Here is a 57671-nt window from a genome sequence, read left to right as displayed (position 1 = left end):
TTCGGTGGCTTCGCAGGAATCGGTGGTGGTCTCGTTTGCCCTGGCGCAACAAGTCGCCGTCGGTGAAATGAGTGCCTTCGAAGCGGTGTGCATGGCCGCGAGTCTGGGCGGTGACACCGACACCATCGCGGCGATACTCGGCGCGATGCTTGGGGCCTGTCTGGGGCTTGGGAGTTGGCCGGTGGCGATGATCGACCGGATTAAAGCGGTTAACTCGTTGGAGTTGGAACCGTTAGTAAAAGGACTGTTAGCTTTGCGCTGACTGGACTGGCGCCTTCGCGAGCAGGCTCGCTCCTACAGGTACGGCGTCCATCATTCCTGTGGGAGCGAGCCTGCTCGCGATAGGCGCGCCGCCTGTTTGAATTGATAACCCCGCAATGGATCGCACGGACTTGGCCAGGACAGCCGGGCTGTTGTTTTCGTCTTCCGTCATTGCCCACAACCACAACAAAGGCAACAGGAGCATTTTTCATGAGTTCATCGAACGCCGGGCAAAGCGCCGGGCAACTGGAAACACGCGGCATCGAACCGGTGCCGGAAGCGGAGTGCAACGGTCATCCGCTGCAACTGTTCTGGGTCTGGTTCGCGGCCAACATTTCCATCCTCGGCCTGCCGTTGGGTGCCACGCTGGTGGCGTTTCGCGGGTTGGCGATCTGGCAGGCGATCATCGTCGCGATCCTCGGCGCGGCGGGTTCTTTCGCGGTGGTCGGGATCATCTCAATCGCCGGTCGCCGTGGTCGGGCGCCGAGCCTGACCCTGTCGCGAGCGATCTTCGGTGTGCGCGGCAATATCGGCCCGACCCTGGTCTCGCTTATGTCGCGGCTGGGCTGGGAAACCGTCAACACCACCACCGCCGCCTTCGTGCTGCTGTCGCTGTGCTCGATCCTGTTCGGTTCGCCGGTGGAAGCTAAAAGCGTGCCGGTACTGACCCTGATCTTCATCGCGATTTTCGTGCTGCTGACCTTGTCGGTGTCCGGCCTCGGGCACGCCACGTTGCTGGTGATCCAGAAGTGGGCGACTTATGTGTTCGGCGCGCTGAACATTCTGGTCGGCGGCTTCCTCTGCGCCACCATCGACTGGAGCGCGGTGTTCAACGCCACGCCCGCGCCGTTGAGCGCGATGATTATCGGCGTCGGCACCATGGCCGCCGGCACCGGGATCGGCTGGGCCAACGCGGGCGCCGACATGTCGCGCTATCAGCACCGCAGCGTCAAAGCCGTGCGTCTGGTGGCGTCGGCGGCCTTCGGTGCGGGGATTCCGCTGGTGCTGCTGATCACCCTCGGCGGCCTGTTGTCGGTGGGCAACAACGACCTGGCGTCGGCCACTGACCCGATCATCGCGATCCGCGACATGCTGCCGACCTGGATGGCCGTCCCTTACCTGATCACCGCGTTCGGCGGATTGTTGCTGTCGAACAACCTGTCGGTGTACTCCGCCGGCTTGACCACGCTGACCCTAGGCCTCAAGGTCAAACGCGTCTACGCCGTGGTGGTCGACATCGTCGCGATCTTCGCCGGTTCGATCTACTTCATGCTGATCGCCGACAGTTTCTACGGCCCGTTCATTACCTTCATTTCGCTGCTGGCGGTGCCGATCACGGCGTGGGTCGGGATCTTCGTCGTTGACCTGATCCATCGTCATTACTACAGCCCCCAAGACTTGCTGGACGTCAGTCCGAGCAGCGCCTACTGGTACAGCGGCGGTATCGAGTGGCGCGCGTTTGGTGCGTGGGCGGTGGCGATCGTGCTGGGCTTCAGCTTCACCACCATTGGCACCACCGAACAAAACGTGTGGTTCCGTGGGTTTCTGTCTGACTCGTGGCTGGGCCATAACGGCCTCGGCTGGATCGTGACGTTCCTGGTGGCCGGCGGGATTTATTTTGTACTCGGTGGGGCGAAGGATCGTCGCGCCGCAATCACCGAGAACGCTCATGCCTAAATTGCTGCACACCGGCCAGGTCATCATCGACCTGGTCATGGCCGTGGATAAACTGCCTCAACCGGGCGGCGACGTGCTGGCGCAATCCGCCAGTTTCGAAGCCGGCGGCGGTTTTAACGTGATGGCCGCCGCTGCGCGCAACGGGCTGCCAGTGGTCTACCTTGGCCGTCACGGCACCGGTCGTTTCGGCGACCTGGCCCGTGAGGCGATGAAGGCTGAAGGCATCCGGATCGGCATCGCACACAAGGCCGAAAGGGATACCGGGTTGTGCATTGCGGTGACCGATGCATCGGCCGAGCGCAGTTTCATTTCCTACATCGGTGCCGAAGGCGAATTGACGGCCGAGGACCTGGCGAGAGTGTCGGGCGAGGCGGGCGACTACGTTTACGTCAGCGGTTACAGCCTGCTGCACGCCGGCAAGGCGCAAGCACTGGTGGACTGGGTGCTGGGGTTACCGAAAGCGATCAACGTGGTGTTCGATCCGGGACCGTTGGTGGATTCGCCGGATCAGCCTCTGATGCAGGCGTTGTTGCCGCGCATTGATCTGTGGACCAGCAACAGTGTCGAGGCGCTACGGATTACCGGGGCGTCGGACATTGCCGAGGCGCTGGACAGGCTGACCGATCATCTGCCGGCCGAGGTGTTGATGGTGGTGCGCGATGGCCCGCAAGGGTGCTGGATCAGTCAGCGCGGCGACCGACAGCACGTGCCCGGTTTCAAGGTTGAAGCGGTGGACAGCAATGGCGCCGGCGATGCGCATGCCGGGGTGTTTCTGGCGGGGTTGGCGCAAGGGTTGCCCGCGGGTGAAGCGGCGCGGCGGGCGAATGCAGCTGCGGCGTTGGCGGTCACTCGGTGGGGGCCGGCGACTTCGCCTGGGACTGTTGAGGTGGATGAGTTGATCCGCAACAACTTTGGTGGCTGACCTGACGACTTCGCGGGCAAGCCTCGCTCCTACAGGGGATTTGCGAACGACACAAATCCCCTGTAGGAGCGAGCCTGCTCGCCATGGGGCCACTAAATTCACTAGAGATCCTAAAGGGATTTCTCCAGCTACTTGTAGCGTCGGTAAAACGGTCGCAGCCGCGCACGACTGCGACCTGATTCATCTTGTTAAACGTCCAGCTTTCGCGCCGCCTCGACCCCAGCCGCACTGAGTTTGATCGGCAGTTGCAGCGAGTGTTCGCCAGCCTCGTTACAGGTCACATGCCCGTGCTGAATCAGCCCGCGATCCTGCAGCGTGGCGAGGGTGCTGGCCACGACTTTCTCCCCCCGGTAATTGTCCAGGACCTCCTTGCCCAAGCCACCTGGATGGGCGTGCAGCAGACGGGTCAGGACTTCTTTCTCAAGGTTTTTATCGACGTTCATGGTTACCTCTTCATGGATGTGGATAGATCGCGTGGGCGAACTATTGGGTGGCACCGCTTTCGGAACCCGGGCCACCGGTGGCGGTGGTCGCCGCGAAGGCGGCAGAGGACAACAGCGTGGCGAGAGCGAGGGCAGTCAAGCGGGACGTGATCATGGTGTCGTCTCCATTCAATTAGAGTCCTTACCTGATGTTGGTCCGCCCCCGATTTGGATTGGTGCCTGATGAACGACGAACGGTTCAGGCCTGCTGAAGTGATTTGGCACTCACGACCCGGCGCCAGATCAATCGGCCCACGGTGATCAGCCAGTTCAGCAACGCTACGGCGAGAACTGTGAACAGAAGCGCCGTCATACCGTGTTCGACGATGATCTTCCCGGCCAGCAACGGAAAACCGAACACGCCGATGAAGTACGACAAGCTGAACAGCAACAACGATTGCGAGGTGGTGCCGTGCGGCGCTTCGTTCGCCGCCAGTCCATTGATCACCGAATACGTCAGCCCGTAACCGACCCCGAGCATCATCGCCGCCAACACGTAGCTGAGCCCGCTGTCGACCACAAAACCGAACAGCACAATCGAGCCCATCATCAACCCCGACAGCAGGCAGGATGCGCGCAACGGATCGCGCTTGACCACGAAGCCGGCAATCAACATTCGGCTGCTGATCGCCGCGCCCATGAAGCCGAAAAAGAACAGTGAGTAGTCCAGTGAGCGAGACGCCGCGTAACTGGTTTGAAAGCTCGACAGGCCGCCGAATACGCACCCGCCGAGGCCGACCATGATGATCGGGAACAGTGCTTTGGACGACAGCACCTGGGCGGTGGCGCGCCAGGAAATTCGTGCGACGGTGGCGGTAGGCGAGGGCGCTTTTTTCAGCTGCGAATCCAGTCGCCAAAACAGCAACACGCCGATCAGACTGGCCAGCGCCGCGAGGTAAAACGCGGCGGTCACTGGATAACCCAGCGCACTGGCCGCACGGCCCAGCAACGGACCGCTGCCGATCCCGGTCATCATGCTGCCGGACAGCAGCGCGAAGTACTTGGCGCGTTGGGCGGGCGTTACCAGACTCGCAACGATAATCGGCCCCAAGGTGTAAAACACCCCCCAACCCAGCCCCAAAAGCAGTCCGAAAAACAGCAACAGAGTGCCGAACCCAGGCGTCACCGCGAAGCCCAGGCTGGCCGCCACCAACAACACGCCAAACAGCGCAATCGAACGCGCCGCACCGAGCAGATCGGACAGGTGTCCGGAGACAATCACCGCCGCGAACGTACTGAGCATTGCCGCCGAAATCACGCTGCCGGCATCGTGTTCGTTGCCGCCGCGTGAGCCGATCAACAGCGACAACAAAAACGTCGAGCCGTAGGACAGCGACAGCAAATAACTGGCAAGGCAAAACAGGCCGAACAACCTGCTTGAGACGTGGGGCGTAGCGGTAGACATGACGCGGTTCCTTGACCCGATAAACGTGCTAATCCTCTATCTACCATGCACGTCGCCAACGTTAGGTCTGAGGTTATCGATGCCAGGGTTAGCGCCGGCCGGAGTAATGGGTTCCGCCGATGCCGATTTCTTCCTTGAACAGCTCCATGAAACCCTTCAAACGCTCATGCCTGATCCGCGCCAGTCGTTGGCCGGTTGGCGTCTGGAAACCGTCCGCCAGGTGCAGCAGCTTGGTCTGAAAGTGATCGAGGCAAAAGCGCTTGTCATCGTAGTCCCGCGCTTTCGCTTCCGGGTCTTGCGGGTCGTACAGCGCGCTGCCCATGCGTCCGGCGATGTAGAAAGTCCGCGCTACCCCAAGCATGCCGAGGGAGTCGAGGCGGTCAGCGTCCTGCATGATCTTCGCTTCGAGCGAGGTCGGGGTGATGTTGGCGGAAAAGCTGTGAGCTTCAATGGCGTGGGCGACCGCACTGATTTTTGCGAATAGCCAATCCAAATCAGCCAACACGACAGATGCCTTCTCGGCGGCCAGTCTTGATGCCTGCGAACGTAGCGGCGAATTCTTCTCCACCGCCACGCAATCATGCAAAAGCACCGCCGCCAGCAGCACATCAAGATTGCCACCTTCTTCAGCATGAAGCAGGCGCACGTTGTGCCACACCCGTTGCAGATGGGACAGATCGTGAGCGCCATCCTCCGACGGTTCCAGCGCGTGGGGCAGCAGCTCGGCGGCGAGACTTTGCAACGGCGCAAAAGCATCAGTGGTCATAAACTTCCTGCTAAGTGAATGCATTCGTGTCAGCGACACAACCCTGTAGCAGCTGGCGAAGCCTGCGTTCGGCTGCGAAGCAGTCGTGAAACCTCAACACGCAATTTTCCTGTAACACCGCACCGTCTGATTTCACGACTGCTGCGCAGCCGAACGCAGGCTTCGCCAGCTGCTACACATGCTCCATGGATCAGCTTTGAATTTCCAGTGTGACGAGCGTCACGCGCCGACTTAGTATGGCGTTTTCAACTTTCGACAAAGGCCCGTCCATGACGATCGACATCCGCCCGGCGACCCCTAGCGATGCGCCGCAAATCCTCGGGTTCATCACTGAACTGGCCGACTACGAACGTGCCCGCCACGAAGTCATCGCCAGCGTTGCCGACATCGAACGCAGCCTGTTCAGCGAAGGCGCTACCGCCCACGGCCTGATTTGCCTGCGCGACGGCGTGCCGATCGGTTTCGCGGTGTTCTTCTTCAGCTATTCCACCTGGCTCGGCAGCAATTGCCTGTACCTCGAAGACCTCTACATCACCCCCGAACAGCGCGGCGGCGGCGCCGGAAAAACCCTGCTGCGCCACCTGGCGAAAATCGCTTGTGCCAATGACTGCGGACGCTTCGAGTGGAGCGTGCTGGACTGGAACAAACCGGCGATCGAGTTTTATAAATCGTTGGGTGCGCAGCCACAGGAAGAGTGGGTTCGGTACCGGATGGATGGGGCGGTGTTGCGGGAGTTTGCCGAGGGGAGTTGATGCACGTTTCGCCCCGACGCTGAATCCAGTTGTCGCCACCGGTCTAGTTCGTCATCCTGTGCGCCTTTGCGCGCTCACGGATGACACCTGCAATGCCTATGGCATCTTCATCTCTCGACATCCGTCACGATCGCCATCGACTCTCTGGTTTGGTTGAACGTCGTTGGTGCGTTTCTTTTGCACCCTGAATGTTTGCCACCATCGCTTTAAAACTCAAAAGCAAGGAGCTTTGACTTGAGTGGAAAACCTGCTGCACGCGTTACCGACCCTACTTCATGCCCGTTGCCAGGACATGGCACCAATCCAATTGTTTCTGGATCGCCAGATGTTTTCTTCGATGGTCTGGCCGCTGCTCGCATGACGGACAAATCTGCCTGTGGCAGCCCAATTACCGGCGCTGTTTCGGGAACGGTATTCATCAATGGTCTCAACGCTGCAACCCTCGATAGTACGGGAGGTCACGGTAACGTGGTCGTTGGCGGCTCCGGTACGGTCATTATTGGCCAGAGTGGCGGAGGCGCTGCGTTTAGTGGGTTGTTGCCGATGCCGGTGCACTTTACTGACAGGTTGCAGGTAGTTGACGAGGCGAACGGCGAGCCCGTCCCCTATCACCCCTACACCATTCAGCGGGGCGACGGTAGCGAAGAGCATGGCATCACGGACGCCTCCGGGTTTACCCATACCGTCAGTTCGCATTTGGCTGAGACTATTAAACTGTTTGTGGAGTGATTGGGGATGACGGGTGAAAATGCGGCGGTAAAGGAAGGGTTGCCGAAAAGAGAGGCGGCTGAACATGCACTGACGGACCCAAAAGACATATGCATCAAAACGGTTCCGATTCGATTAAAGAAAATAGTCATATTTTTTATTGGTGGGGCAGGGGATCAGGAAAGTTACTACATGAGTGGGCCGAACTGGAACGTCAGTTATGTTCGTGATGATGTTTTAGCGGATGCTGAAACTCTGAACTATCTCTGTCGTTGCCCTGTGCGGGTAATGTCCTACAATAAATTCATAACCAATGAAAGCTTGGCAAAAAATGTACTAAGTGAGATTCCTGATACCTCTACAGCGGTTTACATTATCGGTCATAGTCTGGGTGGGTGGAACGGGGCGCATCTGTCTAGTGTGTTGACGGATAAAGGGTACAAAATACGGATGTTGATTACTCTGGATCCGGTGGGTGAAGGAAAAATAGTCTATGGTATTTCCAATATTTACCGGTTGACGCCAAAACCCAAAGCAGAATTCTGGATCAATGTCCGAGCCGCGAAAATAAATGACCGGAATGTATCTGACTTTGTTGCGGACTTTGGCGAGCAATGGGAGATTACATCGGGTCCGAATGTGAGTGGCAAGGTGGATGTCAATCATGCCGATGCAAATATCATGTTCGCGAAACCACTAGACGGTGGCAAGTCTGCCCGTCAGCTGTTGGCGGAGTCCATACTTAGCTACTTTAGAGAGAAATAACCATGCGGGGTTTTGTATTTTTTATTCTTGTCGCTTTGTGTTCTTCATGCTCTTCAAATCACGATAGACCCATTGCGACGCTTAACTACGAAAGCGTGGAAATTACCCCGAGCGGGAATGCCTATAAGATTATGTTTACTAGCGATATTGATCTGTTGGGGCTGTTCAAGTCCCGAATCGGCGAAGGGCTGGTATGTGCCTTGGAGGATGATTTTGATTTTTCTATCGGGCATTACATAAAACGCTCAGGAAGAGGGGCTGTAGAGTTTGTGAAAGCTCCTGAAGGTGATCACTATGTTTCAAGAATTATTTTTCGTGAGGCTGAAGATATACCCGGGAAGGAAACTATTCTCACTGGGCATGCATTGAATGAAGTCCTTGCTAAGCGTGAGTTTATGATTTGTACGTTCAGGGTCCATACGACTCCTTACAAAACGTACTTTTCAAACAACATGCGCGTGCCGACAGCCGATTTGTTGAAGGCGTCTACTAAATAGTAAAGCGGATATCTACGCACAGGCTGCTTGCTGGGAAGAAGTAGCCTTGATTATTTGCTGGCTTCCCAATTGCCACTGATTAACCCATCAAGTGTTTGCCGCACGGTAATCTTGAAAGCCCGGGCCTTACCCTCATCAAAGGCCGATCGTTAGTGTCGATCCATCCTCGCCCGGCCGGTTTTTGTAGGCCCAGGTATCGCCTACTTTCAGTTCTTTCGATGCGCTGAACGCGGCGGCGGACCAGAGTGCACTGCAAAACAGCAGTGCCTTTAAAGCAATCTTCATTTTTCTTCCTTGAGGGCAGGGTGCCGTTCCGATGGCCGGCATTTTAAAGCGTTGGCAGAGGAAATCCTGCCACACTTGTAAATCCCATAATATGGGAGTGATATTTATATATTGAGATTTCTGCGCTTCAGGGTTTATAGTCCAGCTCACTCACTGCCAATAAACAGAACAGGTGAAGCGATGCTGGCGCAATTGATCGCGCTCGATTGGGGGACGACCTCATTACGTGCTTACAAACTCGCCGCGGGTGGCCAGATGCTGGAACAGCGTTCGCTGTCGTCCGGAATCATGCAGTTGCCCCGGACGCCGCGAATCATCAACGGTCAGGAATGCGCCGACGGTTTTGAACTGGCCTTCGATGAGGCGTGCGGTGACTGGCTCGACGCGCAGTCGGAGTTGCCGGTGATTGCCTGTGGCATGGTCGGCAGCGCCCAGGGCTGGCGCGAAGCGGCTTACTGCGACACGCCGGCAAACGTCGCCAATCTCGGAACTTCCCTACAAACCATTCGCAGTCTTCGCGGTGTCGATGTGCACATCGTGCCGGGTGTGATTCAGCGTTCACGCTTGCCAAACGTAATGCGCGGCGAAGAAACCCAAGTGCTGGGCGTCCTGCAAAGTCTACCGTTCGATCAGGGCCGTGATCTCTTGATCGGCCTGCCGGGCAGTCATTCGAAATGGGTGGAAGTGGCCGCCGGTTGCATCGTGCATTTCGATACCTTCATGACCGGCGAGATCTTCGCCGTGCTCAGCGAACACAGCATTCTGGGGCGCACCCAGCAAAAGGGCACGTCCTTCGATGGCCACGCGTTTGATCGGGGTGTGCAAGTGGCGCTGTCGGCGGAGGGCGAGATCGGTCCGTTGTCGACGCTGTTCAGCGCCCGCAGCCTGGGGCTGACCGGTGAGCTCGGTGCGACCGCCCAACCAGATTATTTATCCGGCCTGCTGATCGGCCATGAGCTGTCAGCGCTGGCAAATGTTCAGCGACGCCGACGCAATAGCGTTCATCTGCCGTCGATCATCCTTATTGGTAACACCGCACTTTGTGCCCGCTACAGCCGGGCCCTCGATGCCTGCGGTTTTGCCCGCGTGACCCTGGCCGAACAAGCCACCGAACGCGGGTTGTGGCAGTTGGCGGTCGCCGCCGGACTGATCGCCGCACACCCACCCCGTTAAACCTGACTGGAGGTCTGACATGCTCAAGCAAGCACTGGCGCAAAACGGTCTGATCGCGATCCTGCGCGGCCTGCGCCCGCAGGAAGCGGCCGCCATCGGCGAAGTCCTGTACGCCGCCGGATTTCGCGTCATCGAAGTGCCGCTCAATTCCCCTGAGCCGTACGAAAGTATCCGCATCCTGCGCAGTACCTTGCCCGCCGATTGCCTGATCGGTGCGGGCACGGTGCTGACGCCGGAACAGGTCGAGCAAGTGAAAGCGGCAGGCGGCCAGGTGATCGTCATGCCCCACAGCGATGCCAAGGTGTTGCGTGCGGCGAAGGCGGCGGGGTTGTACCTGTCGCCGGGTGTGGCGACGCCGACCGAAGCCTTTGCCGCACTGGCCGAAGGCGCGGACGTGCTGAAGATGTTCCCGGCCGAGCAAATGGGCCCGGCTGTCGTCAAGGCCTGGCTCGCGGTGCTGCCGGCCGGAACCATTCTGGCGCCGGTCGGCGGGATCACACCGGACAACATGCAGGTGTTTATCGACGCCGGTGTCAAAGGTTTCGGACTGGGTTCCGGGTTATTCAAACCGGGTATGACTCCAGAGGAAGTGGCGGTGAACGCCAAGACCTACGTGGCTGCCTGGAAAGCCCTTCGCTAAGACTTTTTGGCGCTGCGAGCGCTGCATCTATAAGAGCTGCACTTATAAAAAGAGAGCAAAAGATGAAAATCACCAAACTCACCACCTTCATCGTTCCGCCGCGTTGGTGCTTCCTCAAGGTCGAAACCGACGAAGGTGTGACCGGTTGGGGCGAGCCCGTGGTCGAAGGCCGCGCGCACACCGTCGCGGCGGCCGTTGAAGAATTGTCCGACTACCTGATCGGAAAAGACCCACGCAACATCGAAGACATCTGGACCGTGCTCTACCGCGGCGGCTTCTACCGTGGCGGCGCGATCCACATGAGTGCGCTGGCCGGTATCGATCAGGCGTTGTGGGACATCAAGGGCAAAGCCTTGGGTGTGTCGGTCAGCGATCTGCTGGGCGGCCAGGTGCGCGACAAGATTCGTGTGTACTCATGGATCGGCGGCGACCGCCCGGCGGACACCGCTCGTGCGGCGAAAGAAGCGGTGGAGCGTGGTTTCACTGCGGTGAAAATGAACGGCACCGAAGAGCTGCAATTCCTCGATTCCTTCGAGAAAGTCGACCTGGCCCTGGCCAACGTCGCCGCCGTGCGTGATGCGGTGGGCCCGAACGTCGGCATTGGCGTCGACTTCCATGGCCGGGTGCACAAGCCCATGGCCAAGGTGCTGATGAAGGAACTCGACCCGTACAAACTGATGTTCATCGAAGAGCCGGTGCTCAGCGAAAACTACGAAGCGCTGAAGGAACTGGCGCCGCTGACCAGCACCCCGATTGCCCTCGGCGAGCGCTTGTTCTCGCGCTGGGATTTCAAACGCGTGCTGAGCGAAGGTTACGTCGACATCATCCAGCCGGACGCGTCCCACGCCGGTGGCATCACCGAAACCCGCAAGATCGCCAACATGGCCGAAGCGTACGACGTCGCGCTGGCGCTGCATTGCCCGTTGGGTCCGATTGCCCTGGCGGCGTGCCTGCAACTGGACGCGGTTTGCTACAACGCGTTCATCCAGGAGCAGAGCCTGGGCATCCATTACAACGAGAGCAATGATCTGCTCGATTACGTGAAAGATCCGCGGGTGTTCGACTACGACAAAGGCTTCGTGAAAATCCCCAACGGCCCGGGCCTGGGCATCGAGATCAACGAGGAATACGTGATCGAACGCGCCGCTGTAGGCCATCGCTGGCGCAACCCGATCTGGCGCCATGCCGATGGCAGTTTTGCCGAGTGGTGATTTGACACTGCCCTTGTAGGAGCGAGGCTTGCCCGCGAAGGCGTCAGTGGCAACGCCGTTGAGAATAAGGCAGACCGAGGTGCAGCCTTCGCGGGCAAGCCTCGCTCCTACAGAGTTTTGTGTTCGACCTTTGACCTCAATAAACATAAGAAGAGGCATTCCCCATGCAACCGCAAACCCTCACCGGGCAGGCGTCGTTGGTGGCGCCCAGCCGCAAGCGTTTTTTCATCATGGTGCTGCTGTTCATCACCGTGGTCATCAACTACCTCGACCGCAGCAATCTCTCCATCGCCGCCCCGGCGCTGACCAGCGAGCTGGGCATCGACCCGATCCATGTCGGACTGATTTTCTCGGCGTTCGGCTGGACCTACGCCGCCATGCAAATCCCCGGCGGCTGGCTGGTGGATCGTGTTCCGCCAAGGATTCTCTACAGCGTCGCGCTGCTGCTATGGTCGATCGCCACCGTCATGCTCGGCTTCGCCGCCAGTTTCATCGCACTGTTCGTCTTGCGCATGGCGGTCGGTGCCCTGGAAGCGCCGGCGTATCCGATCAACAGCCGGGTGGTCACAACCTGGTTCCCGGAGCGCGAGCGCGCCACGGCCATCGGTTTCTATACCTCCGGGCAATTCGTCGGTCTGGCGTTCCTGACGCCGGTATTGGCCTGGCTGCAGCATCAATATGGCTGGCACATGGTGTTTGTCAGCACCGGTGCGGTGGGCATTCTCTGGGCTGTGATCTGGTACGCGGTGTATCGCGAGCCACGGGACTTCAAGGGCGCCAACGACGCCGAAATCGAGCTGATCCGTGAAGGCGGGGGGCTGGTGGATATCCAGGCCGAACAAGCCAAAGTGAAAGCGAAATTCAGCTGGACCGACCTCGGCATCGTTCTGACCAAACGCAAGTTGTGGGGCATCTATCTCGGCCAGTTCTGCCTCAATTCGACGCTGTGGTTTTTCCTGACGTGGTTCCCCACCTACCTGGTGAAATACCGCGGCATGGACTTCATCAAGTCTGGCCTGTTGGCGTCGCTGCCGTTTCTCGCCGCGTTTATTGGTGTGCTGTGTTCCGGGTTCTTCTCCGATTTCCTGATCCGTCGCGGCTACACGGTGGGCTTCGCTCGTAAATTGCCGATCATTGGTGGCTTGCTGATTTCCACCTCGATCATCGGCGCCAATTTCGTTGAATCGACACCGCTGGTGATTGCCTTCCTCGCATTGGCTTTCTTCGGAAACGGGCTGGCTTCGATCACCTGGTCGCTGGTATCAACCCTGGCCCCGGCGCGGTTGCTGGGATTGACCGGCGGGGTGTTCAACTTCATTGGCAACCTGTCGGCGATTACCACGCCGATCGTCATCGGTTTCCTGGCGACCGGTGATTCGTTTGCCCCGGCGATCACCTACATCTCGGTTCTGGCGTTGATCGGTGCGCTTTCCTACATCTTGCTGGTCGGCAAGGTCGAGCGTATCAAGTTGTAGTAGCCGCCATCGGGCGACCATAATGCCGCCCGTTCACTCGCTCAACGGTAAAGGCTGGATATGCAGGAAGACGCCCCAAAAATCGCCAAGGACGCCGCACCGACCGGCACCCAGACACTGCTTCGTGGCCTGGGTGTGGTTCAGGCCGTGGCCAGTGGCGCCCGCGATCTCAAGGAAATCGCCCGGCTGATCGGCACGACGCGCAGCACCACCCATCGTCTGGCCAGTTGCCTGGTGGACGAGCGTTACCTGCGCGTAGTGCCGCAAGTCGGTTACTTGCTGGGGCCGAAGCTGATCGAGCTGGGTTTCCAGGCGCGTGAAGAATTGCCGCTGGTGACCCTGGCCGGGCCGTATCTGGATGAATTGTCGGCGTTGACCGGCGACACCATTCATCTGGCGATTCGTGAGGGCGACGAGGTGCTGTACCTGCACAAGAATCCGGGGCGCAATGGCCCGGAAATGCGCTCGCGGGTCGGCCATCGCATGCCGTTGGCGCGCACCGGGATCGGCAAGGCGCTGATGCTCGATGACTCGCAGGAAGAATGGCAGCGGCTGTACGAAGTCAGCCTGCCGGCCGGTGGGAAAAATCTGTTCTGGCCGCAGCACCCGGAGCAGTCCTGGGAGCAGTTTCAACAGCGCATGATTGAGTACGTGGCGGGCGGTTATGCCTTTGACCTGGAAGACAACGAACCGTCGATCCGTTGTGTCGCGGCGCCGATCCGCGATGCCAGCAAACGCATCGTTGCCGGCATCAGCATCGCCAGCACGGTGCCGTACATGCCGCTGGAAAAAATGGCCGAGCTGATTCCCCTGATTAAAGGGGTCACGGCCCGGCTCTCGGCAGAACTCGGCGCTAAGGTTTAAACCTTAAGCGTCGCCATATCGATGACGAAGCGGTACTTCACGTCACCCGCGATCATGCGGGCGTAAGCCTCGTTGATCTGGCGGATGTCGAGCATTTCGATGTCGCAGGTGATGTTGTGCTCGGCGCAGAAATCCAGCACTTCCTGGGTTTCGGCAATGCCGCCGATCAGCGAGCCGGCGAGTACTCGGCGGCCCAGCACCAACTTGGCCGCGTGGACCGGTGGATCAATCGGTTCAATCAAGCCCACGAGAATGTGCACGCCGTCGAAACGCAGCGTATCGAGGTAGGGATTGAGGTCGTGCTGCACCGGAATGGTGTCCAGCAGGAAGTCGAAATGTCCTGCCGCCGCCTTCATCTGATCAGCATCGGTGGATACGATCACGTGGTCCGCGCCCTGACGACGACCTTCTTCAGCCTTGCTCGCCGAACGGGTGAACAACGTGACTTCGGCGCCCATCGCCTTGGCGAACTTGATGCCCATGTGGCCAAGGCCGCCCATGCCGAGAATCCCGACCTTGTCGCCGGCCTTCACGCCGTAATGCTTGAGCGGGGAATAGGTGGTGATGCCGGCGCAAAGAATTGGCGCGGCACTGGCCAAGGCGAGTTTTTCCGGGATGCGCACGACGAAGTGCTCGCTGACCACGATGCTGTCGGAGTAGCCGCCCATGGTGTTGCTGCCATCGACCCGGTCCGGGGTGGCGTACGTCATGGTCGGACCTTCGAGGCAGTATTGCTCGAGGTTAGCCTGGCAGGCTTCACAGCTGCGGCAGGAATCGACCATGCAGCCGACACCGACCAGGTCGCCGACTTTATGCCGGGTAACGTTCGCACCGACGGCGGTCACTTTGCCTACGATCTCGTGGCCGGGCATCAGCGGATATACGGCAATGCCCCACTCGTTGCGGGCCTGGTGGATGTCGGAATGGCAGACGCCGCAGTAGAGAATATCGATCGCAACGTCGTCGGCCCTTGGGCTGCGGCGGTCGAATTTCACGGGGGCGAGGGGAGTGGTGGCCGATTGAGCGGCGTATCCGATGGCGGTGTACATGGTGAACCTCGCAGAAGCAGTGACAAGTGAGGCGGCGCATTTTGGGCGCCGTATCCGCCACCGGCCATGGCGATTCCTCCGGGTGTCATGCCTAATCCTCCGGTAACAGCGTTCGATTGATCAAATGGGCGATCAGACCTGCGATGATGCTTTCATCCCATTTCCCCAGAAGTTTTTCTCATGTTGTTAACGCGTCATCTCGATGCCAATGCCACGCTGGTTTCGCTGATTGAGCCGCTGACCACTCGCGATGGTTTCGCCCCTACGGCGTTGCCGGGCGTGCAGGTTTTACGAGCCAGTTGCGACGTGGCCCGTGGTCCTCAGATCTACGAACCGAGCCTGGTCATCATTGCCCAAGGCAGCAAACTGGCGTATCTGGGGCCGCGAACGCTGGAGTACGGCGCCGGGCATTATCTGATCCAGGCATTGCCGGTGCCTTTTGAGTGCGAAACGTTTTCGGCGCCGGGTGGGCCGATGCTCGGAGTGTCCATTGCCATCGACCGAGTGCTGCTCGGGGAGCTGGTGTTGGCCATGGGGCTGGTGCTGCCGGGGCGCACGATTCCTGCGCAAACGCCGGAGTCCATGACCTCGGCAGTGCTAGACGATGACATGCGCGGTTGCGTGGAGCGGCTGTTGGGTTGCCTGCACGATCCGCTGGAATGCCAGATCATGGGGCCGGCACGTTTGCGTGAGTTGTTATTTGTCGCCTTGCGCGGGCCGCAAGCTGATGTGTTGCGTGCGCTGGTGGAACAGCAGGGGCAGTTCGCCCGGATTGCGGCATCGCTCAGCCATTTGCATGCGCATTACACCGAACCCTTGAACGTCGAGACGTTGGCCAGTTGCGCGAACATGAGCGCGTCAACGTTCCATGAGCATTTCAAGCGCAGCACGTTGTTGTCGCCGGTGCAGTACTTGAAGCGTCTGCGATTGCTCAAGGCGCAGACGTTGCTGGTCGCCGAGGGGTTGGGCGTGGCGCAAGTGGCGCATAGGGTGGGGTATCAGAGCACGTCGCAGTTCAGTCGCGAGTACAAGCGCTACTTCGAGCGGAATCCGGGCGACGAGCGCGCTGCCTGATTTGGCAATGGGACCCTTGTAGGAGTGAGCCTGCTCGCGATTGCGGTGGGTCAGCTTGCATTAATGTTGAATGATAAATTGCCATCGCGAGCAGGCTCGCTCCCACAGGGGAATGATGCCGGACCTTGAATTGCGGGCAACAAAAAGGCCCCCATGTCGGGAGCCTTGATGTTCAGGCGTTCGGCTTACATGTTCGGGTAAGTCGGGCCGCCAGCACCTTCCGGTGCCACCCAGGTGATGTTCTGTGCAGGGTCCTTGATGTCGCAGGTCTTGCAGTGAACGCAGTTTTGGGCGTTGATCTGGAAGCGCTTCTCGCCGTCTTCCTTGGTCACCACTTCGTACACGCCGGCCGGGCAATAACGCTGGGCAGGTTCATCGTACATCGGCAGGTTCTTGGCGATCGGGATGCTTGGGTCGGTCAGCTTCAGGTGGCACGGCTGTTCTTCTTCGTGGTTGGTACCGGAGATGAAGACCGAGCTGAGTTTGTCGAAGCTGATCTTGCCGTCCGGTTTCGGGTAGTCGATCTTCTTGCAGTCGGCCGCGAGCTTGAGGCACGCGTAGTCCGGCTTGTTGTCGTGCAAGGTGAACGGCAGCTTGCCGCCGAAGATGTTCTGGTCCAGCCAGTTGAAACCGCCGCCGACGATGGCGCCGAACTTGTGGATCGCCGGGCCAAAGTTGCGGCTGGCGAACAGTTCGTCGTAGAGCCAGCTCTTCTTGAAGGCGTCGACGTAAGTGGTCAGCTCTTCGGTGCCGTCTTTTTCAGCGAACAGCGCCTCGGCCACGGATTCAGCGGCGAGCATGCCGGACTTCATCGCGGTGTGGCTGCCTTTGATCTTGGCGAAGTTCAGGGTGCCGAGATCGCAACCGATCAGCGCGCCGCCCTTGAACACCATTTTCGGCAGCGAGTTCAGGCCGCCTTTGCAGATGGCGCGAGCACCGTAGCTGATGCGCTTGCCGCCTTCCAGGTACTGCTTGAGCACCGGGTGATGCTTGAGGCGCTGGAACTCGTCGAACGGCGACAGGTACGTGTTGCTGTAGGAAAGATCGACGATCAGACCGACGACCACCTGGTTGTTTTCCAGGTGATAGAGGAATGAGCCGCCGGTGTTCTCGGTGCCCATGATGTCCATCGGCCAGCCAGCGGTGTGGACGACCAGGCCTGGTTGGTGCTTGGCCGGGTCGATTTCCCAGATTTCTTTCAGGCCAATGCCGTAGTGCTGGGCGTCGGCTTCGCTGTCGAGGTTGAAGCGCTTGATCAGTTGCTTGCCGATGTGGCCGCGGCAACCTTCAGCGAACAGCGTGTACTTGCCGCGCAGTTCCATGCCCGGGGTGTACAGGCCTTCTTTCGGGTGACCTTCGCGGTCAACGCCCAGATCGCCGGTGATGATCCCGCGAACCACGCCGTTCTCGTCGAACAGCGCTTCCTGAGCGGCGAAGCCCGGGTAGATTTCTACGCCCAGGTTTTCGGCCTGCTGAGCCAGCCAGCGGCACAGGTTGCCCAAGGAGATGATGTAGTTGCCGTCGTTGTGCATGGTCTTGGGCACAAAGAAGTCGGGAATTTTTTGCGCGCTGTCGGCGTTCTTGAGGACGAAAATGTCATCGCGGGTAACCGGCGTGTTCAGCGGGGCGCCAAGTTCTTTCCAGTCCGGGAACAATTCGTTCAGGGCGCGGGGTTCGAAGATCGCGCCGGACAGAATATGTGCGCCGACTTCGGAGCCTTTTTCGACCACGCAGACGCTGATTTCCTTACCGGCTTCAGCGGCCTTCTGCTTCAAGCGGCAGGCGGCGGAAAGACCCGCGGGGCCGGCACCGACGATGACCACGTCGAATTCCATGTATTCGCGTTCCACAGGTTATCTCCTACTCAAGGCTCAACAGTTTTTTTCTAATTGGAGGTTTGGTGTCGCATCCATGAATTCCTTCGCAATGCGCGGAACAGGACAATCGATAGACCACCTTTCTCTCTGGGTGGCGCATTATATCTACACCACTCCTAGCGTCCAATACAAACGTTTGTTTGAATTGGCTCAAAGCCAGAGAAATCAAAGTCACGCGGCTTATGAACGGCTATTTTGCCGTATTGACCGGAATAGGCGTTCCGGTCAAGATACGGTCGGTTTTGCGCTCGCCGTAGGCTGACTGTAGGTTTCAAGAGCACCTCTAAAGACAGGGCGATGGCAGTACAAGGTGATTGGCTGCGCAGGTTTGGCGCGCAGTTTACACGCCGCGATAATGAATGACTCGTCGGTCATCACTGACGAACGGTCATTCGCCTCGTGAGCAAGGTTCACCCGATACACCTGCCAGCGTTTTTAGAGGTGCCCTTGCGCCGATGAGCATCAAACCGCCAGGTTCGCCTAGGCGACTTTCTTTTCACCGGAGAGTAACGAGGAATCCATGAAGGTTCTTGTAGCTGTCAAACGCGTTGTGGATTACAACGTCAAGGTTCGCGTCAAGGCGGACAATTCCGGCGTCGACCTCGCCAACGTCAAGATGTCGATGAACCCGTTCTGCGAAATCGCAGTGGAAGAAGCCGTACGCCTGAAAGAGAAAGGCGTTGCGACTGAAATCGTCGTCGTCTCCATCGGCCCGACCACCGCTCAAGAGCAACTGCGCACCGCGCTGGCTCTGGGTGCTGACCGCGCCATCCTCGTCGAATCCGCCGAAGACCTGACGTCGCTGGCCGTTGCCAAGCTGTTGAAAGCTGTTGTCGACAAGGAACAGCCTCAGCTGGTGATCCTTGGCAAACAAGCCATCGACAGCGACAACAACCAGACTGGCCAGATGCTCGCTGCATTGAGCGGTTACGGTCAGGGCACTTTCGCTTCGAAAGTCGAAATCAGCGGCGACAGCGTTGCCGTGACTCGCGAAGTCGACGGCGGCGCGCAGACGGTTTCCCTGAAACTGCCGGCCATCGTCACCACCGACCTGCGTTTGAACGAGCCGCGCTACGCGTCCCTGCCAAACATCATGAAAGCCAAGAAGAAGCCTCTCGAAGTGCTGACTCCGGATGCTTTGGGCGTTTCCACCGCCTCCACCAACAAGACCGTGAAAGTCGAAGCGCCTGCTGCACGCAGCGCGGGTATCAAGGTCAAGTCGGTGGCTGAACTGGTCGAGAAACTGAAAAACGAAGCGAAGGTAATCTAATCATGACTATCTTGGTAATCGCTGAACACGACAACAAGGTAGTGGCTCCGGCCACCCTGAACACCGTGGCTGCCGCTGCGAAAATCGGCGGTGACATCCACGTACTGGTCGCTGGCCAGAACGTTGGCGCTGTGGCTGAAGCCGCTGCGAAAATCGCTGGCGTGGCGAAAGTGCTGGTGGCCGACAACGCCGCCTACGCTCACCAACTGCCGGAAAACGTAGCGCCACTGGTTGCAGAGTTGGGCAAGGGCTACAGCCACATCCTGGCTGCCGCGACTTCCAACGGCAAAAACATCCTGCCGCGCGTTGCCGCTCAGCTGGACGTTGACCAGATCTCCGAGATCATCTCGGTTGAAAGCGCTGACACTTTCAAGCGCCCGATCTACGCCGGTAACGCGATCGCTACCGTTCAATCGAACGCGGCGGTCAAAGTGATCACCGTGCGTGCCACCGGTTTCGACCCGGTTGCTGCCGAAGGTGGTTCGGCCGCTGTTGAAGCGGTTGCTGCTGCTCATGACGCAGGCACTTCGAGCTTCGTTGGCGAAGAACTGGCCAAGTCCGATCGTCCGGAACTGACCGCTGCCAAAATCGTCGTTTCCGGCGGTCGCGGCATGCAGAACGGCGACAACTTCAAACACCTGTACGCCTTGGCCGACAAGCTGGGCGCTGCCGTTGGTGCTTCCCGCGCCGCGGTCGACGCAGGTTTTGTACCCAACGACATGCAGGTCGGTCAGACCGGCAAGATCGTTGCTCCACAGCTGTACATCGCCGTCGGTATTTCCGGCGCAATCCAGCACCTGGCCGGCATGAAAGACTCCAAAGTGATCGTTGCGATCAACAAGGACGAAGAAGCGCCGATCTTCCAGGTGGCCGATTACGGCCTGGTGGCAGACCTGTTCGAGGCAATCCCCGAGTTCGAGAAGCTGGTCTAATCCAGTCGCTTGACTTATAAAGAGCCCGACCTTTTGGTCGGGCTTTTTTTTGTTCCGGATTTGAGTGGGAGAGTGTCGCCATGGATCTGCGCCGCGTGTGTGGCTGGTCATTACTGCTGGGGCTGACGGTGCTGCCGGCGCTGGCCGTGGCCGCCGGCAAGTGCGAACGCCTGGTGGTGACCGGCAGTCCGGACGCGCCGCCGTACTTGTGGCAAGACCCGCAAAACCCCAAGCAGTTGATCGGTGCCAGTGCTGACCTGTTGCAACATGTGGCAGGGGAGTTGGGCATCAAGGTCGAATTGCTTTACGCCGGCAAGCGCTCCCAGGCCCTGGACGAAGTGCGCAGCGGACGCATGGACATGCTGGCCGATGCGCCGTTGACAGTCAGCGAGCTGGACACTCTGGATTACATCCATCCGCCGCTGCTGGAAAACGACTATCTGGTCTGGACTCGAAAAGACTCGGCATTGGTCTACAACGAAGCGCAAGACCTTCACGGCCATCCAGGCGCCGTGTCGGAAAAGTCTCGAATGACCCAGGCATTTGGCACCTTCGCAGAGCAGCAATTGACCCTCATGCGTACGCCGAACCTGACTCAGGCCTTTCAGAAGTTGCTGTTGGGTGAGGTGGAATTTGTCCTCGCGGGACGCTACTCGGGCATGGCAGCCGCGCAAACCCTGAGCATGGCCAACGACCTGATCGCTCGCCCCCAACCGGTCGATAAACCCGGCCTGTTTCTCGCGGTTTCCCATAACTCCGCTTGCAACGATCCGTGGTTGCGCGGACAGCTGGCCAAAAAGATGACAGAATTGCCCGCGTCCGGACTGACGGAAACCGTGCTGTTGCGCAATATAGAGCGCTGGAAGGTTCAACTCTCTCAACGGCAACAGCAACCCGTCAGTACCCCAAAACAGTAGGGATTTTTAGTGAGTATTCGACCTCTTTTCGCTGCCCTGGCCGTTCTGGCTCTGGCGGGTTGTGCAGCCGATCCGGCGCCGAATGAACAAATACGCCTGACCGAACAGGCACTCGTGCAAGCCAAAGCCGTGGGCGCCACCGCCGACGATGTGCCGGAAATGAAACTGGCCGAAGACAAGTTTTCCCGTGCCCAGGGCGACATGGCGGATCAGTCCTACAGGCATGCGCGCATGCGTGCCGAACAAGCCGAACTGGACGCGCGCCTGGCTGAAGCCAAGGTCCTGACCCTCAAGAGTGAGGAGCAGCTGAACGTGCTCAATACCCGCATCACTCGCCTGCGCAAGCAACTGGGAGATGCCCAATGAGCCTCAAGTCCAAAGCACTCGGCGGTTTGATCCTGGCAGGTTGCGCGAGCCTTTACGGCTGCGCCGGCCAACACAGCGAGGCCGTGCTGCAACAGGCCGGAACGGACTTCCAGAAGGTCAAGGAAGACTCCAATGTGCTACGAATCGCGCCCAAGGACGTGATCCGTGCCGGTGAATCCCTGGCCCGCGCCGATCGTCTTTCCAGCTATTGGGGCAGCGGCTCGGATGTGGTGCATTACGCCTACCTGAGCAAGCGCTACAGCGAAATCGCCCGTGAGCACACTAATCAGGTACTCAACGAAGAGCGTGCGGCGAAGCTCGAACTGGAACGTCAGCGCCTGCAACTGGCCCTGCGCGAGTCCAAGTTGCTCAGCGTGCAGCAGCAGGGCAAGTGGCTCGAAGAACAGATCGTTGCACTGGCAACTACGCAGACCGACCGTGGTCTGGTGATGACTCTGGGCGATGTGTTGTTCGACACCGGCGAGGCGGAGCTGAAGAATTCGGCGAACCGCGTGGTGCTGAAAATTGTGCAGTTCCTGCAGCTCAATCCCAAGCGCGTCGTCCGCATCGAGGGCTACACCGACAGCACGGGCGGCAAGCAGGACAACCTCAAACTGTCCCGTGACCGTGCGCAATCGGTGGCAGACGTGCTGATCGATCTGGGTATCGACGACAAACGTATCAAAGTCGAAGGTTACGGCGATGAATACCCGGTGGACGTGAACGCTTCCGAGCGTGGTCGCGCACAGAACCGTCGGGTGGAAATTGTGTTCTCCGACGAAAAAGGCCAGCTCGGCGCCGCCCGCTAAGGGTCGCGCTACGATAATTGCTGGCGCCAGAGCTCCTGTAGCAGCTGTCGAGTGAAACGAGGCTGCGATTTTCTTTCGCTCTGAACTCAGGTGGAACTGTAATATCGCAGCCTCGTTTCACTCGACAGCTGCTACAACCCGGCCTGCCCGTCAGCGCCGGGTTTTTTTGCGCCTGCCAATTGCCTCTCAAAACAGTACAGTTTTTGCTGACACTGCACTGTACGGTCGACTATTGTGGCAACTGTCCCAGTACACTTCTAAACTGTTCCGGTATTGTTTCACACAAGAATAAAATGCCCGTGAAATCGAGTGCTGCGTCATGACCAATCTCTTGCTCTACCAACGTATTGCTCAGCAACTGGCCGAAGACATCCGACGTGGTGTCTATCAACCGGGGGAACGCGTGCCTTCGGTGCGCAAGATGAGCTCGCAGCTCAACGTCAGCCACGCGACCGTTTTGCAGGCCTATGCCAATCTTGAGGATCAAGGGCTGATCCGTGCCCGGCCGCAGTCGGGTTACTACGTGCACCAGACCCCGGCCCTGACGGCGCCAACGCCGGACATCGCCCGGGTCGAGCGGCCCGGTCTGGTCACTCGCAGCAGCATCATTCAGCAAGTGCTGGTCGAATCCCGTCGCGAGGGCGTTTTCCCCTTGGGCGCAGCGGTGCCGAGCGTCGACTATCTGCCGGTCCGCGCCTTGCATCAGCAATTGGCCAAAGTCACCCGGTTCCATAGCCCCCGTGCCTTCAGCTACATGTTCAGCCCCGGTTTTGAGCCGTTGCGCCGACAAGTGGCGATTCGCATGCGTGATGCCGGCGTGGTGGTCGATCCGTCCGAAGTGGTGATCACCCACGGCTGCGTCGATGCGTTGCAGATGTCGCTTCGCGTGCTGACTCGGCCGGGCGACCTGATCGCCGCCGAGTCGCCGACTTATTATGGTTTGCTGCAGTTGGCCGACCTGCTGGGCCTCAAAGTCATCGAGATCCCCAGCGACCCGGCGACCGGCATGAGCCTCGAAGCCCTGCAATTGGCGGCCAACCAATGGTCGATCAAGGCACTGGTACTGACCACTCGTCTGAGTAATCCACTGGGCGGCACCATGCCCGAAGAGCGGCAGAAACAACTGCTGCGCCTGGCCTCGGATTTCGATATCCAGATCGTTGAGGACGATATCTACGGCGAGTTGATGTTCGAACAAGGCCGGACCAAATCGCTTAAAGCCTACGACCGGCTGGATCGGGTGATCTATTGCTCGAGCTTCTCCAAAACCCTGTCACCGGGCGTGCGGATTGGCTGGATGATCGCCGGCAAATACCAGCAAGAGATTCAGCGTTTGCAGACGTTCAGCACGCATTCGGCGTGCAGCGTCACGCAAATGGGCATCGCCGCCTACCTGGAGAATGGCGGTTACGACCGTCACCTGCGTTACATCCGTCAGGAATACCGCAAGAACCTCAGCGCCTTCCAGCTGGCTGTGCAGCAGTATTTCCCGGAAGGCACGCAGATGACCCGGCCCACGGGCGGCTTCATTCTGTGGGTCAGTTTGCCGGGGCGGGTCAACACTCAGGAACTGCACGTACGTGCGTTGCAGCAGGGCATCAGCATCGCGCCGGGGCTGATTTTCAGTAACACCGAGCAGTTCAATCACTGCATCCGCCTGAACTGCGGCACGCCCTGGAACCGTGAAGCCGAGCGCGCATTGATGACGTTGGGGATGTTGGCCACGCAGCTCTGCCAGGAGATGGCCGGCGGTTTCTGACAGAACGGCTGGTCGTTTCGTACACGTGCTTGTCATGTTGCGTACAACAGGCGAGCATATGGCCCTCTGCCGTTAGCGTCGTTGGAAACATGAAACCGATTTTTCCTGCCGTCTGCCTGTCGATCTGTCTCTTCATGACCGTTCATGCCCAAGGCGTCATGGCGGCTTCGACTCAGGAAAAACCGGCAGCCAGCAGCGAAACCTCGAAAAAACCAGCGGCCGTCAAGAAAGCCGCTGCGGTCAAAAAGAACGCCGCGCCGGTCAAAAAGAAAGCAGCAGTGGTGAAAAAACGACCGCCGATTGCCTCCAAGTCCCAACCCGCCAGTGAGGTCGTGAAAACCAAGCTTCCTTCGGTCGACCTGGATTTGAGCCTGCCCCAAGACATGGCGGAGGAGCTAAAACCGATCGGTACGGTCCCATTGCCACGGCGCGACGCTGTGTTGCCACAAATGTTCGGTGACAAGAGCGCGCCGTTTCAGCTCAACGGAAGGCTGATCAGCAACGAAATGCAGTTGCAACTGCGAAACGAAGAGCGCCGTGAAGTCGAAGGCGCGGCGCTGGAATTCGAGTTCAAGCGGTAATTCCTTCCCATCTGTGACCTGCTGGCCAGACACTTTGTCGGAGACTGGTCAGTCACGTCCGTCTGAGCGAAAAAACCCCGGTGCAGGTAATTTTAAACAACCGTTTTAGCGGTTACTCTGTGCCTCGTCCATTAACACATCGCCCGTCGCGAGGAGCTTGTCGTCATGAAATGCCGTGAAGGCTGTGGCGCCTGTTGCATTGCCCCTTCCATCAGTTCACCGATTCCCGGCATGCCCAATGGCAAAGCCGCTGGAGAACGTTGCGTCCAACTGTCTGTCGATAACCTGTGCAGCATTTTCGGCGATTCGAAACGTCCTGCCGTGTGCTCGGCGTTTGAGGCCGACGTCGAAGTCTGCGGAAGCAGCGGTGACGAAGCGATCAAGCTGTTGGGTTGGTGGGAGCAAATGACGGCTGCGTGATGTGTTCTACGAACGGAACTTCAACAATAAGGAATAACATTATGGGTTCGCTGCATCGTATGGCTGTGCTGTGTGGTTTGACGGTCGTGCTGGCCGCCACGGCCGCCCAGGCCGAGGACTGGAAAGTTGCCAAGAATGAAGACGGCATCAAGGTGTCCCTGAGCGAAGTGGCCGGTTCCGATTACAAGGCCTACCAGGGCGTTACCCTGATGAAGACCACCATGGCCAAATTGCGCGCGCTGCAGGAGGACGTGTCAGGCGCCTGCTCCTGGATTCACGAGTGCAAAACGCAGAAATTGCTCAAGCACGAAGGCGATCAGAGCTGGACCTACACCCAATTCAATACCCCGTGGCCGGTGACACCGCGTGATTCGGTGTTGCATATCACCACCACCGAAGGCGCCGATGGCAGCCTGACTCGCAAGCTTGAAGGCGTGCCGAAGTACATTCCTGAGGAAAAGGGTTTCGTGCGGGTCACCAAGGTCGACGGTTTCTGGAAGTTCGTCCCCAAGGGTGACCAGATCGAAGTGACCTACCAGGTGCACACCGAGCCAGGCGGCAGCATCCCATCGATGGTCGCCAACAAATTCGTGGTCGATGCGCCATTCAACACGCTCAAAGCCCTGAAAGAACGCGCCGAGAAGTAACCGCGCGCTGTTTCATGAAACGCCCCGACCTTTCGGGGCGTTTGTTTTTGAGATTATTTTGTTTCCGGATATACGTTGCACGAAATTTTCACAATGCCTCCAAGACAATTCGTCCGCGTCAGCATTGCGGGCACTAATCAATGGCAATGCAGCGGGTGATCGTGCAACATTTGCGCACCGCGCAAGCCCCGGGGCCGAGAACTGGCCAACAGAGGGCAGGGCGCCGCTTCACTTTTGAAACTTCAACTTCCAATGGGTCCTAAAACGACATGGCAATCCCGGACGCCCTGAATCAGCAGCGAGCTTCTAGTCGCCTGCTGCAACCGACCGTCAAATCGCATCTGGCCTACACGCTGTTGTGCGCCTTGGTCATGATGGTCATGTTCAGCCTGCTGCGCGTCGCGCTGCTGGTCTACAACCGCGAGATGATCCTCGACACACCGGCCTCGACCTTTTTTGAGGCGTTCGCCAATGGCCTGCGTTTCGACCTGCGCCTGGTGGTCTACCTCAGCATTCCGTTGATTCTGGCGTTGTTCAGCGCCCGGGCCATGGCCGCTCGCGGGTTCTTCCGCTTCTGGCTGACCATTGCCTCGAGCATCGCGCTGTTCCTCGGCCTGATGGAGATGGATTTCTACCGCGAGTTTCACCAGCGCCTCAACGGCCTGGTCTTCCAGTACGTGAAGGAAGACCCGAAAACCGTGATGAGCATGCTCTGGTATGGTTTTCCCGTGGTTCGCTACCTGCTGGCCTGGGCGTTCGGCACGTTGATCCTGACCCTCGCATTCAAGGGCGCCGACCGTGCGACCCGTCCACGCGGTCCGTTCAGCGGCGGCAGCATCGGCACGCGCCAGGTCGCACCGTGGTATGCACGAGGCGTCGTATTCGTGGTTTGCCTGCTGGTCTGCGTGGTCGCTGCTCGTGGCACCCTGCGTCAGGGCCCGCCGATGCGTTGGGGTGACGTCTACACCACCGACTCGAACTTCGCCAACCAGTTGGGCCTCAACGGCACGCTCTCGCTGATCGCGGCGGCCAAGAGCCGGATGTCCGAAGAACGCGACAACATCTGGAAAGCCACAGTAGAACAGCCACTGGCCCAGCAGATCGTCCGCGATATGTTGCTGACCCCAAGCGACAAACTGGTGGATGGCGAAACCGCGGCCGTGCGTCGTAACTACTCCCCGGCCGCTGACAAGACCCTGCCGATCAAGAACGTGGTTGTGATCCTGATGGAAAGCTTCGCCGGTCATTCGGTGGGCGCGCTGGGTCGTCCGGGTAACGTCACACCGTACTTCGACAAGCTGTCGAAAGAAGGTCTGCTGTTCGACCGTTTCTTCTCCAACGGCACCCACACTCACCAGGGCATGTTTGCCACCATGGCCTGCTTCCCGAACCTGCCAGGTTTCGAATACCTGATGCAGACCCCGGAAGGCAGCCACAAACTGTCCGGCCTGCCGCAGTTGCTCAGCGCCCGTGACTACGACGATGTGTACGTCTACAACGGCGACTTCGCCTGGGACAACCAGTCGGGTTTCTTCAGCAACCAGGGCATGACCAACTTCATCGGTCGTAACGACTTCGTTAACCCGGTGTTCTCCGACCCGACCTGGGGCGTGTCCGACCAGGACATGTTCAACCGCGGTCTGGAAGAGTTGAAAGCCCGCGATGGCAAGGACAAAAAACCGTTCTATGCCTTGCTGCAAACCCTGTCCAACCACACGCCGTACGCCTTGCCGACGCCGTTGCCGGTCGAGCGCGTGACCGACCGTGGCAGCCTCAACGAACATTTGACCGCCATGCGTTACTCCGACTGGGCGCTGGGTCAGTTCTTCGAGAAGGCGCGCAAAGAGCCGTACTTCAAGGAAACCCTGTTCGTGGTGGTCGGCGACCATGGTTTTGGCAACGAGCAGCAGATCACCGAAATGGACCTGGGCCGGTTCAACGTCCCGATGCTGCTGATCGGGCCGAGCGTGCAGGACAAATTCGGCCAGGTTGACCACACCGTGGGCACTCAGATCGACATCGTGCCGACCATCATGGGTCGCATCGGCGGCGACGTGCTTCACCAGTGCTGGGGTCGTGACTTGCTGAACCTGCCGGAAGGCGACAAGGGCTTTGGCGTGATCAAGCCTTCGGGCAGTGATCAAACCGTAGCGCTGCTGACCGCGGATCGTGTGTTGGTGCTGCCTAAGGAAATGCCGCCCAAGCTGTATCAGTACGAACTGGGCGCCAATTCGAAAGGTGAAGTGATTCCGGCGTCGGCTGACGAAGCGGCACTGAAGCAAAAGCTTGAGTCGTTCATCCAGACGGCCACCAAGAGCCTGATCGACAACACCGCCGGTGTGGTTGACGGCAAGCCGGACTAAGATTTCGGCGCAATAAAAAAGAGGCCCTTTTTCAAGGGCCTCTTTTTTTGACCTGGGTTTTTATATCTTGCCAAGTAACAGCAGAATCAACAGCACCACCAACACAACGCCGATGATACCCGACGGGCCATAACCCCAACTTCTGGAGTGTGGAAAGACCGGCAAACCACCTACCAGCAGGAGAATCAGAATTACGATAAGAATTGTGCCCATGTCTATTTCCTTGTTGGAAGTGTTCTGGAATGACCTAGCTTTTAACTGTCAGCTGGACTGCAATAAACCCGAGCTGCTTACAAAATCCGACTCTTGCGAGTGTCAGAAAATTCCAAGTTTTTTTAATGTTTTTCGAAGAAAGCCTTATTTCGTTTTTACAGCATTAGTTGATTCAGGCGCTCTCGCGGTTTGCTCGGACCATTCAGCAGTCTGATGGAGCGTGGGTCGCGCAATGTCCTTCGCTACACTCAGCGCATCTTCCCCGGAACAACAAGGCTGTTTGCTATGCAAAATCGCATGATGATCACTGGCGCGGGCTCAGGCCTGGGTCGCGAAATCGCGCTGCGCTGGGCGCGTGAAGGCTGGCAGCTGGCCTTGTCGGATGTCAGTGAGCCCGGTCTGCAGGAAACCCTGAAACTGGTTCGCGAAGCGGGCGGCGACGGTTTTATCCAGCGTTGCGACGTACGCGATTACAGCCAGCTGACGGCTTTCGCCCAGGCGTGCGAAGAGAAACTTGGCGGCATCGATGTCATCGTCAACAACGCTGGCGTGGCCTCGGGCGGGTTCTTCAGTGAACTGTCCCTGGAAGACTGGGACTGGCAGATCGCAATCAACCTGATGGGCGTGGTCAAGGGCTGCAAGGCCTTCCTGCCGCTGCTGGAAAAAAGCAAAGGCAAGATCATCAACATCGCGTCGATGGCCGCCCTGATGCAAGGCCCGGCCATGAGCAACTACAACGTGGCCAAGGCGGGCGTGGTGGCCTTGTCCGAAAGCCTGCTGGTCGAACTGGCGCAGCAGGAAGTGGGTGTGCACGTGGTTTGCCCGTCGTTCTTCCAGACCAACTTGCTGGATTCCTTCCGCGGCCCGACCCCGGCCATGAAAGCCCAGGTCGGAAAACTACTGGAAAGCTCGCCGATCACTGCGACCGACATTGCCGATTACATCTATGAGCACGTCGCCGCCGGCGAATTCATGATCCTGCCCCACGAACAGGGCCGCATGGCGTGGGCGCTCAAGCAGAAAAACCCGCAATTGCTCTACAACGAAATGACCACCATGGCCGACAAAATGCGCGCCAAGGCCAAACAAAACGCAGGCTGAACTTGCCCGTGCACAACACGGTCGTTAGGGTGGCCGCAACCGGCCATCCTCACGAGACGTCTGCATGCTCAATTACCTGTGGTTTTTCCTCGCGGCGCTGTTCGAAATCGCCGGCTGCTTCGCGTTCTGGATGTGGCTGCGCCAAGGTAAAAGCGTTTGGTGGGTGGTGCCAGCGCTGCTCAGCCTGACGTTGTTCGCGCTGTTACTGACCCGTGTCGAGGCGATTTACGCCGGTCGCGCCTATGCCGCCTATGGGGGCATTTACATTGTCGCGTCGATCGGTTGGCTGGCGGTGGTCGAGCGGATTCGTCCGCTGGGCTCGGACTGGCTGGGTGTGGCGCTGTGCGTGATCGGGGCCAGCGTGATTCTGTTCGGCCCGCGTTTCTCAGCGTCCTGAAGCGGTATTCAGAGGGTTTGTCAGACGTTTCCGTAAGGGGGGATCGTCCTGCGCTGTAGGGCGAGACTGATTTGCTGTCGTTGCATTGAAGAGCGGCTGTGCGACGGGCATCTTCAAGGGCCGTTAACCCTGAAGGATGAATGCCATGCTTGTACTCAGTCGCGTTGTGGGCGAGATGATTTCCATCGGTGACAACATTTCAGTGCGCATCATCGCCGTCAACGGGGGCAGTGTGCGCTTCGGTGTCGAAGCGCCACAAAACGTCAATGTGCATCGGGCCGAGGTCTACGAGCGCATCCAGGTCAAACTGGCCAAAACCAAAGGACGCTGAGGGTCTCAGTCGAACAGGTGCTTGGGTACGTCATGCTTGAGCATCAACTGGCATTGCTCGCTGTCCGGATCGAAAACAATCAGCGCCTGACCCTTGGTCAATGCCTGTCGAACACGCAATACGCGGGTTTCCAGCGGCGTGTCGTCACCATTGTCCGTACCGTCGCGGGTCACGAAATCCTCGATCAGGCGGGTCAGGGTGTCGACTTCAAGTTGGTCGTAGGGAATCAGCATAGGCACCTCGGCTAAACAATGTCGCGATGCTACGGCGAATGATCGGTTGCGGCTAGCCCGGTGCTGCTGTGGTGCCTGATCTGCCGCCTTCGCGGGCAAGCCTCGCTCCTACAGTTATGTGTTGATACGCGAAACCTGTAGGAGCGAGGCTTGCCCGCGAAGGCGATCCCTCAAACGATGAAAAAGCCAGGGTCAGCTATCTGTTCGCTGCCCAACCAGGCTATCCACCGACGGCACCCGCGTATCGCTTTCCATCTGCGTGTCATGCTCGATCTGATGACTGAACCGGTCCAGCGAACCCTTTGCCGGTTGAGCATCACTGGCAAACACAGGCGGGCTTAGAATGTAGGCGCCAAGCAGACGGCTCAACGCCGCCAGGCTGTCGATGTGCGTACGTTCGTAACCGTGAGTGGCATCGCAGCCGAAGGCGAGCAGGGCGGTGCGAATGTCGTGCCCGGCAGTGACCGCCGAATGCGCATCGCTGAAGTAATAGCGAAACAGATCGCGGCGCACCGGCAACTCGTTGTCACTGGCCAATCTCAGCAGGTGCCGCGACAGGTGATAGTCGTAAGGACCGCCGGAGTCCTGCATTGCCACGCTGACCGCGTGCTCACTGGAATGCTGGCCGGGCGCAACCGGTGCGATGTCGATGCCGACGAATTCGCTGACGTCCCAAGGTAAGGCGGCGGCCGCGCCGCTGCCGGTTTCCTCGGTGATGGTGAACAGCGGATGACAATCGATCATCAGCTCTTCACCACTGTCGATGATCGCTTTCATCGCCGCCAGCAGCGCCGCAACGCCGGCCTTATCGTCAAGGTGGCGGGCGCTGATGTGGCCGCTTTCAGTGAATTCCGGCAGCGGGTCGAAGGCGACGAAATCGCCAACACTGATCCCCAGGGAATCGCAGTCGGCGCGGGTGGTGCAGTAAGCGTCCAGACGCAACTCGACGTGATCCCAGCTGATTGGCATTTCATCCACGGCGGTGTTGAACGCGTGCCCGGAGGCCATCAACGGCAACACGCTGCCGCGAATCACCCCGTTGTCAGTGAACAGGCTGACGCGGCTGCCCTCGGCAAAACGGCTGGACCAGCAACCGACCGGGGCGAGGGTCAGGCGTCCATTGTCTTTCACCGCGCGAACCGCCGCGCCGATGGTGTCGAGGTGAGCGGAAACCGCACGGTCCGGGCTGTTTTTCTTGCCCTTGAGCGTGGCGCGAATTGTGCCGCGTCGGGTCATCTCAAAGGGAATGCCCAGCTCTTCGAGCCGTTCGGCGACATAACGCACGATGGTGTCGGTAAACCCGGTCGGGCTGGGAATGGCGAGCATCTCCAGCAGGACTTTTTGCAGGTAGTTGAGATCGGGTTCCGGGATTTTGCTGGTCATGGAAACTCCTGATGAGTAAAGAACATCGATGGTTTCGATGAAGGAATAGAGGTCTTCGTTGTCTGTCAGGCCGTCTTCGCGGGCAAGCCTCGCTCCTACAGGTAGTACGCGTTCCTATGTAGGAGCGAGGCTTGCCCGCGAAGGCGTCAGTCCAGACGACACATGACTAGGAGGCCGCCGGCTGACTATGCGGAAACAACAAATCCACAAACCGCTCCGCCGTCGGCTGCGGTTCATGGTTGGCCAGCCCGGCGCGCTCGTTGGCTTCGATAAACACGTACTCCGGTTGATCGGCGGCAGGCACCATCAGGTCGAGCCCGACCATTGGAATATCCAGCGCCCGCGCAGCCCGCACGGCGGCATCCACCAGGGTCGGATGCAAAATCGCCGTGACATCTTCAAGAACGCCGCCGGTATGAAGATTCGCCGTACGCCGTACGAACAGATGCTCTCCGGCCGGCAGAATGCTGCTGTAGTCATAACCCGCCGCCTGCAACGTGCGTTCGGTCTCATGGTCCAGCGGGATTTTGCTTTCACCGCTGGTAGCTGCCTGCCGGCGCCGGCTCTGCGCTTCGATCAAGGCGCCGATGGAATGCTGACCATCGCCCACCACTTCGGCGGGCCGGCGAATCGCCGCGGCGACCACCTCGAAACCGATCACCACAATCCGCAAATCGAGACCTTCGTGGAAGCTTTCCAGCAGCACGCGGCTGTCGAACTCTCGGGCGGATTCGATCGCTTGCTGAACCTCTTCGATGGTCTGCAAATCCACCGCGACACCTTGGCCCTGTTCGCCATCCAGTGGCTTGACCACCACCCGCTCGTGCTCGTCGAGAAACGCCAGATTGTCATCGGCGTTGCCGGCCAGTTGCTGCGAGGGCAGGTTCAAACCGGCGGCCTTGAGCACCTTGTGGGTCAGGCTTTTGTCCTGGCACAGGCTCATGCTGATGGCGCTGGTCAGGTCGCTCAGGGATTCGCGGCAACGCACCCGGCGCCCGCCATGACTGAGGGTGAACATCCCGGCGTCGGCGTCATCGACGTGCACATCAATCCCGCGTCGATGGGCTTCCTCGACAATGATCCGCGCATACGGGTTGAACTCGGCTTCAGGGCCAGGGCCCAGAAACAGCGGCTGATTGATGCCGTTCTTGCGCTTGATGGCAAAGGTCGACAGGTTGCGAAAGCCGAGCTTGGCGTAAAGACTTTTCGCCTGCCGGTTGTCGTGCAATACCGACAAGTCCAGATAGCTCAGCCCACGGCTCATAAAGTGCTCGATCAGATGCCGCACCAGCACTTCACCGACGCCGGGTCGCGAGCAGTGCGGATCGACCGCCAGGCACCACAGGCTGCTGCCATTCTCCGGATCGTTGAACGCCTTGTGATGATTGAGGCCCATGACGCTGCCAATGATCGCGCCGCTGTCTTCATCTTCGGCCAGCCAATACACCGGGCCGCCCTGATGTCGCGGGGTCAGCAGATTCGCATCGATCGGCAACATGCCGCGAGCCTGGTACAACTGATTGATCGACTGCCAGTCCGTCTCGCTTTGCGCCCGGCGAATACGAAAGCCGCGGAAAACCCGGGTTGACTGACGGTAATCGCTGAACCACAAACGCAAGGTGTCGGAGGGGTCGAGAAACAGTTGAGCCGGCTCCAGCCCCAACACTTGCTGGGGCGCCGCAACGTACAAGGCGATGTCGCGCTCACCGGTCTGCTCGTTGAGCAGCTCCTGGGCCAGGCTCGCCGGATCGGGGAACGTGTGGCCGATCAGCAATCGGCCCCAGCCGCAATGCACGGCAATCGGCGCCGCACCCAGTTCGCTGCCGTCTTCGGCCAGGCGCGCCTGCAAGCGTTCGTACGAGGGCGCCTGACCGCGCAACAAGCGTTGGCTATACGCCGTGGCGTGAGGTTTCATCGATCAGATTCCTTGTTCACTGAGCCACAGGTTCAGGGCCGCCAATTGCCACAGCTTGGAGCCGCGCAACGGGGTCAACTGGCCTTGCGGATCGGTCAGCAGGCGGTCAAGCATGGCCGGGTTGAACAGGCCGCGATCCTGACTTGGGTCGAGCAGCAGTTCGCGCACCCAGTTCAACGTATCGCCCTGCAAATGCTTCAGGCCCGGGACCGGGAAGTAACCTTTTTTGCGATCGATCACTTCACTCGGAATCACCAGTCGCGCCGCTTCTTTCAACACGTGCTTGCCGCCATCCGGCAGTTTGAATTTGCCGGGCACCCGGGCCGACAATTCCACCAGGCGATAGTCAAGAAACGGTGTCCGCGCTTCCAGGCCCCAGGCCATGGTCATGTTGTCGACGCGTTTGACCGGGTCGTCCACCAGCATCACCGTGCTGTCCAGGCGCAGGGCTTTGTCCACCGCCGCATCGGCGCCGGGCTGTGCGAAATGTTCCTTCACGAAGTCACCGGCGGCGTCATTCGCCGTCAGCCATTTCGGTTGCACGGTGGCGGCGTAATCCTCGTAGCTGCGGTCGAAGAACGCATCGCGATAGGCTGCATACGGATCGGCGGCGCCATCGACTTGCGGATACCAGTGATAACCGGCGAACAACTCATCCGCACCCTGGCCGCTCTGCACCACTTTGCAATGCTTGGCCACTTCCCGCGACAGCAGGTAGAAGGCGATGCAGTCATGGCTGACCATCGGCTCGCTCATGGCGCGGAACGCCGCTGGCAGTTGCTCGATGATCTCTTTCTCGTCGATGCGCAGTTGGTGGTGCTGCGTGTTGTAGTGCTTGGCGATCAAGTCCGAATACTGGAACTCATCGCCACGTTCGCCGCCGGCATCCTGAAAACCGATGGAAAAGGTCGACAGGTTTTCCACGCCGACTTCACGCAACAAGCCCACCAGCATGCTCGAATCGACACCGCCCGAAAGCAGCACGCCGACGTCCACGGCCGCCCGTTGACGAATCGCCACCGCGTCGCGGGTGCTGTCGAGTACACGGTCGCGCCAGTCTTCGAGTGTCAGATTCATCTCGTCGGCGTGTGGGCCGTAGGGCAGGGTCCACCAGGTTTTCTGCTCGCTGCTGCCGTCCGCTTCGATGCGCATCCACGTTGCGGGCGGCAGTTTTTCGATGCCGGCCAGCAAGGTGCGCGGGGCAGGAACCACCGCGTGGAAATTCAGGTAGTGATTGAGCGCCACCGGGTCGAGGATCGGGTTGATGTCGCCGCCCTTGAGCAACGCCGGCAACGCCGAGGCAAAGCGCAGGCGCTGGCCGGTGCGCGACAGGTACAGCGGCTTCACGCCGAGACGGTCACGCGCGATAAACAGACGCTTGGCGTCACGCTCCCAGATGGCGAACGCGAACATGCCATTGAGTTTCGGCAGCAGCGCTTCACCCCAGGCGTGATAACCCTTGAGCAGCACTTCGGTGTCACCCCCCGAATAGAAGGCATAGCCGAGGCTTTCAAGCTCGGTGCGCAGTTCCGGGAAGTTGTAGATCGCGCCGTTGAAAGCCAGGGACAAGCCCAGTTGGCTGTCGACCATCGGCTGCGCCGAGCCGTCCGACAGGTCCATGATTTTCAGGCGACGGTGGCCCAAGGCAATCGGCCCTTGGCTGTGAAAGCCCCACGCATCCGGGCCGCGAGGGGCCAGGTGATGGGTGATTCGTTCAACGGCCGCGAGGTCCGCAGGTTGTTGATCAAAGCGTAACTCGCCAGCTAATCCGCACATAAAGTCCTTACCGGTTTTTCCGTTGGGGAGGGTTTATCGATACCCGGCCAAAACGGCGGGTACTCAGAAACTGACCCGCCTCGGTTGTGGGAGTTTTAGAACGATGGGTTATAAGCAGGGATTGTTGGACGAATGGCAGGCACGGCAGAAATGACTTTGGCCGTGGCGGTAATTATTGCTGGGATGCATAGAAGTTGCTGCTTGGATGCGCTGCAGTTCGACCCGGTATTCGAATTATCAATTGCCTGCCGGGCTTCCTAAACTGAGCGTCTCTTATTGCAATAAGGATATTGCTCATGCTGGCTACGACTGCCAAAACCGCCCCGGTATCGGTGCCAATGACATCGGCACAACGTCTCGAAGCGTTGTTGGAACACACTGGCGATCTGGACAAGGCGCAAGTGCTGCAAGCGGCTATTCCACAATGGTTGGCGACTGCAGATTTGAACGGAGTACAGGCTCTGAAGGTCGCATTCGAGCAGTCTTTTGTTGCCCAGGGCAAGGTCACAGAGGCGCTCAAAAAGCTCAAGCCGCTGGACGCGTTCTGCAAAGAGCAACTGACCGGGTTCCTCAAGGGTAAATGGACGATCGATTTCGACGTCAATCGGGACACGCTGGACATCACAAAAAAAACCTACACCTCAACAGGTGTGCTCCCAGTCATCGGCTCCACGGATAAAGAAACTACCACCTCACGCAGCCTGCTCCAGGCGGCCATGGAAAACTTCACCTCTGAAGAAGCGACGAGCGGCGGTTTTCCAGCGGACTCGGTCATACGAATCAACGAACAGGCCCAATCAGACGCTGAAACAACCCCTGAAAAATTCGCCGCACTCTGTCGTGAACTCGATCTGGGGGCCCGCTATCAGCGCCATATCGACGAGGCCTTGGCATTGCCGGCCAAACCCGCAAGTGATGCACCTGTCGATAATCGGGCCAGCGTCGCGGACATCCGGCGGCTGAAGGTGCTGGACATGCGAGTCGCTCTCCACGTGGCCTCCCTGAAAAAGGACATCACTCCCGCTGCTTACACAATGCTGCTGAGTGTGATCGATCAGGATCTCCCTGCGGCTCAAACCAAAGACGCACTGTTTGATGGCGGGCCGGTGCAGTGGCAGGGCTTGATGATTCATGACACCTGCCTCTGTGGGGCGCTGGTATTTACCAAAGCCTCCATCGATACCGAGCCTAAGGCCCGATGTGTGGTTTACATGCCGAACGAACCCCGGCGACCGCTGTATGAATACGCCTCGCTGGATGAGTTCAAGGTCTACCTTACCCTCTATTTGCAAAGCAAAAGCTACAGAAAAACGTTCGCCGAGCAGTACCTGCACGGCCACGATAAAACCGGGTTTTTTACCCGGTTCGACAAGGGCAGGTCCTTGGGCACGCTCGCTGCCGCTCCCGCCGACACTTGCCTGGCCGATTTTTTCTTCAGTACTTTTGTCAGCAAGACTCAAAAAGACGCGCGAATGCTTGCCGTGCCGACTGAAGATGTCGATGAGCAACAACGGGAAAAAAATCTTCAGACATTGCTGGATGGCGGTCTTCTTCTACTGAACGCAGCCGCTTTTTTCATACCCGTAATCGGCCAATTTATGCTGGCTTCGGCGGTCGTCGACATCGTCAGTGAGGTGTATGAAGGTGTGGTTGACTGGACGCACGGCGAGCGCGCCAAGGCGTTGTCCCACCTGTTGAGTGCTGTGGAAAACGTCGCGCAGCTGGCTGCGTTTGCCGTCGGCGGAAAAATCGTCGCGACAGCTATCGGTAAGGGCGCGAAGGAGCAGGCGGCATTCTTCGACGGTTTCGAGGCCGTCACTCGCGCTGATGGCAAAGCAAGATTATGGAAACCCGACCTCGAACCCTATAGACAGACCACGGCTCTGCCAATCGACATGCAACCTGATCCGCAAGGGCTTTACCGGCATGCCGGACAAACGTCGATCGTCATGGAAGGAGCACCCTATAGAGTCACCCGCAACGCTGCGGGATCGGCATGGACCCTCAATCATCCTGTGCGCACTGACGCCTTTCAGCCTGCCGTGGAACGAAATGTGGAAGGTGGCTGGCGGCATGTTTATGAACACGCGCACGAGTGGCGCGACGGTGCTTATGCATTGGAACGAACGGCCCCGCGTCTGAGTGATCTCGGCAGTGATCTGGAAGCGATTGCCGACATCACCGACATGACGCCTGACAAGTTGCACCAGTTCCATGAAAGCCACCTCAAGTTACCGCAGCGGCTGAACGACTGTGTTGAGCGCTTCAGGATTGACCGGCGCATCAGCGCGATGGTCGCGGCAATGGAACGGGGAGAAACCGCGAACAAGGACTTCATTCAGGAGCAACTGCATACACTGCCGAGGCTGCCCGGCTGGCCGGCGGAGCGCTTCATTGAAGTACGCGACGAGGAGGACCTGGTCGTGTCCCGCTTCCCCAAGACAGCACCACACGACGATGACGAGAACAGCGTGCGCGTTCCTCAGGCGGATCTGGATTCGGGGAAATTGCTCGATACCGTGATCAGTGGCCTTTATCCGACAGACGTGGAGGGCATGCTCGGTCGCACGACCACTGAATCGAAATCGCAGCTGTTGGCAAAGAAGATCGCGACAAGCCTCAAGAGTGATCGCCAGCCACTGTTTCAGTGGCTCTATGAAGCCTGGGACGGCACGGCAACCGGTGACGTGGCGACACTGCGCGAACACGCCGCTGACCTTCCCACACAGGTGTGCCAGGAATTGCTGGATAACGCCTCTGGCAGGGATCGCAGCTTTCTGCGTGACCGCAAGATCCTCGGAATGGATCTCGCCCGACAGGTCAGTGAGGCACAGGCGATGACCAGGCAGGACCGTGCGCTCATCGGGTTGCATCTCCCGCAACTGGCCAATGCCGACACCGACAAGCTGACGGTCGGGCTGATGGATAGGGTGCAAGGGTGGGATGACAATTATCGACTTGAAGTGCGACAGGGGTCAGTGACCGGCACCTTGCTGGACAGCGTGGGCGAAGCGGATGCGCAGTCGCGCGGGGTGATCGTCAAGACGTCCAACCGCTACCAGGCCACTCAAACCAAAGGCAATGTGTCTTCCACCCTGACGAGCGACTCTCTGCTTCAGTCGGTACTTGACGCATTGCCTGCCACCCAGCGGACCCGCACAGGTCTCACTGGTGACGATACGCTGGACGTCCCGACGCTACGATCACGGCTGTTGAAGACCGCCGCTCGCGATCCGGCACGTACGGGAAGGGTGCTACGGGGGGAGCGCAGTGACACACCCAAACATCTTTCTGCCTGTGTCCAGGCGGATCCCCCCACCGCGGGCTCTTATGCAAAGGGCTTGATTCGTAAAGTCAGAAAGCTCTATCCGCTGTTCACCGATGCCCAGGTTTCGTCGTTTCTCGACAGCGCTGGCAGCACCCAGATGCAGCGGGTGAATCGAGTCAAGGAGTTGCAACAGCAACTGAAAAACCTGATCGGCGTGTTGCACACCTGGCGTGACGATGAAGTGCAAATGAAGAAGCTACCGGGGTCGCTCAACGATATCCGTGTCAGCCGTCGTCAGGTGGCCAATGCCATCGAAAAATGCTGGCGCCGGATAGCCTGGCAAAATCAGCCTTCTACTGCTCTCGCGCTGGAGCGCAATCCTGCAGGCCCGTTGCCAACGCTGACCGAACAGGATGTCGCCCATGTGCGCAGCCTTTCAGTCAAAGACATGCAGGCGGGCGATGAACTGGCGTATTTCCTCACACCGTTCAAAGGGCTTGTCACCCTGGAACTGGACCGCAATCAACTCACACGATTACCTGAAGTGTTGTCGCACATGCCTGACCTCCAGCACTTGAGGCTGGAGGGGAACCAGATAGCGCTGACCGAACACACCTTGCGAAAACTGGCCGATATGCGCAATTTGCGCACGTTGGGGCTGAGCGGCAATCGTTTGGGGGCCACGATTAACGTCAGCAAAATGCTGGATCTACAAGTACTGCTCCTGCGCGATACTCACGCGACGGAACTGCCTGTCGGGCTTGCCCGCTTGCCGTATCTGGACTTCGTGGACCTGCGAGGAAACCAGATTCGGGAGTTGCCGCAATGGCTGTTTCAACTGCCTCAGCGATTCGCTTTGGCGATCAACCTGCGCCATAACCCCATATCCGCAGCGAGCCGCACAAGGCTGGATACCTACCGTAACAGTACGGGCATCGGGATGGGGCTGCTGCAAAATGATACCGCGGTGCTCAATGATCAAAGGGCTCGAGACCTGTGGATGCCAAAACCGGTGGAAGAGACCTATGCCGGGCGTAATCGTGCATGGCTGGCGCTGAAAAACGAACCCGGATCGAAAGAATTCTTTGAATTGCTGGCAGAAGTTGGGGACTCGGCGGATAGCCGCTTTGTAAACGAAGACATGACCCGGCGCGTCTGGAGTGTCATTGAGGCGACTCAGACTGACTCGGCGTTACGTACTCAATTGCTGTCGATGGCAGTGAAAGCCAATTGCGCTGATGACGCGGCGACGCTCTTCAGCAATCTTGAGGTTGCCGTCGAGATCGACAGGGTGGTTCGACATTCCGCGAATGCCCATGATCAGGCTGCTCGGTTATTGAGACTTGGACGAAGCCTGTTCCGTCTGGATTATCTTTCCAGAATGGCTCGGGAAAAGGCCAAGGCTGATCCTGCGCTTGATGCAGTGGAAGTAGAACTGGCTTATCGCACAGGCCTGGCCGACAGACTCGAACTGGTCGGTCAGCCCAAGCATATGCGTTACGCATCGCTCAGTGGCGTAAAAGCAAGTGACCTGGAGGTTGCCTACAACAAGATCATTACCGCAGAAATCTCACCTGAACTATCGACTTACATCCGTGGGCGCACGTTCTGGAGCGACTTTTTGCGACAGCATCATGGCAAACAGTTCATCGACCTGACAGCCCCCTTTCACGTGCGGATGGAGACGGCCTTCGAAAACGAGGCGACGCTTGGCGCGGACTATCGCCCGCAGGTCGATGGCATCGCAGTTGAGTTGAAGAAGGCCGAGACCGCTTTGTTAACGAGTCTTACCGAGGCGGCCATGAAGGCTGATGAGTCAAGGACTTGCTTTGCACTGGATTGAACGCCTCAGGCCTTGCCTCGAATCAGTCGCCGCAAAGCGAAGCGATTCGGATGACACGCCTCGGCCACGGATCTGGGCAAAGGCAGCGGTTCGTTGTCGAGCCAGGCTGCGAGCAATTCGCCTGACAATGGCGCGGTGATCAGCCCTCGCGAACCGTGGCCGCTGTTGATGTACAAGCCGTCCAGCCATGGGCAAGGGATGTCCGGCGTTTGCCGGGCATCCTTGCTCAGGGCGATGTAGGCGTCGGCGAAGGCCTGACTGTCAGCCAAAGGGCCGACAATCGGCAGGTAATCCGGGCTGGTGCAGCGAAACGCCGCGCGACCTTCAAGTGCTTCGGGTTGCAAGGCGTCAGCGCCGAGTCGAGCGACCAGGTCCACCGAGATTTCTTCGAGCATCTGCAGGTTGCCGGCATGCTCGGCGGTGGTGGGCGTCAGGTCGTCGTTGTTGAAATCGAAACTCGCACCCAGGGTGTGTTCACCCAGGCGGGCCGGCGCAACATAACCCTCGGCGCACACCACGGTGCTCAGGCTCTGGCTTGCTGGTGTCTGGGGCAGGCGGGTGATCTGTCCGCGAATACGTTTGAGCGGTAAATCGCTGCTGAAGTCGAAACGCTTGATGTCGGCAGCACCGGCCAGCACCACTACTGGCGCGTTCGCCAGCAACGTGTTGCCATCCCACGCTTGCCATTGCCCCTCCACACGACGCAATTCCAGTACATCGTGATGGGGCAGGAGCTGGATATCCGGATGCGCGGCTTGCCATGCGCACAGGGCTGGCGGATGCACCCAACCGCCTTCGGGGTAAAACAGGCCACCTGATTGCAACGCGATACCCGCGCGAATCTCTGCGTGTTCTCGATCGAGCGTGTGCAGCAAATCTTCGGGAAACGCATGCGCCAATTGCGCCTGACGTTCTTCTTCCTTGGCATTGAAGGCCAGTTGCAGCACGCCGCAATCGTCCCAGTCGACGCTGCGCTGCAAATGCTCCAGCAGACGCCGGGTGTGGCCGAAACCACTGACGATCAACTGTGACAATGCTGTGCCATGGGCAGAAAGCTTGAGGTACAACACGCCCTGGGGATTGCCCGACGCTTCCTGCGCCAACGCATCGTGCCGCTCCAGCAAACTGACGCGCCAACCCCGCGCCGCCAGGCTGGCGGCGGTGGCGCAACCGGCCAGGCCTGCGCCGATCACCAGCGCATGACGTTCGCCGGTTGCTGGTGTCGGGCGTGCAAACCAGGGTTTGGGGGCGGCAGCTGCCGGGGCGTCTTCAGGCCAGCCGAGAAATACGCCGCGCAGGATTTCCCATTTGTGGCCGATGCCGGGCGTGCGCTTCATCTTGAAACCTGCGGCATTCAGCAAACGGCGCACCCAACCGGTGCTGGTGAAGGTGCTGATAGTCGAGCCGGGCGCGGCTAACCTTGCCAGTTCAGCAAACAGTTCGGCGGTCCACATGTCGGGGTTTTTTGCCGGGGCAAAACCGTCGAGAAACCACGCATCAATCTGCGCATCCAGTTGCGGCAATTGCTCCAGCGCATCGCCAATCAGCAGCGTCAGGGTGACGCGACCGTTGTCCAGAACCAGTCGCTGGAAGCCTTGATGAATCGCCACGTATTGCGCCAGCAATTGATCGGCAAACGGCTTGAGCTCCGGCCACAAGGCCAGGGCTCGCTGCAAGTCTGGCTGGCTCAGCGGGTATTTTTCGACGCTGACAAAATGCAGTCGCGCCCCGGCCACCGCGTGCTGCTCGAACAACTGCCAGGCGCAGAGGAAGTTAAGCCCGGTGCCGAAGCCGGTTTCGCCAATGACCAATCGACCGCCGTCCGGTAACGCGGCGAAACGTTCACCCAAACCGTTCTGCTCAAGGAATACATAACGGGTTTCTTCAAGGCCTGACTTGTCCGAAAAATAGACGTCGTCGAACACTCGCGAATACGGGCGACCCTGGTCGTCCCAGTCGAGTTGGGCGTGAGGCAATACAGGTTTCATGGCAGGCTCGGCAACGGCAAGGCGGCCATTCTAGCTGATCGCCGTGGCGGTGCCTGCACGACCGCCGACGCGCAGAAAATCCTGTAGCCGCTGCCGAGGCACGAGGCTGCGTTGCGTGTCCGCAGGACCGCCCTCGAGGGCCGCTGCGCAGCCCAACGCAGCCTCGTGCCTCGGCAGCTGCTACAGGGAACGGTGGTTGCGGTGAAGAAATGGATTTCTCCCACGCAACACAACTCAATCCGCTAGTCTTGCTCAATCCGGAAAGGGAGCCATCCATGTTTGAATCTGCTGAAATCGGTCACGCCATCGACAAAGAAACTTACGAAGCTGAAGAACCGGCGCTGCGTGAAGCGTTGCTCGAAGCGCAGTTCGAACTTCAGCAGCAAAAGCGTTTTCCGGTAATCATCCTGATCAACGGCATCGAAGGTGCCGGCAAGGGCGAGACGGTCAAGTTGCTCAACGAGTGGATGGACCCGCGCCTGATCGAAGTCCGCACTTTCGATCAGCAGACCGACGAGGAGCTGGCGCGCCCTCCGGCCTGGCGGTATTGGCGGATGCTCCCGGCCAAGGGGCGCATGGGGGTTTTCTTCGGCAACTGGTACAGCCAGATGCTGCAGGGCCGTGTCCATGGGTTGTTCAAGGACGCGGTACTGGATCAAGCGATCAACCAGTCCGAGCGTTTTGAAAAAATGCTCTGCGACGAAGGCGCGCTGATCTTCAAGTTCTGGTTTCACCTCTCCAAGAAGCAAATGAAGGCGCGCCTCAAGGCACTCGCCGACGACCCCTTGCACAGCTGGCGCATCAGTCCGCTGGACTGGCAACAATCCCGCACCTACGACCAATTCGTGAAGTACGGCGAGCGCGTGTTGCGCCGCACCAGCCGCGACTACGCACCCTGGCATGTGATTGAAGGCGTGGATGCGCATTACCGCAGTCTGGCAGTGGGCAAAATCCTTCTCGAAGGTCTGCAAAGTGCCTTGAAGCGATCCAGGATTCATCCCGCCAAAGTCAACGCTGCGCCGCTGCCGATCCATGTCGATCAGTTGAGCCTGCTCGACAGCCTCGACTTGAGCCAGCGCCTGGACAAGGACGATTACGAAGAGCAACTGATTACCGAGCAGGCACGATTCTCGGGCCTGATGCGCGACAAACGCATGAAGCGCCATGCTTTGGTCGCGGTGTTCGAAGGCAATGATGCGGCCGGCAAGGGTGGGGCGATTCGTCGCGTCGCGGCGGCGCTCGATCCACGCCAATACAGCATCGTGCCGATTGCCGCGCCCACCGAGGAGGAGCGGGCGCAACCGTATTTGTGGCGCTTCTGGCGACACCTTCCGGCCAAGGGCAAGTTCACGGTGTTCGATCGTTCCTGGTACGGGCGTGTGCTGGTGGAGCGCGTCGAAGGCTTCTGTCCGCCCGCGGACTGGCTGCGGGCCTACAGCGAGATCAATGATTTCGAAGAGCAGATTTCCGAGTCGGGCCTCATCGTGGTCAAGTTCTGGCTGGCCATCGACAAGGAGACGCAACTGGAGCGTTTCGAAGCGAGAGCAGAAATCCCCTTCAAACGTTTCAAGATCACGGAAGACGACTGGCGCAACCGCGACAAGTGGGACGCTTACCGCGCGGCCGTCGGCGACATGGTTGACCGCACCAGCACCGAAATCTCGCCGTGGACCCTGGTGGAGGCCAATGACAAGCGCTGGGCCCGGGTCAAGGTCCTGCGCACGATCAACCAGGCGCTGGAAGAAGCGTTCGACAAATCTGACAAGCACGGCAAGAAGGCCAAAAAACACAAGCCGTGAGCCGATGGTTACGCATACGCGGGGTGAATGATTGTCGCGGTCGGTTATGAGGTGGACTTATGCTCGGTCCACTCTCAACCGACAACAACAATGAGGTATGCCATGCGTGAAGTGGTGATCGTCGACAGCGTGCGGACCGGCCTGGCCAAATCCTTTCGCGGCAAGTTCAACCAGACCCGTCCGGATGACATGGCGGCGCATTGTGTCGATGCCTTGTTGGCGCGCACCGGGATCGATCCGGCCAGCGTTGAGGATTGCATCGTCGGTGCGGGCTCCAACGAAGGCGCCCAGGGCTACAACATCGGCCGCAACGTCGCGGTGTTGTCGCGATTGGGCATCGGTACCGCCGGCATGACCCTCAACCGTTTTTGCTCGTCGGGCTTGCAGGCCATCGCCATTGCCGCCAACCAGATCGCTTCGGGCTGCAGCGACATCATCGTGGCCGGTGGCGTCGAATCCATCAGCCTGACCATGAAAAGCGTCAACACCGACAACCTGATCAACCCGCTCCTGAAAGAGCAGGTGCCGGGCATCTATTTCCCCATGGGCCAGACCGCCGAAATCGTCGCACGTCGCTACGGCGTCAGTCGCCAGGAGCAGGATCTGTACGCCCTGCAAAGTCAGCAGCGGACGGCTCAGGCTCAGGCCGCTGGCTTGTTCGATGATGAAATCGTGCCGATGGCGGTGAAGTACCGGGTTGAAGACAAGGCCACCGGTCAGATCCAGATCCTCGACGGGATCGTCGATCGCGACGACTGCAACCGCCCGGACACCACCCTGGAAAGCTTGGCTGGGTTGAAACCAGTGTTTGCCGAGGACGGTTCGGTGACGGCGGGTAACTCGTCGCAACTGTCCGATGGCGCGTCGATGACGCTGGTCATGAGCCTGGAAAAAGCCCTGGCACTGGGGCTCAAGCCCAAGGCGTTCTTCCGTGGTTTCACGGTGGCCGGGTGCGCGCCGGACGAGATGGGCATCGGTCCGGTGTTTTCGGTGCCGAAATTGCTCAAGGCCAAGGGTTTGCAGGTGGCCGACATTGATCTGTGGGAACTCAACGAAGCGTTTGCATCGCAGTGCCTGTACAGCCGCAACCGCCTGGAGATCGATAACGAGAAGTACAACGTCAATGGAGGCTCGATTTCCATCGGCCACCCGTTCGGCATGACCGGCTCGCGTCAGGTCGGGCACATTGTGCGAGAACTGCAGCGACGCAATGTGCGTTACGGCGTCGTCACCATGTGCGTGGGTGGCGGGATGGGGGCGACCGGGTTGTTTGAAGCGGTGCGTTAAGCCTCAATACTTCTATTGATTGTCACATCGCCTTCGCGAGCAGGCTCACTCCTACATTTTGACCGCATTCCTATGGGGGAACTCGGTCAAGTGTGGGAGTGAGCCTGCTCGCGATGGCAGCGCCGCGGTCTAACGGTGGGCACCCCAAACCTGCATCCGCGCGATATAAGCCTGAATCTCCCGCTCTGCCGACTGCGGATTATCAAACGGCCCCTCCAGCGTGTTTTCCCGGGTGCTGAAATACAATTCCCCGTTCACACGGCACACCCGGTCGCAACGAAAGTGCGTAGCGGGGGCGTTGTCCTGGGCGCGCATGCCGTACATGGCGATCTCCTGAGGTATGTTCCGGATGGTGGATCCAATGAGCTTATGCATGAACCACTTGCGGCGCCTGACCAACTGATCGACGGCACATCGTCAAATTAATGGTGCGACCTGCACAGTTTCATTCGCGGCCAGCCACCAACTGTCCCTGTGTCGCGCCGGGGTCTGCGCCTAGAATGGTGTTTCTTGCCATCTGGCTTTGGGGTTCGCATGCACATTTCATCCGGTCGCTGGGTTTACGGTCTGTTCCTGGCCTTGTTGACCGCGGTTCTGTGGGGAATCCTGCCGATCAAGCTCAAACAAGTCCTGCTGGTGATGGACCCGGTAACGGTGACCTGGTTTCGCCTGACGGTGTCCGGTGGGTGCCTGTTCATTTATCTGGCGGCGACCCAACGCCTGCCGAGCCGCAAAGTCCTGGGCCCGCGCGGTGGCTGGCTGGTGTTGATGGCGGTGCTCGGACTGGTCGGCAACTACGTGCTGTACCTGATGGGCCTGAACCTGCTCAGCCCCGGCACCGCGCAACTGGTGGTGCAGATGGGGCCGATCATGTTGCTGATCGCCAGTCTGTTTGTGTTCAAGGAACGGTTCAGTGTGGGGCAGGGGATTGGTCTGCTGGTGCTGCTGATTGGCTTCGCACTTTTCTTTAATCAACGCTTGACCGAGTTGTTGACCTCGTTGACCGATTACACCGCGGGCGTGTTGCTGGTGCTGCTGGCGTCGACGGTCTGGACGTTTTACGCGCTGGGGCAGAAGCAATTACTGACGGTGTGGAACTCGTTGCAGGTGATGATGGTGATCTACCTGTTCTGCGCGCTGTTGCTGACGCCGTGGGTGCATCCGCTGGAGGCACTGCAATTGAGTCCGCTGCAAGGCTGGTTGCTGCTGGGGTGCTGCATGAACACCTTGATCGCCTATGGCGCCTTTGCCGAAGCGCTGGCTCATTGGGAAGCTTCGCGGGTCAGTGCGACGCTGGCGATTACGCCGTTGGTGACGTTTGGCGCGGTGGCCGTGGCGGCGTGGGCGTGGCCGGAGTATGTGCATGCCGAGACGATCAATGGTCTGGGGTATGGCGGGGCAGTGTTGGTGGTGGTGGGTTCGGCGTTGGTAGCGTTGGGGCCGTCGTTGATTGCCGGGCTCAAGGCGCGCAAGGTGCGGGTGGCGGCCAGTTAGGCCGCGTTATCGTTCTTCGCGGGCAAGCCTCGCTCCTACAGAAGATCTATGTCGCACTTCATTCCCTGTAGGAGCGAGGCTTGCCCGCGAAGACTGACTGTCAGGCACCGAAAACCTTAACCCTTGGCACCCGCTTCCAACATATTCTCCGGCCTTACCCAGGCATCAAACTGCTCATCTGTCAGATACCCCAGCTGCAACGCGGCCTCTCGCAACGTCAGCCCCTCGTTGTAGGCCTTCTTGGCAATCTCCGCCGATTTGTCGTAGCCGATATGCGGGTTCAGCGCCGTCACCAGCATCAATCCACGCTCCAGGTGTTCAGCCATTTTCGCTGCATCCGGTTCAAGCCCGGCGATGCAATGCTGCTGGAAGTTGCTGCAGCCATCGCCCAGCAGGCGGATCGATTGCAGCAGGTTGTGGATGATCACCGGTTTGAACACGTTCAGCTGCAAGTGCCCCTGACTCGCTGCAAAACCGATGGCAACGTCGTTGCCCAAGACCTGACACGCCAGCATCGACAGCGCTTCGCACTGGGTCGGATTGACCTTGCCCGGCATGATCGAGCTGCCCGGTTCGTTAGCCGGCAGTTTCACTTCGGCAAAACCTGCTCGTGGCCCGGAGCCCAGCAGACGCAGGTCGTTGGCGATTTTCATCAGGGTCACGGCGAGGGTTTTCAGCGCACCCGACAGGGTGGTCAGCGGCTCATGGCCGGACAGCGCAGCGAACTTGTTCGGCGCGGTGACGAACGGCAGGCCGGAGAGGGCGGCCAATTCCGCAGCGATCGCTTCACCAAAACCGTGGGGAGAGTTCAGGCCGGTGCCGACCGCGGTGCCGCCCTGCGCCAGTTCACAGACCGCCGGCAGCGCGCTGCGGATCGCCCGTTCGGCGTAATCCAGTTGCGCGATGAACGCCGAGAGTTCCTGGCCGAAGGTAATCGGCGTGGCGTCCATCATGTGGGTACGGCCGGTCTTGACCAGTTTCATGTGCCGTGCCGACAACTCTGCCAGCCCGCCAGAGAGTTCACTGATCGCCGGCAGCAAATGCTGCTGCACCGCCTGGGCGGCGGCAATGTGCATGGCGGTCGGGAAGCAGTCATTGGAGCTTTGGGAGCGGTTGACGTGGTCGTTGGGGTGAACCGGGGTTTTGCCGCCACGCGGATTGCCGGCCAGCTCGTTGGCGCGACCGGCGATCACTTCGTTGACGTTCATGTTGCTCTGGGTGCCACTGCCAGTCTGCCAGACCACCAGCGGGAACTGGTCATCGTGGTTGCCGTCGAGCACTTCGTCGGCGGCCTGTTCGATCAGGCGGGCGATGTCGGCGGGGAGGTCGCCGTTGCGGTCATTGACCCGCGCCGCGGCTTTCTTGATCAGGGCCAGTGCGTGCAGCACGGCCAGCGGCATACGTTCGTTGCCAATGGCGAAATTAATCAGCGAGCGTTGCGTCTGAGCGCCCCAGTAGGCCTCATCCGGGACTTCCACCTGGCCAAGGCTGTCGGTTTCGATACGGCTCATCTTGCACACTCCTGTAGGTCGATAGCGCAGTTTAGGCCGTGATCGCCGGCCGTGGTTCCATCGGACTGGATTTTGACCGTTCAACCCCTCTAATTCAGGCCCGACAAGGCTTGGGGTTGAGTGACACACTTTTTTAGGCGCAGAATGGACGCCCTTGGGGTTTTACCTCGCCTGCTAGAAAAGGAAACTCGATGACTCGTCTTCGTGCCATCTGTACCGCGGTTGCACTGGTTTGCGCCAGCGGCCCTGTTTTTGCCGATACCGCCAGCCACAACGCCAGTGCCGAAGCTTTCCTGACCCTGGCGCACGCTGACAAATTGGGCACTCCGGTGTACATGCAAGTGCAGCAAATGTTCGCTCAGCGCTTTGAACAGACCAAAGCCCCTGAATCGAAAAAAGCCTTGCTGGAAACCTACCAGGCCAAAGCCAACGCCGCGTTGGACCAAGCCATTGGCTGGAACAAGCTGAAGCCGGACATGGTCAAGCTCTACACCACCAACTTCAGCGAATCCGAGCTCAAAGACCTGGTTGCGTTCTACAAGTCGCCACTGGGCAAGAAAGTCCTGGAAAAAATGCCGCAGCTGACTCAGCAATCGGCCCAGATGACTCAAGCCAAGCTGGAAAGCGCGGTGCCTGTGGTCAACAAGCTGTTGGCTGACATGACCAACGAGCTGGACCCTAAAGCCGGCGCTGCTGCTCCTGCTGTCAAGAAAAAGCCTTAAGCGGAGCCGGGTATGACCATGCAACAACGCATCGAATCGACGCTGGGCCTGTTGCAGCCGCAGTATCTGCAAGTGCTGGATGAAAGCCATATGCACAGTCGTGGGTTGCAAACCCATTACAAGGCGGTGGTGGTCAGCCAGCAGTTTGAAGGGCTCAACCGCGTCAAGCGTCACCAGAAAGTCTACGGCACGCTCGGCGAGCTGATGGGTGAGTTTCATGCGTTGGCGCTGCATACCTACACGCCGGAAGAATGGGCACAGATCGACGCGGCTCCGGCCTCGCCAACCTGTGCTGGCGGTAGCAAACATTGATGTCCTGCTACCTGTAGGAGCGAGGCTTGCCCGCGAAGGCGTACTCAAGATCGCTATCGCGGGCAAGCCTCGCTCCTACAGAAGCGTTTATTTTTGCTAGAATCCGCAACGCGCCGCTCACCCGGCGCGTTTTTTTTCGCATCCGGTTCACCCCTTACGAGGGTAGCCACCTGGAGAATCACCCATGACACAACAGATTGTCGTGGCGGCACTGTATAAGTTCGTCACCCTGGAAGATTACATCGCCCTACGCGAGCCACTGCTGCAAGCAATGGTCGACAATGGCATCAAAGGCACGCTGCTGATCGCCGAAGAAGGCATCAACGGCACCGTGTCCGGCAGCCGCGAAGGCATTGACGGGCTGATGACCTGGCTCAAGAACGACCCGCGCATGGACGATATCGACCACAAAGAGTCGTACTGCGACGACCAGCCGTTCTATCGCACCAAAGTCAAACTCAAGAAAGAAATCGTCACCCTCGGCGTCGAAGGCGTGGACCCGAACAAAAAGGTCGGCACCTATGTCGATCCAGAGAACTGGAACGCCCTGATCAGCGATCCGGAAGTGCTGTTGATCGACACCCGCAACGACTACGAAGTCTCGATCGGCACTTTCGAAGGCGCCATCGACCCGAAAACCACCAGTTTTCGCGAATTCCCCGACTACATCAAAGCCAATTTCGACCCGGCCGTGCACAAGAAAGTCGCAATGTTCTGCACCGGCGGCATTCGTTGCGAGAAGGCTTCGAGCTACATGCTCAGCCAGGGTTTCGACGAGGTCTACCACCTCAAGGGTGGCATTCTGAAGTACCTCGAAGAGGTGCCGCAGGAAGAAACCAAATGGCAGGGCGACTGTTTTGTGTTCGACAACCGCGTGACCGTGCGCCATGACCTCAGCGAAGGCGACTACGATCAATGTCATGCCTGTCGTACGCCGATCAGCGTCGAAGACCGTGCATCCGAGCATTACGTGGCCGGCATCAGTTGCCCGCATTGCTGGGATACGCTGAGCGAGAAAACCCGTCGCAGCGCCATCGATCGGCAGAAGCAGATCGAACTGGCCAAGGCGCGCAACCTGCCTCACCCGATCGGCTACAACTACAAGCAAACTCCTTCAGAGGCTTGAACCATGTCTGCACAGCGCCTGCTCTATGTGATGGACCCGATGTGTTCCTGGTGCTGGGGCTTTGCGCCCGTCGCCAACGCGCTGGTCGAGCAGGCGCAGGCGGCGGGGGTGGACGTGCATCTGGTGGTCGGCGGCTTGCGCACCGGCAGCGGCGCGGCGCTGGAGCCGACCACCCGGCGTTATATTCTTGAGCATTGGCAGGCGGTCACTGAGGCCACCGGCCAACCGTTCAAAATCGAAGGCGCGTTGCCGGAAGGTTTTGTCTACGACACCGAGCCTGCGTGCCGGGCGCTGGTGACGGCGCGCTACCTGGCGCCGGACTGCGCGTGGAAACTGCTCGGGCTGATTCAACACGCGTTCTACGCCGAAGGCCGGGACGTCACCCACGCCAGTGTCCTGGTCGAGTTGGCCGAGCAGGCCGGCCTGCCGCGCATCGAGTTTGCTGCCGCGTTCGACCGTGCCGATCAGCACGCCGCGACCGCTGCCGATTTCACCTGGGTCCAGGACCTCGGCATCGCCGGCTTTCCTACGCTGTTGGCCGAACGTAATGGGCAACTGGCGCTGTTGACCAATGGCTATCAGTCGCTCAGCGTATTGTCTCCGTTGCTCGGCCGTTGGCTGGAGCGCGCTGCCTGTGCATGACGTGCCCGATGACACGCCAGCTCCCAAGCGTGTCGATCGGCTGAGTTGGGCTGAAATCCGTCGCTTGGCCCTTCACCATAAAAAATCCCTGTGGATCGCCAATGGCGTGGCGGTGTTGGCCACCCTGTGCAGCGTGCCGATTCCTTTGCTGCTGCCATTGCTGGTAGACGAAGTGCTGCTGGGACACGGCGATTCCGCGCTGAAAATCATGAACCACGCGTTGCCTGAAGGCTGGCAGAAAGCGGCGGGCTATATCGGCCTGATGCTGCTGGTGACCTTGTTCCTGCGTTGTGGCGCCTTGCTGTTCAACGTGGTGCAGGCGAAGTTGTTCGCGGCGCTGGCCAAAGACATCGTGTATCGCATCCGCATACGGCTGATCGAACGGCTCAAGCGCATTTCCCTGGGCGAGTACGAAAGCCTGGGCAGCGGCACGGTGACCACGCACCTGGTGACGGACCTGGACACGCTGGACAAATTTGTCGGCGAGACACTCAGCCGATTCCTGGTGGCGATGCTGACGCTGGTCGGCACCGCGAGCATTCTGATCTGGATGCACTGGAAGCTGGCGCTGCTGATCATGCTGTTCAATCCGCTGGTGATCTACGCCACGGTGCAACTGGGCAAGCGGGTCAAACACCTGAAGAAGCTCGAGAACGACAGCACCTCGCGTTTCACCCAGGCCCTGACCGAAACCCTCGACTCGATTCAGGAAGTGCGTGCCGGCAACCGTCAGGGGTTTTTCCTCGGGCGTCTGGGGCATCGAGCCCGGGAAGTGCGCGATTACGCCGTCAATTCTCAGTGGAAGACCGATGCGTCGAACCGCGCCAGTGGCTTGCTGTTCCAGTTCGGCATCGATATTTTTCGCGCTGCGGCGATGCTCACCGTATTGTTCTCCGACTTGTCCATCGGCCAGATGCTGGCGGTGTTCAGCTACCTGTGGTTCATGATCGGTCCAGTGGAACAACTGCTCAATTTGCAGTACGCCTATTACGCCGCTGGCGGTGCGCTGTCGCGGATCAACGAGCTGCTGGCCCGCGCCGATGAGCCGCAATACCCCGGCGGTGTTGATCCGTTCCAGGGTCGGGACACCGTGGGCATTGAAGTCCAGGGCTTGAGTTTCGGGTACGGTGACGAGTTGGTGTTGAACCAGATGGACCTTTCCATCGCCCCCGGCGAGAAAGTGGCGATCGTCGGCGCCAGTGGCGGCGGCAAAAGCACGCTGGTGCAATTGCTGCTGGGCTTGTACACGCCCCTCGCCGGAACCATCCGTTTCGGTGGCTCGACCCAGCAAGAAATCGGCCTGGAGACCGTGCGCGAAAACGTCGCCGTGGTCCTGCAACACCCCGCGCTGTTCAACGACACCGTTCGCGCCAACCTGACGATGGGCCGCGTGCGCAGCGACGAGGCGTGCTGGCAAGCGCTGGAAATTGCCCAGCTGAACCAAACTGTTCGAGCGTTGCCTGAGGGTTTGGACAGCATTGTCGGACGTTCAGGTGTGCGTTTGTCCGGTGGCCAGCGGCAACGGCTGGCGATTGCGCGGATGGTGTTGGCCGAACCCAAGGTGGTGATTCTCGATGAGGCCACCTCGGCGCTGGACGCGGCCACCGAATACAACCTGCACCAGGCGCTGGCGCGATTCCTGAGCCACCGCACCACGCTGATCATTGCGCATCGTTTGTCGGCGGTGAAGCAGGCCGATCGGGTGCTAGTGTTCGACGGCGGGCAAATTGCCGAGGATGGCGACCATCAGCAACTGATTGCCGAAGGTGGTTTGTACGCCAAGCTTTATGGACATTTGCAGCAGCATTAGTGACAGTTCGCGCCATGTTGACCCCAGATTGCGCACAAATATCGGCGCTGGCTTGCCGGGATCCAATACGCACCCTAGTCTAGCTGTAGCGATCACGTTGGATGATGATCTGGCAGTGCTAATGCAAGGGACCTCATGAAGCAAAAGCGGACTCTCGGAACCCCAAGGTTATTGGGCATCGTCTGGCCATTTATTGCCGTAGTGCTATTTCAAGCGCTGTTGGGCGGGGTCAGTCTTTATGTACTTTCGGCGGTTCGCGGCTATGTGGCCGGGGAAAGCCTGTGGTCCAAGGGCCAGAAGGACGCCATCTATTACCTCAATCTCTACGCGGACAGTCGCGATGAGGCCATTTTCCACAAGTACCAGAACGCGATTGCCGTACCGCAGGGTGGCCACGAGTTGCGCGTGGCGCTGGATCACCAGCCACCGAATATCGAATCCGCGCGGGTGGCAATTCTCAAGGGTGGCAATCACCCCGACGACGTCTCCAGCCTGATCTGGCTGTACCTCAATTTCCGGCATTTCAGCTACCTGGAAAAAGCCATCGACCGCTGGACGGTGGGTGACGCGTACCTGGTTCAACTCGATAACGTCGCCCGGGAGATGCATCAGCGCATTACCGAGCGTCAGGCTTCGAACGCCGACATCAAACGCTGGAAAGACCAGATATTTGAGATCAACGATGGTGTGACGCCTGCTGCCAAAGCCTTCAGCGATGCCTTGGGCGAGGGCTCGCGCTTGATTCTGCGCCTGCTGCTGGTGACAAACCTGGCCACGGCCCTGGGTTTGATTGCATTGGCCCTGATGCGCACGCACAAACTGCTCAAGCAGCGCCATGCCTTTGCCGAGGCCTTGCAGCTGGAGAAAGAGCGAGCGCAGATTACCCTGCAATCCATCGGCGATGGGGTGATCACCACGGATGTCGACGGTGCAATCGCCTACATGAACCCGGCTGCCGAAGCGTTGACTCACTGGAAAGGCGAGCACGCCATCGGTTTGCCGCTGGCAGCCTTGTTCAATCTGCTGGATGAAAACGCCCAGGCTGATGGTTTTACCTTGATCGAGCATATTTTGAGCGGTCAGCTCAGCGGTGGCAGCGAACATTCCAAACTGATCCAGCGCCTGGATGGCAGCACCGTCTCGGTCACCCTGGTCGGGGCGCCGATCCGCAATGCCGGCAAGGTCAGTGGCGCCGTGCTGGTGTTGCATGACATGACTCAGGAGCGGCAGTACATCGCCAACCTGTCCTGGCAGGCGACCCATGACGCCTTGACCGGGCTGGCCAATCGTCGCGAGTTCGAGTATCGCCTGGAGCAGGCGCTGCACAACCTGACGCGGTACGCCGGGCGCCACACCTTGATGTTCCTTGATCTGGACCAGTTCAAACTGGTCAACGATACCTGCGGCCACGCGGCGGGTGACGAACTGCTGCGGCATATCTGTGCGCTGTTGCAATCAGGCCTGCGCGAAGGCGACACCCTGGCCCGGCTGGGCGGTGACGAGTTCGGCATTTTGCTGGAAAACTGTGCGCCGGAAGCGGCCGAGAAAATTGCCGAGAGCCTGCGCCATACCGTGCAGAACCTGCACTTTGTCTGGAAAGGCCGGCCATTCGTCACGACGGTGAGCATCGGGATGGTGCATGTCGCGCAAACCCCGACCACCCTCGAAGCTTCGCTGCGTGCCGCTGATATGGCCTGTTACATGGCCAAGGAGAAGGGGCGTAACCGTGTTCAGGTGTATAACGCCGATGATTCGGAGTTGTCCCTGCGTTTCGGAGAGATGGCGTGGGTACAGCGTCTGCACATGGCCCTGGAAGAGGACCGCTTTTGCCTGTACTCCCAGGAAATCGCGCCCCTTGGACATACCGAACACGGCGGCGGGCATATAGAAATCCTGTTGCGTTTACATGATGAAGCCGGGCGCATGATATTGCCTGACAGTTTTATTCCGGCCGCCGAACGTTATGGCCTGATGACGGCACTTGATCGTTGGGTAGTGCAGAACGTCTTCAAGATCATTGCCCAATGTATAGCCGAAGAACGCAAAGGTCCTTTGGCGATGTGTGCGATTAATCTGTCAGGCACTACTATCGGAGATGACGCGTTTCTGGACTTCCTGAGGGAACAGTTTGTTGTATGGTCTATTCCACCTGAAATGATTTGTTTTGAAATTACAGAAACCAGTGCAATTTCAAATCTGGGAAGTGCAATTAGATTTATCAATGAACTCAAAGGTTTAGGCTGCCACTTTTCATTGGATGACTTCTGCGCCGGGATGTCCTCATTCGCCTACTTGAAACATTTACCTGTAGACTTCTTGAAGATCGATGGAAGTTTCGTAAAGGATATGCTGGACGACCCGATTAACCGCGCCATGGTAGAAGTGATCAACCACATCGGCCATGTCATGGGTAAGCGTACGATTGCCGAGTTTGTAGAAACACCCCAGATCGAGCAGGCATTGCTGGAGATCGGGGTGGATTTCGCTCAAGGGTATGTCATTGAACGCCCGCATCTGTTTACCTGCGATAGTTTGCAAAGTCGTCCTGCCAGGCCTCAACCTTTGTTATTCAAGGCGCCCGGCACGTTCCGTTGAAATCTCTTGCTGATCCTAACAATCACAATCAAAAGGAGCCCGACAGTGATCGACACATTCAACCGAACCGGACCACTCATGGAAGCTGCAAGTTATCCCGTATGGGCGCAACAGCTCATCAAGGATTGCAGCGAGAGTAAGCGCCGGGTTGTCGAACACGAACTGTATCAGCGCATGCGAGATAATAAACTCAGCGCAAAAACCATGCGTCAGTACCTGATTGGTGGCTGGCCCGTAGTTGAACAGTTCGCGTTGTACATGGCGCAAAACCTGACCAAGACTCGTTTTGCCCGCCATCCAGGTGAAGACATGGCGCGTCGCTGGTTGATGCGTAACATTCGTGTCGAACTTAACCATGCCGATTACTGGGTGAACTGGAGTCGGGCCCATGGCGTGAGCCTGGAAGATCTGCAAGCGCAGCAAGTTGCCCCTGAGCTTCACGCCTTGAGTCACTGGTGCTGGCACACCAGTTCGGCGGATTCGTTGATTGTCGCCATTGCCGCGACCAACTACGCCATCGAAGGCGCGACCGGGGAGTGGTCGGCACTGGTCTGTTCCAATGGTGTCTACGCCGCAGCGTTCCCGGAGGAAGATCGCAAGCGGGCCATGAAATGGTTGAAGATGCACGCCCAGTACGACGATGCCCATCCTTGGGAAGCGCTGGAAATCATCTGCACGCTGGCGGGCATGAATCCGAGCAAATCCCTGCAAGTGGAGTTGCGCGAGGCTGTCTGCAAGAGCTACGACTACATGTACCTGTTTCTGGAGCGCTGCATGCAATTGGAACACTCGGAAAAGGCGCCGGTCGCGCGTGAGCGCATGGCATTGGCCGAAAGCTGATCCATAGGCAGCACACACCAAAAAATGTGGGAGATTCTATGTTGCAGGGCAACCCGGCAGCATAAAATCTCCCACATGTGTTTTACGGTGTCGCTGGAGGTTTTAACCCGCCATGGCCAACCGGTTACGCCCTTCGCGCTTGGCGACATACAGCGCGCTGTCGGCCCGTCGCAACAAACTCTCGGCAGACTCGCCCGGCAGCAGGGTCGAGCACCCCAGGCTGACTGTCAGCTCGACCATATTGCCATCGGCCTTGTAGTTCTGCGCCTGCGCGGCAAACCGCAGTCGTTCGCCGATCATGGCGGCGGCTTCCCGGCTGGTGTTGGACAGCAGGATCAGGAACTCTTCGCCCCCAAACCGGAACACCATGTCCACATTGCGCAGCTGGCTCTTGATCGAGGCGGCGACAGCCTTGAGTACGTCATCACCCGCACTGTGGCCGAAATTATCGTTAACGTTTTTGAAGTGATCGATGTCCAGCATCAGCAGCGACAACGGCATCAAGTGGCGTCGCGACATCTCGATTTCGCGTTGCAGGGTCTGATCCATGGCGACGCGGTTGCCAGTGTCGGTCAATGGGTCGCGCAATGCGCTTTGCGTCGCGGCACGGTAGAGCAGGGCGTTACGCATCGGAAACAGCAGAGTGGACAGCAACGATTCCAGATTGCCCTGTTCGTATTCGCTGAATCGCTGATTGCGGCGGAACACCAGTTCACCCAGGTTCTCGCCTTCATGGCTGAGGCTGTAGGTGACTGAATGATGGCCGCGCTGACCGAACTCCAGGCGCAAGTCACTGCCCGGGTGCTGAAAATTCAGCGCGTCCAGCGGTACAAGGCGCTGAATTTCACGGAAGAAAAGTCCGAGAATGCGTTGTGGCTCAAGACTGGTTTGCAGCTGCTGGCCGAGTTGCTGGCGCAATTGTGCAAGGCTGAATGGCCGCTCCAGAATGGGAGGTTGCTGACCAAAGCCCAGGCGTTGCAATTTGGCGCTGTCGAAGTCAATTGCGTTGGTCTGGGATGGTGATTTCATATGGCGTGAGCCCCTAAGCAGTAAGGCTGTCTTACAGGCTGGGTGAGAGCGGCTTTGGGCTGCGCGTCATACTGATCCATCAGTCCCGTAGGACATTTGGCGCAAGTTT

The 57671-nt window shown here is 59.0% G+C and carries 52 protein-coding genes (1 of these 52 running past the window's edge); 37 read left to right on the top strand and 15 right to left on the bottom strand.

Annotation, left to right across the window (positions count from 1 at the left end; all coding sequences use genetic code 11):
- From ACYZTY_RS20030 to ACYZTY_RS20020, 3 genes are all read left to right on the top strand, one after another.
- Nucleotides 1-262 carry the final stretch of an ADP-ribosylglycohydrolase family protein gene (locus ACYZTY_RS20030; protein ID WP_461955164.1) on the top strand. It extends 737 nt beyond the left edge of the window, so 262 of the gene's 999 nt are visible here — the last part of the coding sequence; its start codon lies off the left edge, out of view; its stop codon occupies nt 260-262.
- A gap of 209 nt (nt 263-471) precedes the next feature.
- Entirely contained in the window at nt 472-1938 is a 1467-nt protein-coding gene (locus ACYZTY_RS20025; RefSeq protein WP_461955163.1) for a purine-cytosine permease family protein, read from the top strand.
- The gene (locus ACYZTY_RS20020; RefSeq protein WP_461955162.1) at nt 1931-2860 is read left to right on the top strand and encodes a PfkB family carbohydrate kinase; all 930 of its coding nucleotides are present in this window, start codon (nt 1931-1933) and stop codon (nt 2858-2860) included. Before ACYZTY_RS20025 ends, ACYZTY_RS20020 begins: the two co-directional genes overlap by 8 nt.
- A 188-nt stretch (nt 2861-3048) precedes the next feature.
- Here ACYZTY_RS20020 and ACYZTY_RS20015 read toward each other — a convergent pair whose 3' ends face one another.
- From ACYZTY_RS20015 to ACYZTY_RS20005, 3 genes are all read right to left on the bottom strand, one after another.
- Complete coding sequence (locus tag ACYZTY_RS20015) at nt 3049-3303, bottom strand: hypothetical protein (protein ID WP_403108116.1); 255 nt, start codon at nt 3301-3303, stop codon at nt 3049-3051.
- 238 nt (nt 3304-3541) lie between these two features.
- Complete coding sequence (locus ACYZTY_RS20010; RefSeq protein ID WP_461955161.1) at nt 3542-4747, bottom strand: MFS transporter; 1206 nt, start codon at nt 4745-4747, stop codon at nt 3542-3544.
- 88 nt (nt 4748-4835) lie between these two features.
- Nucleotides 4836-5513 carry an HD domain-containing protein gene (locus tag ACYZTY_RS20005; RefSeq protein WP_461955160.1) on the bottom strand — a complete coding sequence of 226 codons (678 nt, stop codon included), beginning with the start codon at nt 5511-5513 and terminating at the stop codon, nt 4836-4838.
- Nucleotides 5514-5782: 269 nt separating this feature from the next.
- Here ACYZTY_RS20005 and ACYZTY_RS20000 point away from each other — a divergent pair, with 269 nt between their 5' ends.
- From ACYZTY_RS20000 to ACYZTY_RS19985, 4 genes are all read left to right on the top strand, one after another.
- Nucleotides 5783-6265: a GNAT family N-acetyltransferase gene (locus tag ACYZTY_RS20000; RefSeq protein ID WP_461959364.1), complete on the top strand. Its 483-nt coding sequence runs from the start codon at nt 5783-5785 to the stop codon at nt 6263-6265.
- A gap of 234 nt (nt 6266-6499) precedes the next feature.
- Entirely contained in the window at nt 6500-6994 is a 495-nt protein-coding gene (locus ACYZTY_RS19995; RefSeq protein WP_461955159.1) for a PAAR domain-containing protein, read from the top strand.
- Nucleotides 6995-7000: 6 nt separating this feature from the next.
- Nucleotides 7001-7738 carry an alpha/beta hydrolase family protein gene (locus ACYZTY_RS19990; protein WP_461955158.1) on the top strand — a complete coding sequence of 246 codons (738 nt, stop codon included), beginning with the start codon at nt 7001-7003 and terminating at the stop codon, nt 7736-7738.
- A gap of 2 nt (nt 7739-7740) precedes the next feature.
- Nucleotides 7741-8235, top strand: a complete 495-nt coding sequence (locus tag ACYZTY_RS19985) for a hypothetical protein (RefSeq protein ID WP_461955157.1) — start codon at nt 7741-7743, stop codon at nt 8233-8235.
- A 135-nt stretch (nt 8236-8370) separates the two neighbouring features.
- On the opposite strand, the gene ACYZTY_RS19980 is transcribed toward ACYZTY_RS19985, so the two are convergent.
- The gene (locus ACYZTY_RS19980) at nt 8371-8520 is read right to left on the bottom strand and encodes a hypothetical protein (RefSeq protein WP_461955156.1); all 150 of its coding nucleotides are present in this window, start codon (nt 8518-8520) and stop codon (nt 8371-8373) included.
- A 180-nt stretch (nt 8521-8700) separates the two neighbouring features.
- Here ACYZTY_RS19980 and ACYZTY_RS19975 point away from each other — a divergent pair, with 180 nt between their 5' ends.
- The 5 genes from ACYZTY_RS19975 to ACYZTY_RS19955 all read left to right on the top strand — a co-directional run bounded on the left by ACYZTY_RS19975 (nt 8701) and on the right by ACYZTY_RS19955 (nt 13883).
- Nucleotides 8701-9693 (top strand): 2-dehydro-3-deoxygalactonokinase, encoded by a 993-nt coding sequence (locus ACYZTY_RS19975; protein WP_461955155.1) that lies wholly within the window; start codon nt 8701-8703, stop codon nt 9691-9693.
- 19 nt (nt 9694-9712) lie between these two features.
- On the top strand, nt 9713-10333 hold the full coding sequence (locus ACYZTY_RS19970; protein WP_461955154.1) for a 2-dehydro-3-deoxy-6-phosphogalactonate aldolase: 621 nt from the start codon (nt 9713-9715) through the stop codon (nt 10331-10333).
- A gap of 62 nt (nt 10334-10395) precedes the next feature.
- On the top strand, nt 10396-11544 hold the full coding sequence (gene dgoD, locus ACYZTY_RS19965; RefSeq protein WP_008152275.1) for a galactonate dehydratase: 1149 nt from the start codon (nt 10396-10398) through the stop codon (nt 11542-11544).
- A 164-nt stretch (nt 11545-11708) separates the two neighbouring features.
- A complete protein-coding gene (locus ACYZTY_RS19960) occupies nt 11709-13019 on the top strand; it encodes an MFS transporter (RefSeq protein WP_131061328.1) in 1311 nt (436 codons plus the stop codon).
- A gap of 60 nt (nt 13020-13079) precedes the next feature.
- A complete protein-coding gene (locus tag ACYZTY_RS19955) occupies nt 13080-13883 on the top strand; it encodes an IclR family transcriptional regulator (RefSeq protein ID WP_461955153.1) in 804 nt (267 codons plus the stop codon).
- Here ACYZTY_RS19955 and ACYZTY_RS19950 read toward each other — a convergent pair.
- Nucleotides 13880-14932: an NAD(P)-dependent alcohol dehydrogenase gene (locus ACYZTY_RS19950; protein WP_461955152.1), complete on the bottom strand. Its 1053-nt coding sequence runs from the start codon at nt 14930-14932 to the stop codon at nt 13880-13882. The two genes, ACYZTY_RS19955 and ACYZTY_RS19950, sit on opposite strands and share 4 nt — an antisense overlap.
- A gap of 180 nt (nt 14933-15112) precedes the next feature.
- Between ACYZTY_RS19950 and ACYZTY_RS19945 the strand changes: the two genes are divergently transcribed.
- The gene (locus tag ACYZTY_RS19945) at nt 15113-16006 is read left to right on the top strand and encodes an AraC family transcriptional regulator (protein WP_461955151.1); all 894 of its coding nucleotides are present in this window, start codon (nt 15113-15115) and stop codon (nt 16004-16006) included.
- A 185-nt stretch (nt 16007-16191) separates the two neighbouring features.
- On the opposite strand, the gene ACYZTY_RS19940 is transcribed toward ACYZTY_RS19945, so the two are convergent.
- The gene (locus ACYZTY_RS19940; RefSeq protein WP_461955150.1) at nt 16192-17856 is read right to left on the bottom strand and encodes an electron transfer flavoprotein-ubiquinone oxidoreductase; all 1665 of its coding nucleotides are present in this window, start codon (nt 17854-17856) and stop codon (nt 16192-16194) included.
- 547 nt (nt 17857-18403) lie between these two features.
- Here ACYZTY_RS19940 and ACYZTY_RS19935 point away from each other — a divergent pair.
- The 10 genes from ACYZTY_RS19935 (at nt 18404) to ACYZTY_RS19890 (ending at nt 27947) form a co-directional block, all read left to right on the top strand.
- Nucleotides 18404-19153 (top strand): electron transfer flavoprotein subunit beta/FixA family protein, encoded by a 750-nt coding sequence (locus ACYZTY_RS19935; protein WP_064676439.1) that lies wholly within the window; start codon nt 18404-18406, stop codon nt 19151-19153.
- 2 nt (nt 19154-19155) lie between these two features.
- Entirely contained in the window at nt 19156-20085 is a 930-nt protein-coding gene (locus ACYZTY_RS19930; protein ID WP_461955149.1) for an electron transfer flavoprotein subunit alpha/FixB family protein, read from the top strand.
- A gap of 80 nt (nt 20086-20165) precedes the next feature.
- Complete coding sequence (locus ACYZTY_RS19925; protein WP_461955148.1) at nt 20166-21002, top strand: substrate-binding periplasmic protein; 837 nt, start codon at nt 20166-20168, stop codon at nt 21000-21002.
- Between the two features lie 9 nt (nt 21003-21011).
- Nucleotides 21012-21368, top strand: coding sequence for a DUF4398 domain-containing protein (locus tag ACYZTY_RS19920; RefSeq protein ID WP_461955147.1), 357 nt, complete (start codon nt 21012-21014; stop codon nt 21366-21368).
- Nucleotides 21365-22177, top strand: a complete 813-nt coding sequence (locus ACYZTY_RS19915) for an OmpA family protein (RefSeq protein WP_461955146.1) — start codon at nt 21365-21367, stop codon at nt 22175-22177. Before ACYZTY_RS19920 ends, ACYZTY_RS19915 begins: the two co-directional genes overlap by 4 nt.
- Before the next feature lie 319 nt (nt 22178-22496).
- Complete coding sequence (locus tag ACYZTY_RS19910; RefSeq protein ID WP_028620632.1) at nt 22497-23936, top strand: aminotransferase-like domain-containing protein; 1440 nt, start codon at nt 22497-22499, stop codon at nt 23934-23936.
- Nucleotides 23937-24025: 89 nt separating this feature from the next.
- Nucleotides 24026-24517, top strand: a complete 492-nt coding sequence (locus ACYZTY_RS19905) for a translation initiation factor 2 (protein WP_461955145.1) — start codon at nt 24026-24028, stop codon at nt 24515-24517.
- A 165-nt stretch (nt 24518-24682) separates the two neighbouring features.
- Complete coding sequence (locus tag ACYZTY_RS19900) at nt 24683-24937, top strand: YkgJ family cysteine cluster protein (protein WP_461955144.1); 255 nt, start codon at nt 24683-24685, stop codon at nt 24935-24937.
- Between the two features lie 41 nt (nt 24938-24978).
- The gene (locus ACYZTY_RS19895) at nt 24979-25584 is read left to right on the top strand and encodes an START domain-containing protein (protein WP_461955143.1); all 606 of its coding nucleotides are present in this window, start codon (nt 24979-24981) and stop codon (nt 25582-25584) included.
- Between the two features lie 269 nt (nt 25585-25853).
- A complete protein-coding gene (locus ACYZTY_RS19890; protein ID WP_461955142.1) occupies nt 25854-27947 on the top strand; it encodes an LTA synthase family protein in 2094 nt (697 codons plus the stop codon).
- 60 nt (nt 27948-28007) lie between these two features.
- Here the strand turns inward: ACYZTY_RS19890 and ACYZTY_RS19885 are convergent, their stop codons facing one another.
- Complete coding sequence (locus ACYZTY_RS19885) at nt 28008-28166, bottom strand: DUF3309 family protein (protein ID WP_169858239.1); 159 nt, start codon at nt 28164-28166, stop codon at nt 28008-28010.
- A 279-nt stretch (nt 28167-28445) separates the two neighbouring features.
- On the opposite strand from ACYZTY_RS19885, the gene ACYZTY_RS19880 reads away from it, so the two are divergent.
- From ACYZTY_RS19880 to csrA, 3 genes are all read left to right on the top strand, one after another.
- Nucleotides 28446-29261 (top strand): SDR family oxidoreductase, encoded by an 816-nt coding sequence (locus tag ACYZTY_RS19880; RefSeq protein ID WP_010461756.1) that lies wholly within the window; start codon nt 28446-28448, stop codon nt 29259-29261.
- 64 nt (nt 29262-29325) lie between these two features.
- On the top strand, nt 29326-29658 hold the full coding sequence (locus ACYZTY_RS19875) for a YnfA family protein (RefSeq protein ID WP_461955141.1): 333 nt from the start codon (nt 29326-29328) through the stop codon (nt 29656-29658).
- A gap of 145 nt (nt 29659-29803) precedes the next feature.
- A complete protein-coding gene (gene csrA / locus ACYZTY_RS19870) occupies nt 29804-29989 on the top strand; it encodes a carbon storage regulator CsrA (RefSeq protein WP_461955140.1) in 186 nt (61 codons plus the stop codon).
- Between the two features lie 5 nt (nt 29990-29994).
- Here csrA and ACYZTY_RS19865 read toward each other — a convergent pair whose 3' ends face one another.
- From ACYZTY_RS19865 to ACYZTY_RS19850, 4 genes are all read right to left on the bottom strand, one after another.
- Nucleotides 29995-30222, bottom strand: coding sequence for a YheU family protein (locus ACYZTY_RS19865; protein WP_010461751.1), 228 nt, complete (start codon nt 30220-30222; stop codon nt 29995-29997).
- 192 nt (nt 30223-30414) lie between these two features.
- The gene (locus ACYZTY_RS19860) at nt 30415-31605 is read right to left on the bottom strand and encodes an osmoprotectant NAGGN system M42 family peptidase (RefSeq protein WP_461955139.1); all 1191 of its coding nucleotides are present in this window, start codon (nt 31603-31605) and stop codon (nt 30415-30417) included.
- A gap of 166 nt (nt 31606-31771) precedes the next feature.
- Nucleotides 31772-33520, bottom strand: coding sequence for an N-acetylglutaminylglutamine synthetase (gene ngg / locus ACYZTY_RS19855; RefSeq protein WP_461955138.1), 1749 nt, complete (start codon nt 33518-33520; stop codon nt 31772-31774).
- Nucleotides 33521-33523: 3 nt separating this feature from the next.
- On the bottom strand, nt 33524-35296 hold the full coding sequence (locus ACYZTY_RS19850) for an N-acetylglutaminylglutamine amidotransferase (protein ID WP_461955137.1): 1773 nt from the start codon (nt 35294-35296) through the stop codon (nt 33524-33526).
- A 296-nt stretch (nt 35297-35592) separates the two neighbouring features.
- On the opposite strand from ACYZTY_RS19850, the gene ACYZTY_RS19845 reads away from it, so the two are divergent.
- The gene (locus ACYZTY_RS19845; protein WP_461955136.1) at nt 35593-40407 is read left to right on the top strand and encodes an NEL-type E3 ubiquitin ligase domain-containing protein; all 4815 of its coding nucleotides are present in this window, start codon (nt 35593-35595) and stop codon (nt 40405-40407) included.
- Nucleotides 40408-40412: 5 nt separating this feature from the next.
- On the opposite strand, the gene mnmC is transcribed toward ACYZTY_RS19845, so the two are convergent.
- Nucleotides 40413-42395, bottom strand: coding sequence for a bifunctional tRNA (5-methylaminomethyl-2-thiouridine)(34)-methyltransferase MnmC2/FAD-dependent 5-carboxymethylaminomethyl-2-thiouridine(34) oxidoreductase MnmC1 (gene mnmC, locus ACYZTY_RS19840; protein WP_461955135.1), 1983 nt, complete (start codon nt 42393-42395; stop codon nt 40413-40415).
- A gap of 275 nt (nt 42396-42670) precedes the next feature.
- Between mnmC and pap the strand changes: the two genes are divergently transcribed.
- On the top strand, nt 42671-44194 hold the full coding sequence (gene pap / locus ACYZTY_RS19835) for a polyphosphate:AMP phosphotransferase (RefSeq protein ID WP_461955134.1): 1524 nt from the start codon (nt 42671-42673) through the stop codon (nt 44192-44194).
- A 102-nt stretch (nt 44195-44296) separates the two neighbouring features.
- Nucleotides 44297-45481: a thiolase family protein gene (locus tag ACYZTY_RS19830; protein WP_461955133.1), complete on the top strand. Its 1185-nt coding sequence runs from the start codon at nt 44297-44299 to the stop codon at nt 45479-45481.
- Nucleotides 45482-45610: 129 nt separating this feature from the next.
- Here ACYZTY_RS19830 and ACYZTY_RS19825 read toward each other — a convergent pair whose 3' ends face one another.
- Nucleotides 45611-45805 carry a DUF6316 family protein gene (locus ACYZTY_RS19825; protein ID WP_461955132.1) on the bottom strand — a complete coding sequence of 65 codons (195 nt, stop codon included), beginning with the start codon at nt 45803-45805 and terminating at the stop codon, nt 45611-45613.
- A 210-nt stretch (nt 45806-46015) separates the two neighbouring features.
- On the opposite strand from ACYZTY_RS19825, the gene ACYZTY_RS19820 reads away from it, so the two are divergent.
- Entirely contained in the window at nt 46016-46975 is a 960-nt protein-coding gene (locus ACYZTY_RS19820; RefSeq protein ID WP_461955131.1) for a DMT family transporter, read from the top strand.
- Nucleotides 46976-47091: 116 nt separating this feature from the next.
- On the opposite strand, the gene ACYZTY_RS19815 is transcribed toward ACYZTY_RS19820, so the two are convergent.
- The gene (locus ACYZTY_RS19815; RefSeq protein WP_461955130.1) at nt 47092-48486 is read right to left on the bottom strand and encodes a class II fumarate hydratase; all 1395 of its coding nucleotides are present in this window, start codon (nt 48484-48486) and stop codon (nt 47092-47094) included.
- 191 nt (nt 48487-48677) lie between these two features.
- Here ACYZTY_RS19815 and ACYZTY_RS19810 point away from each other — a divergent pair, with 191 nt between their 5' ends.
- The 7 genes from ACYZTY_RS19810 to ACYZTY_RS19780 all read left to right on the top strand — a co-directional run bounded on the left by ACYZTY_RS19810 (nt 48678) and on the right by ACYZTY_RS19780 (nt 56533).
- Nucleotides 48678-49208 carry a DUF2059 domain-containing protein gene (locus tag ACYZTY_RS19810; protein ID WP_461955129.1) on the top strand — a complete coding sequence of 177 codons (531 nt, stop codon included), beginning with the start codon at nt 48678-48680 and terminating at the stop codon, nt 49206-49208.
- A 12-nt stretch (nt 49209-49220) separates the two neighbouring features.
- Nucleotides 49221-49520 carry a BolA family protein gene (locus ACYZTY_RS19805; protein WP_461955128.1) on the top strand — a complete coding sequence of 100 codons (300 nt, stop codon included), beginning with the start codon at nt 49221-49223 and terminating at the stop codon, nt 49518-49520.
- 184 nt (nt 49521-49704) lie between these two features.
- Nucleotides 49705-50646: an oxygen-dependent tRNA uridine(34) hydroxylase TrhO gene (gene trhO / locus ACYZTY_RS19800; RefSeq protein WP_461955127.1), complete on the top strand. Its 942-nt coding sequence runs from the start codon at nt 49705-49707 to the stop codon at nt 50644-50646.
- Nucleotides 50647-50649: 3 nt separating this feature from the next.
- Nucleotides 50650-51288 carry a DsbA family protein gene (locus ACYZTY_RS19795; protein ID WP_461955126.1) on the top strand — a complete coding sequence of 213 codons (639 nt, stop codon included), beginning with the start codon at nt 50650-50652 and terminating at the stop codon, nt 51286-51288.
- Complete coding sequence (locus ACYZTY_RS19790) at nt 51281-53098, top strand: ABC transporter ATP-binding protein (protein WP_461955125.1); 1818 nt, start codon at nt 51281-51283, stop codon at nt 53096-53098. The genes ACYZTY_RS19795 and ACYZTY_RS19790 overlap by 8 nt, the downstream gene beginning before the upstream one ends.
- 135 nt (nt 53099-53233) lie before the next feature.
- Entirely contained in the window at nt 53234-55693 is a 2460-nt protein-coding gene (locus ACYZTY_RS19785) for an EAL domain-containing protein (RefSeq protein WP_461955124.1), read from the top strand.
- A 78-nt stretch (nt 55694-55771) separates the two neighbouring features.
- On the top strand, nt 55772-56533 hold the full coding sequence (locus ACYZTY_RS19780; protein WP_461955123.1) for a TenA family transcriptional regulator: 762 nt from the start codon (nt 55772-55774) through the stop codon (nt 56531-56533).
- A gap of 102 nt (nt 56534-56635) precedes the next feature.
- Here the strand turns inward: ACYZTY_RS19780 and ACYZTY_RS19775 are convergent, their stop codons facing one another.
- The gene (locus ACYZTY_RS19775; protein ID WP_461955122.1) at nt 56636-57562 is read right to left on the bottom strand and encodes a GGDEF domain-containing protein; all 927 of its coding nucleotides are present in this window, start codon (nt 57560-57562) and stop codon (nt 56636-56638) included.
- Between the last annotated feature and the right edge of the window lie 109 nt (nt 57563-57671).

It is taken from the genome of Pseudomonas sp. LB1P83, from assembly GCF_054897885.1.
Note: the sequence above shows the minus strand (reverse complement) of the source record. Positions and strands in the feature narration are given on the sequence as shown.

Coding starts and splice junctions, on each gene's coding strand:
- ACYZTY_RS20025 (WP_461955163.1), top strand. CDS start 472: ATGAGTTCATCGAACGCCGGGCAAAGCGCCGGGCAACTGGAAACACGC.
- ACYZTY_RS20020 (WP_461955162.1), top strand. CDS start 1,931: ATGCCTAAATTGCTGCACACCGGCCAGGTCATCATCGACCTGGTCATG.
- ACYZTY_RS20015 (WP_403108116.1), bottom strand. CDS start 3,303: ATGAACGTCGATAAAAACCTTGAGAAAGAAGTCCTGACCCGTCTGCTG.
- ACYZTY_RS20010 (WP_461955161.1), bottom strand. CDS start 4,747: ATGTCTACCGCTACGCCCCACGTCTCAAGCAGGTTGTTCGGCCTGTTT.
- ACYZTY_RS20005 (WP_461955160.1), bottom strand. CDS start 5,513: ATGACCACTGATGCTTTTGCGCCGTTGCAAAGTCTCGCCGCCGAGCTG.
- ACYZTY_RS20000 (WP_461959364.1), top strand. CDS start 5,783: ATGACGATCGACATCCGCCCGGCGACCCCTAGCGATGCGCCGCAAATC.
- ACYZTY_RS19990 (WP_461955158.1), top strand. CDS start 7,001: ATGACGGGTGAAAATGCGGCGGTAAAGGAAGGGTTGCCGAAAAGAGAG.
- ACYZTY_RS19985 (WP_461955157.1), top strand. CDS start 7,741: ATGCGGGGTTTTGTATTTTTTATTCTTGTCGCTTTGTGTTCTTCATGC.
- ACYZTY_RS19980 (WP_461955156.1), bottom strand. CDS start 8,520: ATGAAGATTGCTTTAAAGGCACTGCTGTTTTGCAGTGCACTCTGGTCC.
- ACYZTY_RS19975 (WP_461955155.1), top strand. CDS start 8,701: ATGCTGGCGCAATTGATCGCGCTCGATTGGGGGACGACCTCATTACGT.
- ACYZTY_RS19970 (WP_461955154.1), top strand. CDS start 9,713: ATGCTCAAGCAAGCACTGGCGCAAAACGGTCTGATCGCGATCCTGCGC.
- dgoD (WP_008152275.1), top strand. CDS start 10,396: ATGAAAATCACCAAACTCACCACCTTCATCGTTCCGCCGCGTTGGTGC.
- ACYZTY_RS19960 (WP_131061328.1), top strand. CDS start 11,709: ATGCAACCGCAAACCCTCACCGGGCAGGCGTCGTTGGTGGCGCCCAGC.
- ACYZTY_RS19955 (WP_461955153.1), top strand. CDS start 13,080: ATGCAGGAAGACGCCCCAAAAATCGCCAAGGACGCCGCACCGACCGGC.
- ACYZTY_RS19950 (WP_461955152.1), bottom strand. CDS start 14,932: ATGTACACCGCCATCGGATACGCCGCTCAATCGGCCACCACTCCCCTC.
- ACYZTY_RS19945 (WP_461955151.1), top strand. CDS start 15,113: ATGTTGTTAACGCGTCATCTCGATGCCAATGCCACGCTGGTTTCGCTG.
- ACYZTY_RS19935 (WP_064676439.1), top strand. CDS start 18,404: ATGAAGGTTCTTGTAGCTGTCAAACGCGTTGTGGATTACAACGTCAAG.
- ACYZTY_RS19930 (WP_461955149.1), top strand. CDS start 19,156: ATGACTATCTTGGTAATCGCTGAACACGACAACAAGGTAGTGGCTCCG.
- ACYZTY_RS19925 (WP_461955148.1), top strand. CDS start 20,166: ATGGATCTGCGCCGCGTGTGTGGCTGGTCATTACTGCTGGGGCTGACG.
- ACYZTY_RS19915 (WP_461955146.1), top strand. CDS start 21,365: ATGAGCCTCAAGTCCAAAGCACTCGGCGGTTTGATCCTGGCAGGTTGC.
- ACYZTY_RS19910 (WP_028620632.1), top strand. CDS start 22,497: ATGACCAATCTCTTGCTCTACCAACGTATTGCTCAGCAACTGGCCGAA.
- ACYZTY_RS19905 (WP_461955145.1), top strand. CDS start 24,026: ATGAAACCGATTTTTCCTGCCGTCTGCCTGTCGATCTGTCTCTTCATG.
- ACYZTY_RS19900 (WP_461955144.1), top strand. CDS start 24,683: ATGAAATGCCGTGAAGGCTGTGGCGCCTGTTGCATTGCCCCTTCCATC.
- ACYZTY_RS19895 (WP_461955143.1), top strand. CDS start 24,979: ATGGGTTCGCTGCATCGTATGGCTGTGCTGTGTGGTTTGACGGTCGTG.
- ACYZTY_RS19890 (WP_461955142.1), top strand. CDS start 25,854: ATGGCAATCCCGGACGCCCTGAATCAGCAGCGAGCTTCTAGTCGCCTG.
- ACYZTY_RS19880 (WP_010461756.1), top strand. CDS start 28,446: ATGCAAAATCGCATGATGATCACTGGCGCGGGCTCAGGCCTGGGTCGC.
- ACYZTY_RS19875 (WP_461955141.1), top strand. CDS start 29,326: ATGCTCAATTACCTGTGGTTTTTCCTCGCGGCGCTGTTCGAAATCGCC.
- csrA (WP_461955140.1), top strand. CDS start 29,804: ATGCTTGTACTCAGTCGCGTTGTGGGCGAGATGATTTCCATCGGTGAC.
- ACYZTY_RS19865 (WP_010461751.1), bottom strand. CDS start 30,222: ATGCTGATTCCCTACGACCAACTTGAAGTCGACACCCTGACCCGCCTG.
- ACYZTY_RS19860 (WP_461955139.1), bottom strand. CDS start 31,605: ATGACCAGCAAAATCCCGGAACCCGATCTCAACTACCTGCAAAAAGTC.
- ngg (WP_461955138.1), bottom strand. CDS start 33,520: ATGAAACCTCACGCCACGGCGTATAGCCAACGCTTGTTGCGCGGTCAG.
- ACYZTY_RS19850 (WP_461955137.1), bottom strand. CDS start 35,296: ATGTGCGGATTAGCTGGCGAGTTACGCTTTGATCAACAACCTGCGGAC.
- ACYZTY_RS19845 (WP_461955136.1), top strand. CDS start 35,593: ATGCTGGCTACGACTGCCAAAACCGCCCCGGTATCGGTGCCAATGACA.
- mnmC (WP_461955135.1), bottom strand. CDS start 42,395: ATGAAACCTGTATTGCCTCACGCCCAACTCGACTGGGACGACCAGGGT.
- pap (WP_461955134.1), top strand. CDS start 42,671: ATGTTTGAATCTGCTGAAATCGGTCACGCCATCGACAAAGAAACTTAC.
- ACYZTY_RS19830 (WP_461955133.1), top strand. CDS start 44,297: ATGCGTGAAGTGGTGATCGTCGACAGCGTGCGGACCGGCCTGGCCAAA.
- ACYZTY_RS19825 (WP_461955132.1), bottom strand. CDS start 45,805: ATGTACGGCATGCGCGCCCAGGACAACGCCCCCGCTACGCACTTTCGT.
- ACYZTY_RS19820 (WP_461955131.1), top strand. CDS start 46,016: ATGCACATTTCATCCGGTCGCTGGGTTTACGGTCTGTTCCTGGCCTTG.
- ACYZTY_RS19815 (WP_461955130.1), bottom strand. CDS start 48,486: ATGAGCCGTATCGAAACCGACAGCCTTGGCCAGGTGGAAGTCCCGGAT.
- ACYZTY_RS19810 (WP_461955129.1), top strand. CDS start 48,678: ATGACTCGTCTTCGTGCCATCTGTACCGCGGTTGCACTGGTTTGCGCC.
- ACYZTY_RS19805 (WP_461955128.1), top strand. CDS start 49,221: ATGACCATGCAACAACGCATCGAATCGACGCTGGGCCTGTTGCAGCCG.
- trhO (WP_461955127.1), top strand. CDS start 49,705: ATGACACAACAGATTGTCGTGGCGGCACTGTATAAGTTCGTCACCCTG.
- ACYZTY_RS19795 (WP_461955126.1), top strand. CDS start 50,650: ATGTCTGCACAGCGCCTGCTCTATGTGATGGACCCGATGTGTTCCTGG.
- ACYZTY_RS19785 (WP_461955124.1), top strand. CDS start 53,234: ATGAAGCAAAAGCGGACTCTCGGAACCCCAAGGTTATTGGGCATCGTC.
- ACYZTY_RS19780 (WP_461955123.1), top strand. CDS start 55,772: ATGGAAGCTGCAAGTTATCCCGTATGGGCGCAACAGCTCATCAAGGAT.
- ACYZTY_RS19775 (WP_461955122.1), bottom strand. CDS start 57,562: ATGAAATCACCATCCCAGACCAACGCAATTGACTTCGACAGCGCCAAA.